The 56711-nt window shown below is 66.4% G+C and carries 56 protein-coding genes and 3 pseudogenes (2 of these 59 running past the window's edge); 37 read left to right on the top strand and 22 right to left on the bottom strand.

Annotated features, from left to right (window positions below):
- The 5 genes from proC to H276_RS0113865 form a co-directional block, all read left to right on the top strand.
- Window positions 1-514 carry the 3' portion of a pyrroline-5-carboxylate reductase gene (proC, locus tag H276_RS0113880; protein ID WP_155943090.1) on the top strand. 344 nt of this gene lie to the left of the window's left edge, so the window shows 514 of its 858 coding nt (coding positions 345-858); its start codon lies beyond the left edge, outside the window; its stop codon occupies window positions 512-514.
- A gap of 138 nt (window positions 515-652) precedes the next feature.
- Entirely contained in the window at window positions 653-883 is a 231-nt protein-coding gene (locus tag H276_RS0113875; RefSeq protein ID WP_026256699.1) for a cell division/environmental response transcriptional regulator, read from the top strand.
- An 89-nt stretch (window positions 884-972) separates the two neighbouring features.
- Window positions 973-1074, top strand: coding sequence for a 30S ribosomal protein bS22 (locus H276_RS24125; RefSeq protein ID WP_003402602.1), 102 nt, complete (start codon window positions 973-975; stop codon window positions 1072-1074).
- A gap of 29 nt (window positions 1075-1103) precedes the next feature.
- Complete coding sequence (locus H276_RS0113870; protein WP_026356982.1) at window positions 1104-2219, top strand: SDR family oxidoreductase; 1116 nt, start codon at window positions 1104-1106, stop codon at window positions 2217-2219.
- Window positions 2220-2249: 30 nt separating this feature from the next.
- Entirely contained in the window at window positions 2250-3323 is a 1074-nt protein-coding gene (locus H276_RS0113865; RefSeq protein WP_231376677.1) for a lysophospholipid acyltransferase family protein, read from the top strand.
- Between the two features lie 89 nt (window positions 3324-3412).
- On the opposite strand, the gene H276_RS0113860 is transcribed toward H276_RS0113865, so the two are convergent.
- Together H276_RS0113860 and H276_RS0113855 are read right to left on the bottom strand one after the other, a co-directional pair.
- Entirely contained in the window at window positions 3413-3943 is a 531-nt protein-coding gene (locus H276_RS0113860) for a MaoC family dehydratase N-terminal domain-containing protein (RefSeq protein ID WP_019971910.1), read from the bottom strand.
- A 71-nt stretch (window positions 3944-4014) separates the two neighbouring features.
- Window positions 4015-4917 (bottom strand): HAD family phosphatase, encoded by a 903-nt coding sequence (locus tag H276_RS0113855; protein ID WP_019971909.1) that lies wholly within the window; start codon window positions 4915-4917, stop codon window positions 4015-4017.
- A gap of 38 nt (window positions 4918-4955) precedes the next feature.
- On the opposite strand from H276_RS0113855, the gene H276_RS0113850 reads away from it, so the two are divergent.
- From H276_RS0113850 to H276_RS0113815, 8 genes are all read left to right on the top strand, one after another.
- Window positions 4956-5240: a glutaredoxin family protein gene (locus H276_RS0113850; protein WP_019971908.1), complete on the top strand. Its 285-nt coding sequence runs from the start codon at window positions 4956-4958 to the stop codon at window positions 5238-5240.
- 83 nt (window positions 5241-5323) lie between these two features.
- Window positions 5324-6679: a glutamyl-tRNA reductase gene (locus tag H276_RS0113845; RefSeq protein ID WP_019971907.1), complete on the top strand. Its 1356-nt coding sequence runs from the start codon at window positions 5324-5326 to the stop codon at window positions 6677-6679.
- 24 nt (window positions 6680-6703) lie between these two features.
- Complete coding sequence (hemC, locus tag H276_RS0113840) at window positions 6704-7636, top strand: hydroxymethylbilane synthase (protein ID WP_196807916.1); 933 nt, start codon at window positions 6704-6706, stop codon at window positions 7634-7636.
- Window positions 7633-9312, top strand: coding sequence for a bifunctional uroporphyrinogen-III C-methyltransferase/uroporphyrinogen-III synthase (locus H276_RS0113835; RefSeq protein ID WP_026356980.1), 1680 nt, complete (start codon window positions 7633-7635; stop codon window positions 9310-9312). Before hemC ends, H276_RS0113835 begins: the two co-directional genes overlap by 4 nt.
- 14 nt (window positions 9313-9326) lie before the next feature.
- Window positions 9327-10307 (top strand): porphobilinogen synthase, encoded by a 981-nt coding sequence (hemB, locus tag H276_RS0113830; protein ID WP_026356979.1) that lies wholly within the window; start codon window positions 9327-9329, stop codon window positions 10305-10307.
- Between the two features lie 15 nt (window positions 10308-10322).
- On the top strand, window positions 10323-10727 hold the full coding sequence (locus tag H276_RS0113825; protein ID WP_026356978.1) for a YIP1 family protein: 405 nt from the start codon (window positions 10323-10325) through the stop codon (window positions 10725-10727).
- Window positions 10696-11193 (top strand): hypothetical protein, encoded by a 498-nt coding sequence (locus tag H276_RS0113820; RefSeq protein WP_036461065.1) that lies wholly within the window; start codon window positions 10696-10698, stop codon window positions 11191-11193. The genes H276_RS0113825 and H276_RS0113820 overlap by 32 nt, the downstream gene beginning before the upstream one ends.
- Entirely contained in the window at window positions 11190-11420 is a 231-nt protein-coding gene (locus tag H276_RS0113815) for a hypothetical protein (RefSeq protein WP_019971901.1), read from the top strand. The genes H276_RS0113820 and H276_RS0113815 overlap by 4 nt, the downstream gene beginning before the upstream one ends.
- Here H276_RS0113815 and H276_RS0113810 read toward each other — a convergent pair.
- The 8 genes from H276_RS0113810 to H276_RS0113775 form a co-directional block, all read right to left on the bottom strand.
- Complete coding sequence (locus tag H276_RS0113810; protein WP_019971900.1) at window positions 11417-14248, bottom strand: FAD-dependent oxidoreductase; 2832 nt, start codon at window positions 14246-14248, stop codon at window positions 11417-11419. The two genes, H276_RS0113815 and H276_RS0113810, sit on opposite strands and share 4 nt — an antisense overlap.
- Window positions 14245-14646, bottom strand: coding sequence for a hypothetical protein (locus H276_RS0113805; protein ID WP_019971899.1), 402 nt, complete (start codon window positions 14644-14646; stop codon window positions 14245-14247). The genes H276_RS0113810 and H276_RS0113805 overlap by 4 nt, the downstream gene beginning before the upstream one ends.
- A complete protein-coding gene (locus H276_RS0113800) occupies window positions 14639-15667 on the bottom strand; it encodes a hypothetical protein (RefSeq protein ID WP_019971898.1) in 1029 nt (342 codons plus the stop codon). Before H276_RS0113800 ends, H276_RS0113805 begins: the two co-directional genes overlap by 8 nt.
- Window positions 15664-15930 (bottom strand): hypothetical protein, encoded by a 267-nt coding sequence (locus H276_RS0113795; protein WP_019971897.1) that lies wholly within the window; start codon window positions 15928-15930, stop codon window positions 15664-15666. The genes H276_RS0113800 and H276_RS0113795 overlap by 4 nt, the downstream gene beginning before the upstream one ends.
- On the bottom strand, window positions 15927-16388 hold the full coding sequence (locus H276_RS0113790; protein WP_019971896.1) for a hypothetical protein: 462 nt from the start codon (window positions 16386-16388) through the stop codon (window positions 15927-15929). The genes H276_RS0113795 and H276_RS0113790 overlap by 4 nt, the downstream gene beginning before the upstream one ends.
- Window positions 16385-17557 carry a polyprenyl synthetase family protein gene (locus H276_RS0113785; protein WP_019971895.1) on the bottom strand — a complete coding sequence of 391 codons (1173 nt, stop codon included), beginning with the start codon at window positions 17555-17557 and terminating at the stop codon, window positions 16385-16387. Before H276_RS0113785 ends, H276_RS0113790 begins: the two co-directional genes overlap by 4 nt.
- A gap of 7 nt (window positions 17558-17564) precedes the next feature.
- A complete protein-coding gene (locus tag H276_RS0113780; protein WP_019971894.1) occupies window positions 17565-18308 on the bottom strand; it encodes a hypothetical protein in 744 nt (247 codons plus the stop codon).
- A 75-nt stretch (window positions 18309-18383) separates the two neighbouring features.
- Window positions 18384-22712 (bottom strand): AAA family ATPase, encoded by a 4329-nt coding sequence (locus H276_RS0113775; protein WP_026356976.1) that lies wholly within the window; start codon window positions 22710-22712, stop codon window positions 18384-18386.
- 160 nt (window positions 22713-22872) lie between these two features.
- Here H276_RS0113775 and H276_RS0113770 point away from each other — a divergent pair, with 160 nt between their 5' ends.
- The gene (locus H276_RS0113770; RefSeq protein WP_019971892.1) at window positions 22873-23097 is read left to right on the top strand and encodes a hypothetical protein; all 225 of its coding nucleotides are present in this window, start codon (window positions 22873-22875) and stop codon (window positions 23095-23097) included.
- 13 nt (window positions 23098-23110) lie between these two features.
- Entirely contained in the window at window positions 23111-23590 is a 480-nt protein-coding gene (locus H276_RS0113765) for a pyridoxamine 5'-phosphate oxidase family protein (protein WP_019971891.1), read from the top strand.
- 121 nt (window positions 23591-23711) lie between these two features.
- On the opposite strand, the gene H276_RS0113760 is transcribed toward H276_RS0113765, so the two are convergent.
- Together H276_RS0113760 and H276_RS0113755 are read right to left on the bottom strand one after the other, a co-directional pair.
- Window positions 23712-24677: an acyl-ACP desaturase gene (locus tag H276_RS0113760; protein WP_019971890.1), complete on the bottom strand. Its 966-nt coding sequence runs from the start codon at window positions 24675-24677 to the stop codon at window positions 23712-23714.
- A gap of 226 nt (window positions 24678-24903) precedes the next feature.
- Complete coding sequence (locus tag H276_RS0113755) at window positions 24904-25107, bottom strand: cold-shock protein (protein WP_019971889.1); 204 nt, start codon at window positions 25105-25107, stop codon at window positions 24904-24906.
- 471 nt (window positions 25108-25578) lie between these two features.
- Between H276_RS0113755 and H276_RS25325 the strand changes: the two genes are divergently transcribed.
- From H276_RS25325 to H276_RS0113715, 9 genes are all read left to right on the top strand, one after another.
- Window positions 25579-25719 carry a hypothetical protein gene (locus H276_RS25325; RefSeq protein ID WP_231376674.1) on the top strand — a complete coding sequence of 47 codons (141 nt, stop codon included), beginning with the start codon at window positions 25579-25581 and terminating at the stop codon, window positions 25717-25719.
- Between the two features lie 44 nt (window positions 25720-25763).
- Complete coding sequence (locus tag H276_RS0113750; protein WP_231376673.1) at window positions 25764-26213, top strand: DUF5994 family protein; 450 nt, start codon at window positions 25764-25766, stop codon at window positions 26211-26213.
- Between the two features lie 191 nt (window positions 26214-26404).
- Entirely contained in the window at window positions 26405-27703 is a 1299-nt protein-coding gene (gene hemL, locus H276_RS0113745; protein WP_019971887.1) for a glutamate-1-semialdehyde 2,1-aminomutase, read from the top strand.
- Window positions 27700-28314, top strand: coding sequence for a histidine phosphatase family protein (locus tag H276_RS0113740; protein ID WP_019971886.1), 615 nt, complete (start codon window positions 27700-27702; stop codon window positions 28312-28314). The genes hemL and H276_RS0113740 overlap by 4 nt, the downstream gene beginning before the upstream one ends.
- Window positions 28314-28907, top strand: a complete 594-nt coding sequence (locus H276_RS0113735; protein ID WP_019971885.1) for a TlpA disulfide reductase family protein — start codon at window positions 28314-28316, stop codon at window positions 28905-28907. Before H276_RS0113740 ends, H276_RS0113735 begins: the two co-directional genes overlap by 1 nt.
- Window positions 28904-29683: a cytochrome c biogenesis CcdA family protein gene (locus H276_RS0113730; protein WP_018603831.1), complete on the top strand. Its 780-nt coding sequence runs from the start codon at window positions 28904-28906 to the stop codon at window positions 29681-29683. Before H276_RS0113735 ends, H276_RS0113730 begins: the two co-directional genes overlap by 4 nt.
- A 107-nt stretch (window positions 29684-29790) precedes the next feature.
- Window positions 29791-31311, top strand: a complete 1521-nt coding sequence (locus tag H276_RS0113725; RefSeq protein ID WP_196807914.1) for a cytochrome c biogenesis protein ResB — start codon at window positions 29791-29793, stop codon at window positions 31309-31311.
- A 7-nt stretch (window positions 31312-31318) separates the two neighbouring features.
- Complete coding sequence (gene ccsB, locus H276_RS0113720; RefSeq protein ID WP_019971883.1) at window positions 31319-32323, top strand: c-type cytochrome biogenesis protein CcsB; 1005 nt, start codon at window positions 31319-31321, stop codon at window positions 32321-32323.
- Window positions 32324-32385: 62 nt separating this feature from the next.
- The gene (locus H276_RS0113715; RefSeq protein ID WP_019971882.1) at window positions 32386-33624 is read left to right on the top strand and encodes a MinD/ParA family protein; all 1239 of its coding nucleotides are present in this window, start codon (window positions 32386-32388) and stop codon (window positions 33622-33624) included.
- 8 nt (window positions 33625-33632) lie between these two features.
- On the opposite strand, the gene H276_RS24700 is transcribed toward H276_RS0113715, so the two are convergent.
- Window positions 33633-33794, bottom strand: a complete 162-nt coding sequence (locus H276_RS24700; RefSeq protein ID WP_019971881.1) for a hypothetical protein — start codon at window positions 33792-33794, stop codon at window positions 33633-33635.
- 50 nt (window positions 33795-33844) lie between these two features.
- Between H276_RS24700 and H276_RS0113705 the strand changes: the two genes are divergently transcribed.
- Both H276_RS0113705 and H276_RS0113700 read left to right on the top strand, forming a co-directional pair.
- A complete protein-coding gene (locus tag H276_RS0113705) occupies window positions 33845-34150 on the top strand; it encodes a DUF4229 domain-containing protein (RefSeq protein ID WP_026356972.1) in 306 nt (101 codons plus the stop codon).
- A complete protein-coding gene (locus H276_RS0113700) occupies window positions 34147-35181 on the top strand; it encodes an aminotransferase class V-fold PLP-dependent enzyme (protein ID WP_019971879.1) in 1035 nt (344 codons plus the stop codon). Before H276_RS0113705 ends, H276_RS0113700 begins: the two co-directional genes overlap by 4 nt.
- Here the strand turns inward: H276_RS0113700 and H276_RS0113695 are convergent.
- From H276_RS0113695 to H276_RS0113675, 3 genes and pseudogenes are all read right to left on the bottom strand, one after another.
- Window positions 35172-36533 carry an MFS transporter gene (locus H276_RS0113695; RefSeq protein WP_026356971.1) on the bottom strand — a complete coding sequence of 454 codons (1362 nt, stop codon included), beginning with the start codon at window positions 36531-36533 and terminating at the stop codon, window positions 35172-35174. The two genes, H276_RS0113700 and H276_RS0113695, sit on opposite strands and share 10 nt — an antisense overlap.
- Window positions 36534-36686: 153 nt before the next feature.
- Window positions 36687-37584: pseudogene (locus tag H276_RS23005) on the bottom strand (type IV toxin-antitoxin system AbiEi family antitoxin domain-containing protein).
- Window positions 37585-37721: 137 nt separating this feature from the next.
- Entirely contained in the window at window positions 37722-38588 is an 867-nt protein-coding gene (locus H276_RS0113675) for a 1,4-dihydroxy-2-naphthoate polyprenyltransferase (RefSeq protein WP_026356970.1), read from the bottom strand.
- 47 nt (window positions 38589-38635) lie between these two features.
- Between H276_RS0113675 and H276_RS0113670 the strand changes: the two genes are divergently transcribed.
- From H276_RS0113670 to H276_RS0113660, 3 genes are read left to right on the top strand one after another with little or no spacing between them, the layout of a single operon-like run.
- Entirely contained in the window at window positions 38636-38920 is a 285-nt protein-coding gene (locus tag H276_RS0113670) for a hypothetical protein (protein ID WP_019971873.1), read from the top strand.
- Window positions 38920-39696, top strand: coding sequence for an S-methyl-5'-thioadenosine phosphorylase (locus H276_RS0113665; RefSeq protein WP_019971872.1), 777 nt, complete (start codon window positions 38920-38922; stop codon window positions 39694-39696). Before H276_RS0113670 ends, H276_RS0113665 begins: the two co-directional genes overlap by 1 nt.
- Complete coding sequence (locus H276_RS0113660; protein ID WP_019971871.1) at window positions 39693-40724, top strand: NAD(P)-dependent oxidoreductase; 1032 nt, start codon at window positions 39693-39695, stop codon at window positions 40722-40724. The genes H276_RS0113665 and H276_RS0113660 overlap by 4 nt, the downstream gene beginning before the upstream one ends.
- A 48-nt stretch (window positions 40725-40772) precedes the next feature.
- Here H276_RS0113660 and H276_RS0113655 read toward each other — a convergent pair whose 3' ends face one another.
- Entirely contained in the window at window positions 40773-41570 is a 798-nt protein-coding gene (locus H276_RS0113655) for a DUF5666 domain-containing protein (protein WP_019971870.1), read from the bottom strand.
- 47 nt (window positions 41571-41617) lie between these two features.
- On the opposite strand from H276_RS0113655, the gene H276_RS0113650 reads away from it, so the two are divergent.
- A complete protein-coding gene (locus H276_RS0113650) occupies window positions 41618-42280 on the top strand; it encodes a glycosyltransferase family 2 protein (protein ID WP_019971869.1) in 663 nt (220 codons plus the stop codon).
- Window positions 42277-42933 (top strand): DUF2064 domain-containing protein, encoded by a 657-nt coding sequence (locus H276_RS0113645; RefSeq protein WP_019971868.1) that lies wholly within the window; start codon window positions 42277-42279, stop codon window positions 42931-42933. Before H276_RS0113650 ends, H276_RS0113645 begins: the two co-directional genes overlap by 4 nt.
- Before the next feature lie 60 nt (window positions 42934-42993).
- Here H276_RS0113645 and H276_RS0113640 read toward each other — a convergent pair whose 3' ends face one another.
- Window positions 42994-44370: a hypothetical protein gene (locus H276_RS0113640; protein WP_019971867.1), complete on the bottom strand. Its 1377-nt coding sequence runs from the start codon at window positions 44368-44370 to the stop codon at window positions 42994-42996.
- A gap of 116 nt (window positions 44371-44486) precedes the next feature.
- A pseudogene (locus H276_RS23000) lies at window positions 44487-44696 on the bottom strand (transposase); the annotation flags it as partial.
- A gap of 124 nt (window positions 44697-44820) precedes the next feature.
- Between H276_RS23000 and H276_RS24695 the strand changes: the two are divergent.
- Window positions 44821-44991 (top strand): annotated as a pseudogene (locus tag H276_RS24695) (IS256 family transposase); the annotation flags it as partial.
- A gap of 52 nt (window positions 44992-45043) precedes the next feature.
- On the opposite strand, the gene H276_RS0113630 reads toward H276_RS24695, so the two are convergent.
- Window positions 45044-46234: an MFS transporter gene (locus H276_RS0113630; RefSeq protein WP_036461079.1), complete on the bottom strand. Its 1191-nt coding sequence runs from the start codon at window positions 46232-46234 to the stop codon at window positions 45044-45046.
- Between the two features lie 151 nt (window positions 46235-46385).
- Entirely contained in the window at window positions 46386-47843 is a 1458-nt protein-coding gene (locus tag H276_RS0113625; RefSeq protein ID WP_026356968.1) for a PLP-dependent aminotransferase family protein, read from the bottom strand.
- A gap of 752 nt (window positions 47844-48595) precedes the next feature.
- On the opposite strand from H276_RS0113625, the gene H276_RS22995 reads away from it, so the two are divergent.
- The 5 genes from H276_RS22995 (at window position 48596) to H276_RS0113600 (ending at window position 55788) form a co-directional block, all read left to right on the top strand.
- Entirely contained in the window at window positions 48596-49669 is a 1074-nt protein-coding gene (locus H276_RS22995; protein WP_019971863.1) for a GAF domain-containing protein, read from the top strand.
- A gap of 1317 nt (window positions 49670-50986) precedes the next feature.
- Window positions 50987-52453, top strand: coding sequence for an APC family permease (locus tag H276_RS0113615; protein ID WP_051111443.1), 1467 nt, complete (start codon window positions 50987-50989; stop codon window positions 52451-52453).
- Between the two features lie 95 nt (window positions 52454-52548).
- A complete protein-coding gene (locus H276_RS24120) occupies window positions 52549-53877 on the top strand; it encodes an aspartate aminotransferase family protein (RefSeq protein ID WP_196807908.1) in 1329 nt (442 codons plus the stop codon).
- 38 nt (window positions 53878-53915) lie between these two features.
- Window positions 53916-54824, top strand: a complete 909-nt coding sequence (pdxS, locus tag H276_RS0113605) for a pyridoxal 5'-phosphate synthase lyase subunit PdxS (RefSeq protein WP_026356967.1) — start codon at window positions 53916-53918, stop codon at window positions 54822-54824.
- Between the two features lie 130 nt (window positions 54825-54954).
- Window positions 54955-55788 carry a GNAT family N-acetyltransferase gene (locus H276_RS0113600; RefSeq protein WP_019971859.1) on the top strand — a complete coding sequence of 278 codons (834 nt, stop codon included), beginning with the start codon at window positions 54955-54957 and terminating at the stop codon, window positions 55786-55788.
- Between the two features lie 45 nt (window positions 55789-55833).
- Here H276_RS0113600 and menE read toward each other — a convergent pair whose 3' ends face one another.
- Window positions 55834-56711, bottom strand: partial view of an o-succinylbenzoate--CoA ligase gene (gene menE / locus H276_RS0113595; protein WP_081625475.1) — the 3' portion only. It continues 235 nt past the right edge of the window; 878 of the gene's 1113 nt are visible here — the last part of the coding sequence; its start codon lies off the right edge, out of view; the stop codon is at window positions 55834-55836.

Below are 56711 nucleotides of genomic sequence, written 5' to 3'. Positions count from 1 at the left end.
ACCCGTGATCCGCGTCATGCCCAATACGCCCATCCTGGTCGGCGGCGGCATCAGCGCGATGGCTCCCGGGCGATTCGCCACCCCCGAACAGCTCAAAGAGGTCGCGGCAATCTTCGACGCCGTCGGCGGGGTCATCACCGTCGCCGAGGCGCAACTGGACGCCGTCACGGCGGTCTCGGGTTCTGGGCCGGCGTACTTCTTCCTGATGGTCGAGGCACTCGTGGATGCCGGCGTGGCGTCCGGGTTGTCGCGTGCGGTGGCGACGGATCTGGTGGTTCAGACGATGGCCGGATCGGCCGCGATGCTGCTGGAACGCCTCGATGAGGTGAATGCCGCCGGAGGCGCCGCGCTGGACACCACGGCTGCGTCGCTGCGCGCCATGGTGACCTCCCCGGCCGGCACCACTGCCGCTGGGCTGCGTGAACTCGAGCGCGGCGGGTTCCGGGCGGCTCTGGCCAACGCCGTCGAGGCTGCGAAAACACGTTCTGAGCAGCTAGGAATTACAGCAGAGTAATTAGGTAATTTCCGACGGATTAGCCCACACCCGTCGCAGTAACCCCACCTGCCACGCTATTCTCCCTTTGTATGCGCGGATTGGTGCCAGCGGTGGGGAAGCCGCTGGAACTGTCCGTGCCTGATTGATTGGGTTGCGATGACGTCTATGAACGGGCCATCGGCGCGGGATTCGGCTGGCGACGGTCAGCCTCGAGCTCAATTTCTCACAGTCGCCGAGGTGGCGAACCTGATGAGGGTGTCGAAGATGACGGTGTACCGGTTGGTGCACAACGGCGAGTTGCCTGCGGTACGGGTGGGGCGCTCGTTCCGCGTGCATGCCAAGGCGGTCCACGATCTGCTGGAGACCTCCTACTTCGACGCGGGCTAAGCGGCAGCCGTTTTCTGTTTCCCTGGTTGACCCGGGTAAAGTGACCGGGTCAACCAATAGCTGTCTAGGTAGCGGAGTCACCGGGATTTATGGGTTCAGTCATCAAGAAGCGTCGTAAGCGCATGTCGAAGAAGAAGCACCGCAAGCTGCTTCGACGCACTCGGGTGCAGCGCAGAAAGCTCGGCAAGTAGCTTTCAGGCCCGGCCGTTAGGCTAAGTCGATGGATTCTGATGGTCGAGGGCGCTCGCCAGGCAACACCGGTGGTTCAGGTGGCACAGAATCCACCGACGCGGCGCCCCATCCCAAGGTGGTTCTGGTCACGGGGGCCTGCCGGTTCCTCGGCGGTTATCTGACCGCGAGGCTGGCGCAGAATCCGTTGATCAGCCATGTGATCGCGGTAGACGCGATCACGCCGAGCAAGGATCTGCTCCGTCGGATGGGTCGGGCCGAGTTCGTCCGGGCCGATATCCGTAACCCGTTCATCGCCAAGGTGATCCGGAACGGGGACGTCGACACCGTGGTGCATGCCGCGGCTGCGTCGTACGCGCCCCGATCCGGCGGCCGAGCCACGTTGAAGGAACTCAACGTGATGGGTGCGATCCAGCTGTTCGCAGCTTGTCAGAAGACACCGTCGGTACGCCGGGTGGTGCTGAAGTCGACCTCCGAGGTGTACGGCTCGAGTTCTCGCGACCCGGTGATGTTCACCGAGGACACCAGCGCCCGCCGGCCGCCCGGCGAAGGGTTCGCGCGCGACAGCATCGACATCGAGGGGTATGCCCGCGGGCTGGCCCGGCGGCGTCCCGATATCGCGGTGACCATCCTGCGGCTTGCCAACATGATCGGGCCCGCGATGGACACCGCGCTGTCGCGGTACCTGGCCGGCCCGGTCGTGCCCACGGTGATCGGGCATGACGCCCGGCTGCAGCTGTTGCACGAGCAGGACGCGCTGGGGGCATTGGAGCGGGCCACGGTCGCGGGTAGGCCCGGCACGTTCAACATCGGTGGCTCGGGCATCATCATGATGAGCCAGGCCATCCGTCGATCGGGCCGGCTGCCACTGCCGGTGCCACGTTCGGCACTGGCCGTTGCGGATTCGCTGAGCCGGGCGACCCACAGCACCGAACTCGACCGGGAACAGCTGAACTATCTCAGCTACGGCCGGGTCATGGACACTGCGCGTATGCACAGGGATCTGGGCTACAGTCCAAAGTGGACGACGGCCGAGGCATTCGACGATTACGTCCGGGGTCGTGGTTTGACATCGATCCTCGACCCGCGATGGGTACGCTCGATGGAGAGTAGCGCCGTGGCGATGGCGCAGCGTTGGGGACGATGACTATCAGCTTTACCGGGGTGGGGAGAAGGTATCGACGTGGCGGGCGAACCTAAGGCCAAAGTCATTCCGCTACATGGGAATTCAAATCGCGCGACAGCAGCGCGCCGGATGGCTCAACGGTCCGAGAGCGCTCGGCGGCATCCGTCTGTGCTGGCTGATCCCGGCATGCACGCATCCGCAGAACAGCTCGCGGCCGTGGTGCGTGAGATCGACGAACGACGGGGCTTCGCGTCGGGTGCGCCGATCGTCGACGACACCCCGACCGAGCTTGCCAGGCAGATCGCCGCGGTGGGCGAATTCGTCCGCAAACGGATGGCCGGCGACTACGCCGTCGACGAGTTCGGCTTCGACGAACACCTCACCAACGCTATCTTTCTGCCTTTGCTGAGAGTACTTTTCCGGTCATGGTTCCGGGTCGAGGTGTCCGGTATCGAGAACCTGCCCGAGACCGGCGCCGCGCTGATCGTCGCCAACCACGCCGGGGTGTTGCCGTTCGACGGGCTGATGACTTCGGTGGCGGTGCACGACCACCACCCTGCGCACCGCGATCTGCGACTGCTTGCCGCCGACCTGGTTTTCGACCTGCCGATGCTGGGCCAGCTCGCCCGCAAGGCGGGTCACACCGTGGCTTGCACCACCGATGCACACCGGCTGTTGGCCAACGGCGAGCTCACCGCGGTGTTCCCGGAAGGCTTCAAGGGCCTGGGCAAGAACTTCAAAGACCGTTACAAGCTGCAGCGTTTCGGCCGTGGCGGCTTCGTTTCCGCGGCGCTGCGGGCCAAGGCACCCATCGTGCCGTGCTCGATCGTGGGCTCCGAGGAGATCTACCCCATGGTCGCCGACGTGAAGTTGCTCGCCCGGTTGCTGGGCCTGCCGTACTTCCCGGTCACGCCGTTGTTCCCGCTGGCCGGTCCGGCCGGGCTGGTCCCGCTGCCGTCCAAGTGGCACATCCAGTTCGGGGAGCCGATCGCGACGGCGGGCTACGACGAGAGTGCGGCCGACGATCCGATGGTCACCTTCGAGCTGACCGACCAGGTTCGCGAGACCATTCAGCAGACGCTCTACCAGCTGCTGGCCGGCCGCCGGAACATGTTCTTCGGCTGACTTTTCTCCGCCGAGCAGACACTGCAGTACCCGAAAAACGGCGTGTCGGGGTACCTACACGTCTTCTCGCGGGGGATGGTGAGGCACGCTCAGGCGTTTTGCCCAGCAATCATCTTGGCGATCGCGGCGTCGCGCGCCGCGGCGATCTGCGAGCTGATCTCACCCGCCTCGTCGGGGTGCGCGGCTTCGCCCAGCATCGTGACGATGCTGGTGGCCACCGGTTTGCCGTCGTCGTCGGTCACCTCGGCGCGAACCTCACAGATCACGGTCCCGTGCGACTCGATGACGGAGTCCAGGTAGGAGTCGAACCACAGCCGGTCACCGACCATGATCGGACGATGGAAGATCAGCTTCTGGTCCCGGTGCAGCACCCGCTCCAGGTTGATCGGGATGTCGAACTTGTCGAACAGTTCCAGCTGGACCCGGCGCCCGGCCACCGCCAGAAAGGTCACCGACGCCACAACCGCGTCGTGACCGTACTCCTTGGCCGCCTCCGCGGTGAAGTGGGCGGGATGGTCGTCCTTGACCGCGTTGGCGAATTCACGGACCTTCTCCCGGCCGACCTCGAAATAGTCGGGGTACCGAAAGTGGGTCCCGATGATGTCGCTGGCGATACTCATGTGCTCGCGCTCTCCCGCTCAAACGTGCCTGGCGGGCCGAAGCCTATCAGCGCGCCCCGCGCCCAGGTCGCTCAGCGAAAGTCGTGACGCCGCGAGGCCACCGCGGCCAGCGCACCACCGAGGGCGCCGAGGGCCAATGCCGAGGGCACCCCGATCCGGGCGGCCTTGCGCGCGGTGCGGAAATCGCGGATCTCCCAGCCGCGTTCGCGGGCCACGTCCCGCAGCGCGGCATCGGGATTGATCGCCACCGCCGTGCCCACCAGCGACAGCATCGGCACATCGTTGAAACTGTCCGAATAGGCCGTGCACCGGCGCAGGTTCAGGCCCTCGCGGATGGCCAGCGAGCGCACCGCGTGGGCCTTGCCCGCGCCGTGCAGGATGTCGCCCACCAGCCGGCCGGTGAACACTCCGTCGACCGACTCGGCGACGGTGCCCAGCGCGCCGGTGAGTCCGAGGCGTTTTGCGATGGTCTCTGCCAGCTCGTACGGAGTCGCGGTGACCAGCCACACCTGCTGGCCCGCGTCGAGGTGCATCTGCGCCAGCGCGCGGGTGCCCGGCCAGATTTTGTCGGCGATGATCTCGTCGTAGATCTCCTCGCCGAGCTCGGCGAGCTCGGCGGTGGACCGGCCTTCGATGAACGCAAGGGCCTTCTGTTTGCCCTCGGCGACGTCGTCGCTGTTCTCCTTGCCGGTGAGCTGGAACTTGGCCTGCGCGTAGACAATCCCGAGGATGTCGCTGTAGGTGAAGTACTTGCGCGCGGCCAGCCCCCGGGCGAAGTGCACCAGGGACGAGCCGTGCACCAACGTGTTGTCGACGTCGAAGAACGCCGCTGCGGTCAGGTCCGGCGGGGGCAGCGCCGTCGTGGTGCCTGTGCCGGATTCGGTCGCTTCGGTCTCCAGCTCGGTGACCGCCACCTCGGCGCTGGCCTCAGCAGCAAGCTCCTGGGGCGCATCGGCATTACCGGTCTCGGACACGGATTCACCCTAGGTCACGGAGCCCGGATACTGGCGGTGTGGAGCATCCGCATTCCGGCGTACCCGGCCGGCACACCGTGACGTTGCTGATCCGCGCGGGCTGCAGCCTGTGCGGATCAGCCGCCGAGCAGCTGGCCGCGTTGCGGGACGAGCTCGGTTTCGCGCTCGTGACCACCGACGTCGACGTCGAAGCCGCCGCGGGCGACACCTCGTTGCGGGCACAGTACGGCGACCTGCTGCCGGTGATCTTGCTCAACGGCGTCGAGCACGGGTACTGGGAGGTCGACGAGGCGCAACTGCGCGCGGATCTCGGCGCCACCTGAACGGAGCAGATTGCGCGCTGACTAGGTAAAATTTGGTGGCCGGGAGGTAAAACGTTTACCTTAGGTGATGTGGTGATGAAGCCGTGAGCGTGCTGCTGTTCGGAGTTTCGCACCGCAGCGCGCCGGTGTCCGTTCTGGAGCAGTTGAGCACGGACGAGGCCGACCAGACCAAGATCATCGACCAGGTTCTTCAGTCATCGCTGGTCACCGAGGCCATGGTCTTGTCCACCTGCAACCGCGTCGAGGTATACGCCGTGGTGGAGGCCTTCCACGGTGGCCTGTCGGTGATCGGTCAGGTGCTCTCCGAACATTCCGGGATGGGTCTTGGCGACCTGACCAAATACGCCTATGTGCGCTACGCCGAGGCCGCCGTCGAGCATCTGTTCGCGGTGACCAGCGGCCTGGATTCGGCGGTCATCGGGGAACAGCAAGTACTGGGCCAGGTGCGCCGCGCGTATGCCGCCGCCGAGGCCAATCACACCGTCGGCCGCACGCTGCACGAGCTCGCGCAACGGGCGCTGTCCGTCGGCAAGCGGGTGCATTCCGAGACTGGGATCGACGGCGCGGGCGCGTCCGTGGTCTCGGTCGCACTCGGCATGGCCGAGACCAAACTCTCCGGCGGGCTGGCCGGCCGCACCGCGGCCGTCGTCGGTGCCGGGTCGATGGGTGCGCTGGCCGGCGCACATCTGGTGCGTGCCGGCATCCAACGCGTCCACGTGGTCAACCGGTCGTTGCCGCGCGCCAAGCGCCTCGCCGCGACACTTACCGAACAAGGCGTCGAGGCGCACGCGCTGGGCCTCGAACACATCGCGGTGGCCCTGGCCGACGCGGACATCGTGGTGAGCAGCACCGGCGCCGTGCGTCCGGTGGTCTCGCTGGCCGATGTGCACCACGCGCTGGCGCAGCGCAACGCCGCTGGTCCCGAGCATCAAATGGTGATCTGCGACCTCGGCATGCCGCGCGATATCGACCCCGCCGTCGCCGGCCTGCCCGGCCTGTGGGTGGTCGACATGGACCGGATCCAGCGCGAGCCCACCGCTCGGGCCGCGGCCACCGACGCCGAGGCCGCCCGCACCATCGTCGCCACCGAGGTTGCCAACTATCTGGCCGGACAGCGGATGGCAGAGGTCACCCCGACTGTCACCGCGCTGCGGCAACGGGCCGCCGATGTGGTGGAGGCCGAGTTGCTGCGGCTCGACAACCGGCTGCCCGGGCTGGAAGCAGCCCACCGCGACGAGGTCGCCAAGACCGTGCGCCGGGTCGTCGACAAGCTGCTGCACGCCCCCACGGTGCGGGTCAAGCAGTTGGCCAGCGCACCTGGCGGGGACAGCTACGCCGAGGCGCTGCGAGAGCTGTTCGAGCTCGACCCGCAGGCTGTCGACGCGGTTGCGGCCAGCGAATTGCCCTTCATGACAACAGAACTCGATAAGTCTGAGTAAAGCTTGGTCAACTCTCCTGAAGCCATCCGGATCGGCACCCGGGGTAGCCTGCTGGCGACCACACAGGCCGGACACGTCAGAGACGCCTTGCTGGCCGCAGGTCATCCCTGCGAGCTGGTGATCATCTCCACCGACGGCGATCGTTCCAGCGCGCCGATTGCCGAGATCGGTGTCGGCGTGTTCACGGCAGCGTTGCGCGAAGCCGTCGACGATGGCCGTGTGGACATGGCCGTGCACTCCTACAAAGATTTGCCGACGGCGGCCGACGAGCGATTCGTCATCGCCGCGATCCCGCCCCGAGAAGACCCCCGCGACGCACTGGTGGCCCGTGGCGGTCTGGTGCTCGGAGAGTTGCCGGTCGGCTCGGTGATCGGCACCTCTAGCCCGCGGCGGGCGGCACAGCTTAGAGCACTGGGTCTCGGTTTGGAAATCCGCCCCCTACGAGGCAACCTAGATACCAGGTTGAACAGGGTTACGAGCGGTGATCTCGACGGCATCGTGGTCGCCCGGGCGGGTCTTTCCCGGATCGGACGGCTAGGCGTTGTCACCGAGACGCTCGAGCCGGTGCAGATGTTGCCAGCGCCGGCTCAAGGTGCGCTTGCGGTGGAATGCCGCGCCGGCGACACCGAGCTGATCGCAGTGCTCGCGCAGTTGGATGACGCCGACACGCGTGCCGCGGTTACCGCCGAACGGGTCCTGCTCGCCGAACTGGAGGCGGGCTGTTCGGCACCGGTGGGCGCGATCGCTGAAGTGGTCGAGTCGATCGATGAGGACGGCAATGTCTTCGAGGAGCTGTCGTTGCGCGGCTGCGTGGCGACGCTGGACGGATCCGACGTGATCCGTGCGTCCGGCATCGGAACTCCGGAGCGGGCCGCCGACCTTGGCGTCTCGGTCGCTGCGGAGCTTTTCGAACTGGGGGCACGCGAGCTGTTGGTAGAGCGCGGGAGTGAGACATGACCATGCGAGGCCGCAAGGCGAAGCCCGGCCGCATTACCTTCGTGGGTTCGGGGCCAGGGGATCCAGGCTTGTTGACAGCACGCGCGCAAGCCGTGCTGGCGCACGCCGAATTGGTCTTCACCGACCCCGATGTACCCGAAGCCGTGCTGGCGATGGTCGGCGCTGAGCTACCCCCGGCATCGGGGCCGGCGCCCGCCGAACCCGAGAAGTCCGCCGACGGCGCGGACGGTGCCGAGTCCACCGACGGCGCAGCGGCCGTCATCCCCGGGGGCCCGGAGATCCGGCCCGCGTTGGGTGACCCGGCCGAGGTGGCCAAGACGCTGGCCGCCGAGGCTCGCCACGGCTTCGACGTGGTGCGGCTGGTGGCGGGCGATCCGCTGTCGATCGATGCTGTGATCACCGAGATCGGTGCGCTGACCAAGACCCACCTGAACTTCGAGATCGTTCCGGGCCTGCCCGACACCACCGCGGTGCCCACCTATGCGGGTCTGCCGCTGGGTTCGTCGCACACCGTCGCCGACGTGCGCGGCGAGGTCGACTGGGCCGCGTTGGCAGCCGCACCCGGCCCGCTGATCCTGCATGCGACCGCATCGCACCTGCCGGATGCCGCCCGCACGCTGATCGAATACGGGCTGGCCGACACCACCCCCGCGGTGGTGACTGCCAACGGCACCACCTGCCTGCAGCGCTCGGTCGAGACCACGCTGGGCGGGCTGGTCGACAAGGGTGTACTGGAGAAGCAGGTCGCTTTGGACCCCGGAGCGCCCGCGGTCGCCGTGTCTGCACCGCTGGTCGTCACCATCGGCAAGACCGTCGCCAACCGGGCCAAGCTGAACTGGTGGGAGAGCCGCGCGCTGTACGGCTGGACCGTGCTGGTGCCACGCACCAAGGATCAGGCCGGCGAGATGAGCGATCGCCTCGTGGGCCATGGCGCGTCGCCGATCGAGGTGCCGACCATCGCGGTCGAGCCGCCGCGCAGCCCCGCGCAGATGGAGCGTGCGGTCAAGGGTCTCGTCGACGGCCGGTTCCAGTGGGTCGTGTTCACCTCGACCAACGCGGTGCGTGCGGTGTGGGAGAAGTTCAACGAGTTCGGCCTGGACGCCCGCGCGTTCTCCGGCGTCAAGATCGCCTGCGTCGGACAGGCCACCGCGGACAAGGTGCGCGCGTTCGGGATCAACCCCGAGCTGGTGCCCTCGGGTGAGCAGTCCTCGCTGGGCCTGCTCGACGAGTTCCCGCCCTACGACGAGATTTTCGATCCGGTCAACCGCGTGCTGCTGCCGCGGGCCGACATCGCCACCGAGACGCTGGCCGAGGGGCTGCGCGGACGTGGCTGGGAGATCGAGGATGTCACCGCCTACCGCACGGTGCGGGCCGCGCCGCCGCCGGCGCACATCCGCGAGATGATCAAGACCGGCGGATTCGACGCGGTCTGCTTCACGTCGAGCTCCACGGTGCGCAACCTTGTCGGCATCGCCGGCAAGCCGCACGTGCGTACCATCGTCGCCTGCATCGGGCCGAAAACCGCTGAAACCGCTGTGGAATTCGGATTGCGTGTCGATGTGCAGCCGGAGACCGCGGCGGTGGGACCGCTCATCGAGGCGCTTGCCGAGCATGCTGCCCGGCTGCGTGCGGAGGGGGCGCTGCCTCCGCCGCGCAAGAAGAGCCGTCGGCGTTAATCGGAGGCATTGCCGTGGCGTATCCAAGGCACCGGCCTCGCCGGCTGAGAAGCACCCCGGCCATGCGCCGACTGGTTGCGCAAACCTCGCTGGAGCCAAGGCATCTGGTGTTGCCGATGTTCGTCGCCGAAGGCATCTCCGAACCGCGGCCGATCTCCTCGATGCCGGGCGTGGTGCAGCACACCCGGGATTCGCTGCGCCGCGCTGCCGCTGACGCGGTCACCGCAGGCGTGGGCGGACTGATGTTGTTCGGGGTGCCGCGCGACGAAGCCAAGGATGCGGCCGGCTCGGCCGGCACGGATCCGGACGGCATTCTCAACGTGGCATTGCGTGATCTCGCCAAGGATCTCGGTGATGCCACGGTGCTGATGGCCGACACCTGCCTCGATGAGTTCACCGATCACGGCCACTGTGGCGTCTTGGACGGGTCGGGCAGCGTCGACAACGACGCCACCAACGCGCGATACATAGAACTCGCTGTGGCACAGGCGAATTCGGGTGCCCACGTGGTGGGTCCGAGCGGCATGATGGACGGTCAGGTGGCCGCTATCCGGGACGGACTCGACGAGGCCGGGCACACCGGTGTCGCGATCCTGGCCTACGCCGCGAAATTCGCCTCGGCGTTCTACGGCCCGTTCCGGGAAGCGGTGTCGTCCAGCCTGGACGGCGATCGGCGTACCTACCAACAGGATTCGGGAAACATCCGCGAAGCTGTCCACGAGATCGAGCTCGACATCGACGAGGGCGCCGACATGGTGATGGTCAAGCCCGCGATGAGCTACCTCGACGTGGTACGCGCGGCCGCCGACATCTCACCGGTACCGGTTGCGGCCTACCAGATCTCCGGTGAGTACGCGATGATCAGCGCCGCTGCGGCCAACGGTTGGATCGATCTTCAGGCCGCCGCGCTGGAGTCGTTGATCGGGATCCGGCGGGCCGGCGCCGACATCGTGCTGACCTATTGGGCGGCCGATGTGGCCGGATGGCTGGCCTGAACAGGCCACCCGGCAATGCCTTCACCGCCATCATCATCCCGACAGCAGCCGCCGCCTCGGCCGCTGCGCGCCACCATCGCGTTCAGTTGCTGGCTTGCCGCATCCGTGTTGTTGATCGTCGGCGGCCTGATCGCCGCGTCCGTGTCCTGGCCCGGCACCGTGAACACCTTCTATCGCGGTTCGGGCGTACTCACCGTGATCATCGGTGCCGCGATGGCGTTCTTGGCCGGTCGCAGCCGAGGCGGTGACCCCCGGTTTCGTCGGGCCGCGATGGCGCTGGCGTTGACAGCCGCCGCGCTGATCGCGATCGCGGCGGCGTTCAGCTTCGTTCCGGTGCACCTGCTGACCCTGGCCGGGGTGATCCTGTTGATCGTCGGCACCGCGCTGAATGTCCAGACCTCCAAGGGTGCCGGTGGCTGACGAATCCGTACCGCAGCGACTGTTCTACGAACCGGGCGGCAACTGGCTGTGGTTGCTGCTCGGGCCGTTCGCGGCGATCGGCGTAGGGCTGCTGCAGATGACCGGCGGCTACGGGCGTGACCCGTGGATTCCACTGTTGTTCCTGGCCCTGGTGTCCGGGTTTGTCGCCATCCAGATCAAGGCGGCCCGGATCCACACCTCGGTGGAGCTGACCAAGGACACCCTGCGGCAGGGAACCGAGAAGCTCGACCTGGGCGATGTCGTCAAGATCTATCCCGAGGCCAGCGGCGCCGAGGCGCCGAGGTGGCAGTCCGCCCGGGCGCTCGGCGAGCTGACGGGCGTGCCCAAGGGCCGGAGGGGCATCGGGCTCAAACTGGCCGGCGACCGGACCGTGCAGGCGTGGGCACGCAGGCATCGACAGCTGCGCGGACAATTGGCTCTGTTGATCGAGGAGCGCACGCCATGAAGATCCGAGCCGTGGTCGAATTGCTGGTGGCGGTCGCTGCCGCCGCAGGGTGCGTGGTGAGCTGGCTGGCGGCCGGCACCACCGTGGACGTTGCACCGATCCTGCCCGACGAACCGTCGACCACCTCGGTCGTCCATTCCGCCCCGCTGCTGGTGCTGGCGTTGCTGCTGGCGATCGTCGCCGGGGTGCTCGCCGTGCTCGGTATCGCACGGTTGCGCCGCGGCTAGCGGTCCGGGTCCAGCCACCCGGTTTCGGCGATCCCCGGGTACGACGGCTGCGGTGTGTTTGCCTCGGACGCGCTGGAGTAGAGCGACCGGGGTGCGGGCGGGGCGGGGGAGTTCTCGGCCTCGGTGAACCGGTGATATGCCGACCCGACGGGGTGTTGCGGCGGCGGTACCGATGGTGTCTGCGGTGCAGGGTCTTGGCGGGACTGTGCCGGTTGGGGTACGCGCCGCGGCCGACCCGTCGCAGTGGTCTGGATCCCGTAGTCGTCGGCAGGTGCGACGACCTCCTCACCGGAATACGACACCGAGCTAGCAGGCGGCCCATCGCCCTCGGTCGGCCGTCCCGTGGCCTCGCCCACCGTCTGTTCCAGGTAGCGCCGCCAAGCCTGCAGATAGGTCAGCAGTTGTTGGGTGTAGTCGGTCGGCGAGGCCGGGAGGGGCAGGCCGGCCGGGGAAGGCAGCGAACCACCCGGCCCCCCGAGCCCGGCCTGCTGTAGGTACTGCCGCCAGGACTGCAGATAGCTGAGCAACTGCAGACCGGGATCGGGCGGCATCGTCGGCTGAGTCATCGGTTGGCCTCCCGGAATCGGCGGGACGGGGGTGAGCGGCGGCGGTGTGACGGTGTCCAGCGGGTGCGGCAGCGCCTCCTGGCAGTACTGTCCGTCGAGGATGCGCAGCGGGCGCGCATCGGCGGGCTCGCGATTCTCGATGTCGAAGACATAGCAGTAGTCGCCGGCCGGGGACGGCATCCGGACCGGGCTGGAGTAGCCCTGGTCGAGGAAGTCGTAGGGGAACCGCCAGTCGAGTGTGGTGTTATCCCGGTGGTCGGCGCCGCCGGATGCAACCCAGATGTAGTGGTCGAGGATGGCGTTGACGGCGTGGCGCCCCGATTCGCATGCCGCCTCCATCGACGTCATCCGCGTGAACGTCCTGGTCCAGGTGCCCGCGAACACCACCGAGTTGTGATGCACCTGGTAGCCACCGTGGCGGGCCTGCCAGACGTTGCGTTCCCGCAGATCCGCCAGCCACCGCTCCTCGGTCGGTCGGGAACCCCACGACCCGCCGTGCGGGTTCCACGGGTCCGCGCCGGGCCGGTTCTCCCAGTCCCCGACGATCGGGACGAGGTACGGCGTCTCGTTGCGCACCGCCTTGCCGTGCCCCTGGCCGGGGCCGTTGCCCATCACCAGGCCCCGGTCGAGTGCGTACCACGTGGGCCACGGCATCAGCGCCTCGGCGACGTTGTCGACGTCGCTGGTCAGTGCGTACACGATCTGACGCCACACCTCGGTGGCGATCTCGTCGGCCGTGCAGTCGCGGGCCGCCTTGCCGCGCCCGGACTCGTCGAGGAGGTGCCGCGACGGGGTGTTGAAATCGCCGATGTCGACCGAGAGCACCGAGACGTGGCCGTCGCGCGCCAGGGTCGGCCGGCGTTCCCACAGGCCGTGCTGGTTGATCGACGACAGCGCCCACTCCGTGCCCGAGTAGTACATGTGCCCGCGCAGCAGCTGGAATTCGGTGTCGAAGTAGTACTGGATGCCGCCGAGCGTCTGGAACCGGTCCCACGGCACCCGGCCCATCTCGTCCATGGCGTACGGGTCGCGCCGGGCCTGCGGGCGCGTTTCCCCGGGCTCCAGGGGACCGCCGCTCGGCGGGGCCGACGTGGTGAACCCGTCGAGCCCGGCCACGGTGCCGCCCGTGCCGGCCGCCCGCAGTGCCGCGGTGATCTGCTCGGCGGCGGGGGCGTCGACCGCGACGACGGTGTAGTCCGGCGCCAACCGGGTGCCGTCGGACAGCGTCACCTGCACGCGCGGGCGCCGGTGCGGCGGCTGGGCCGGGTCGGATGCGGGTGGTTCCAGCCGGCCGACGCCGGCCCGGACGAAGCGGACACCGAGCTCGACGAGGTGGCGGTGCCAATGGTCGAACCACGCCTCGGTGGTGGGGCCGTTGAGCACCCCGTCGGCCTTGTTGTCGCGCCGGTCCATCTGCAGCTGGAGCTGCAGATACGTGGTCAGGTTGGTGCGGGCATCGCCCCAGCGGGTGTCGAAGGCCGCCAGTACGCGCGGCATCTCCAGCAGCAGGGAGTCGAAGCGCGACGAGTAGGAGAACCGGGGCTGCTCTGCCGTGTCGTCGCGCCCGACGAAGAAGTCGTATGCCGACAGGTTCTGCAGTTCGGCGGCCCGGCGCAGCGGACTTGTGACGAGGTAGCGCACGAGCCTGCTGATGAACCGGTCGATGTCCGACGCGGTGAAGCCCAATTCGGTGAGTTGTCCGATGATCGTGAGGAACTCGGCTGGGGTGCGTGGCGCCTCGCGCGGGAACACCAGCGACGGCTTGCCGTCCACGGTGGTGCCCTGCGTGACGACGCGCCGGACGTTGTCCATGATGGTTCGCGACGTGTGGACCCAGTCGGCCGTGCCGCCGGGCGCGTCGATGCGCTGGTAGACCGGGATGCGTTGGAACAGATCCCAGGTGTGCAGGTAGTAGGCCGGGAAGAAGCGGAAGCCGTGTTCACCGGCGACGGCCCGCGTGGGTGGGCGAGGTTCGCCGCGGCGGCCCGGGAAGGGCCGCAGTTCGGCGGCGCTGCCGTCGTGCGTGCCCACTGTCGAGTACTGCGAGGCGGCCAAACCACCTAGCTTGACGGGCGGATACGTGTCCGCCGGCGCGGTGCCCAGCCCGGCGCGTTCGTCGACACGCGGCTCGTACACCGTGACGTCGAAACCGCGCTGCGCCAACTCGTGCGCGGCGGTAAGCCCCGCGATGCCGGCGCCGAGGACCGCGACGGTCGGGCGCCGCGGGCACGACGCGGGTGTGGTGATGACCTCGCCCGTCACGACACTCCCTCCCGCAGCGCGGACAGCAGCCCCGGCACCGACGGCGCCCGGACCGCGGCGTGCACATAGGCCAGCAGGGTGTCGTGCACCCGCAGGATGTCATCGAGCGAGCCCGCGACGGTCACCGCACCCGCCTGCACGGCGTCGTGCAAGCCCATCCTGGCGTCGAGCACATCGAGTATCGCGACGCGCGACGTGGTGATGCGCGGCCCGGTGGCAGCCGGCCCATCGGATATATCCAGGTGCTGGCCGCCGCACAGCGAGAACTGCTCCCCGTCGACGTCGAGGGTGACCACCAGCGGCCCGAGCCGGTCGAGCACCAGTCGGTAGCTCGCGGGCACCTCGTCTGCGAGATGACCGACCGACCGCCGCAGCAGCGCCGCCACCGGCTCACCCATGGAGAAACTCGACCACGCCGGTACCGGTGAAGTCGATCGATTCGCCGTTGATCGTTCCGCGTATCCGGGCCGTGCCGTCCGCCTCGCACAGCACGGTCGAGCCTTGGAGGTCGACCTCGCTGGGCTGTGCCAGCCGTGCGTACGACCGAGGCCGGAACTCGGCGTGCACCGTGTCGCCCGCCCGGGTCGCGCTGATCTCCACCCGGTCCGGGACGCCCGGCACGTCGCCGTCGACCAGTAGCCCCATGGGCGGCGGCAGGGTGCAGTCGGGCGCCCGGCCGAGCCGGCCTGACGCGCGCATTTGCAGCTGCGCGTGCCGAAAGATCGCGGCGGGCTGGTCGTGGTGCCATACGTATAGCGCCTGCGACTGGAAATGCAGCCGGTGCCGGTCGGTCATCTGCAGGAAGACCAGAGACCACGGGTCGTCGGGCTCGGCGGGCAGGATCGTGCCCCACGTCCAGCCGAAGTCGTCGCCCCACCGGAATCGGCCCCAATTGTGGTCGTGATAGGCCAGATCGGACTCCATCCGATGCTCGCGGTCCGCGATGCGCAGCCACCCGTCGGCCCGCAGCCGCGGCACGAACAGCCACGACATCCGGCCTTGTCCCACCGGCTGGTTGTTGACGGCGAACGGCCTACTGACCGGGGTGAGCCGCAGTTCTCCTCGGATACCGGGCAGGTCTCGGACACCGGGCAGGTCGATGAGCAACTCGTAGCCGTCGGGCCCCACGGTCATCCGGTTGCCGCCTATGGTCAGCACACCCAGATCTGCCGAGACGTCCGTGGCGCTCTCTCCGAAGCGCTCGACGGCGCCGGTCCAATGCTGGTCGTGGGCGATGACTATGACGCGTGGTGCCATGCGGGACCCGGTGCCCTGCGTGTCCTCGCACGTCAGACTGAAGTTGATGAGGAACCGCCCGGCACGGCCGTGGACCACGAAGTGTTGCCATTCCTTGAACCCTTCGGGCTGCGCGGCGGCCAGCACCGGCGCACGCAGGAAATCACTGCCCGCCAGGGTCATCGCAGCCAGCTCGCAGACAAGTCGGGTGCCGCATCAGCCGGACCAGGAGGTGCAGCCGGTGCGGGTGGGGCCAGCCGTTCCACCCGGTCGCCCAGAGCCGCGAGCCCGAGCAGCACGTGCACGAAGTCGTCGGGCTCGCCCGGCGCACCGCCGCCGGTGGCGAGCTCGCGCACGAGTCGGCCGAGGCCGGCCAGGCCCACCAGGTAGTCGATGAGGCCGGCGTGTTCAGCCAGTGCGGCACGCGGATCGGTCAGCTCCGTCACGCGAACCCCTCGGGACGCAACCGGGCCAGCACCGGGTCGTCGGTGCGCGCCGCGCCGATGATCGCGTCGGCCAGCAGCTCCGCCCACGCGGTCGGGGCGGCCGCAGGCGGGGCGGGGCCGTCGAGCACGTTGAGGCTCGCGGTCTCCCACACCCGCCGGAGGTTCTCGACCGTCTCGGAGGCCGTCAGTGCGTCCCGCAGCCGCGCCCCTTCGGGCGTCTGGGCGTACCGGCGGCCCTCGGCCACGAGCAGGTCGTGTACGCCGCGCGCGGCGGCGGGGCTGCCGAGCACCGCACGTCGGGCTCCGAGCAGCAGCTCGAACACCGCGCGCTCGGTTCCGGCGGCGTCCTCCGGCGGCTCGGGAAGCAGCTGGGGTGCGCTGCGCTCGACGAGATCCAGCGTCAGCGCCCGGATCCGCTCCAACTCGGCCAGCATTCCGACCAGGGTCTCGGGCGTCATCGCGTGCGTCCGTGCACATAGTCGACCAGGCCGGCGAGCATGTCCCGGTGCTGACTCGGCGGCAACCAGTCGAGGCCGCTCAGCGCATTCGCTGCGTCCTGCGCGTGGCGGGCCGCGACCGCGCGGGCGTGGTCGAGCGACCCGGTCTGGTGCATCAGCCGATACAGCCAGCGGATGTCGTCGAGCGTCTTGGACTCGCCTTGCCGGGGTCGCAGTGCCTGCGCGGTGATCGCGTCGCGCCCGACGGGGGAGAGTTCGCCGCGGGCGGTGAGCCGGTCGAGCAGATCGGCAAGCCCCAGTTCACCGGCCGCGCTCGGGCGCCGTTTCGCCAGGATCCGCACGGCGCGCTCCCGGTCGTCGGGGTCGGCGCGGCGGAGCGCGTGCAGCAGCATCAGCGTCCGCTTGCCCTCCCACAGATCGCCGCCGATCTCCTTGCCGTAGTCCTGCGGATCGGCGCGCAGGTTCAGCAGATCATCGGTGATCTGGAACGCCGCCCCGAGATGTCGGCCGAGGATTTCAAGGGGCCCCAGTCGGTCCGGCCCGCCTCCGGCGGCGATCACCCCGGCCTGCAGCGGTGTGATGAACGAATACCAACTCGTCTTGAGCTCCACCATGTGCAGGTAGTCGGTGTCGGCCAGCTGCCAGACGTTGGACCGTACCCACTGCAGCTCGATCGCCTGCCCCTCGACGGTCTGCCGGGTCATGTGCGCGACGGCGCGCAGGATGCGCAGCGCGGGCCCCAAGCCGATGCGTTCGACGTTGTCGAGCAGCGGCTGCAGCGACAGTGACAGCATGGCGTCACCGACGTTGACCGCGATGGGGATGCCGTGGTCGATGTGCAGGGTGGGGTGCCCGCGCCGCTGCCACGAATCGTCCTCGATGTCGTCGTGGATGAGGAACGCGTTGTGGTACAGCTCCAGCGTCGCCGCGGTCGGCAGGATCGCCTCGAGATACCCGCCCAACCCCAGGCACGTCGCGATGCTCAAGGCCGGTCGCAGCGCCTTCCCGCCGCGCAGTGGGTAGTCGAGGATGAGCTCACGCAGTCCGCTGGCGCCGTGCTCACCGCTGCCGTAGAGACGTTCGATCTCACCGTCGCAGGCATCCTTGCACCGGGCGAGATAGTCATCGAGCCCCGACGTTCGCGGAGGCGGTTCAGCGACGGCCGGCACTGGCGCGTCAGAAAGAGATACCGACGACACCGCCCGGGTCCTTGATCCGCAGCGCGTACCGGATTCGCACCGCGAGTTCGATTTCGCCGTCCGAGTTTTCACCGATGACCTCAAGGCTGGGCGCCACGGCGACGGCGACGTCCACCGGTTCCTCGCCAGGCGACGCCGTCGCGGCAGCGCCGTGGGCGATCCGCTGCCGACGGCCCAGCAAGAGCATGTCGATTCCCTCGACGCGGTACAGCGCGTTGACACCGGCGGCCTTGAGCACGGCCTCGGCCACGTCTTCTCCGCTCTCCAGGCGATTGAGCTTCTTGAGTCCGTCGGTGTTGGTCAACAGACATGACGGCGCGCGGTAACCGGCGTTCTCCACCCGCGCGCGGGCGTCGATCAGTGTGTCCAATAGGGCCGCAGTGGTATCGCTCGCCAGGCTCAGCGGATTGGCGTCCGCGCCGTTGAGCTTTGCCAGGATTGCGGTGTCGATGTTCGCGGCGAGTTCGACGGTCTTCGCCGTCAGCACGGCCAGCAACGGATCCGGCGTCGGCGCACCCGCCTGGGCGAGCGTCACGGCGAATTTCTCGTTGGTGGTGACAACCTCCAGGGAGCCCGGCGGGACGGTGTCGCTACGGACCCAGGTCTGGCCGGGATTGCCGGTGTCCCAGTGGGGGATTGCCTGCCAGGCGACGCTCGTCTGTTCGAATGTCTCGCGTACGGCCCGGTCGGCCACGGCCAACCGCTCGGCGCTCAGATACATGGGCTGCGACCCCCTCGACGAATGTGGTCCAAATCATGGCAGAGGAACCGGGCCGTCGAGGTGCGATTGGCGTAGCTACTTCTGCGCGAGCTCGACCTCCTGACCAGGCGACATGTCGCCGCGGTCCACGGCATCGCAGTGCGCGAGGTGCAGTGTTGCCACGGTGTCGTCGGGCAGCAGCAGGCGGCACTTCTCGAATACCGCCCGCGCCTGTGCGGCCTCGCCGGCATCGAACAATCCGAACGCTTCGTCGAACATCGGCTGCGCACTGCGTTTCGCCTCCCGCAGCGGCGGCGGATCCTCGTCGTACACCTCGTAGATCGTCACGGGCCTGCGCCGGTTGACCACCATCACCCGTTCCATCCGGCGGATGTCGAACTGCTCGCGCGCCGCGAGCCGGGTGTAGGTCGCATCCGAGATGAGCAGCGCGGTGCCGTAGCGCTTGTTGGTGCTCTCGATGCGTGCCGCGACGTTCACGGCGTCCCCGATGATCGTCAGGACCATGCGGTTGACCCCGCCGACGAGGCCGACTCCGACCGGGCCGGTGTTGATGCCGATTCCGACCTGCAGCTCTTCCGAACCCCGCGCGAGCCGGTCGGAGTTGTGCTCGCGCAGCGAGCGCAGCATGGCCAGCCCGCCGCGCACCGCGTCGTCCTCGGACTCGAAGACCGCAACGATCTCGTCCCCGCGGACATCCTGGATCATGCCATTGCAGCTGATGATCGGCAGTTCGACGGCCCGTAGGAAACCCATCGCCAGGTTGCTGGCGTCGGAGACGTTCATGTCTTCCAAAAGTGTTGTGTAGCCCCGGATATCGGAGATCAGGACGGTCATCTGGCGTTCGACGCGATAGCCGTTGTGGACCCGGCGCAGATCATCGATGTCGAGGATGCGCAACAGCTCGTTGGGCACGAACTTCGACTGCGCGTCCATCAGTGAGCGGCGGTACTCGTCGGCCGCCTGTAATTGCGCCTCCAACTTGAAGTTCCACATGGGAGCGGCCGCCTGATCGCACACGAAGGACACCGCCTCCTCGTGATGCGGACCGAAATGCCGTGCAGGGTCGCCATGTTCGACGTAGATCATGCCGATAATGTTGTCCTGCACCCGGATTGGCGCGGCCAGGATCGACGGTACCGGGCGGCGCTGCCCGGTGGGCCCGGGCCGCCGCGTGGAATCGGCGGCGACGATCAGCGGAGTACCGCAGTCGACGACGCGGCGCACCAAGTTGCGGTCGTAGGGCACCTCGGTCCACGGTCCGTCGACGGTCGTGATCCCGCCTTCGTCGAGGACGGCCCGCACCATGAGATGTTCGGGCTCACCGGTGAACAACAGGACCCGGTTGGCACCCGTGGTGTCGGCAACCGTGCGCAACACGATGTTGGCCAGGCTGTCGGCGTCGCGAGCCGCGGACAGGGCACGCACCAGATGGTGGGCGCCGGTCGGGTCGATCCCCACCGAGTCCGGTGCGACGAGGTCGCGGCTGAGCAGCCACGGGTAGGTGCGGGCCAGCCGCTCGGTGCGCAACGTCAGCCCCAGGGTGCAGAAGCGCTGATACGCCATGCGCAGCATGTGCTCGCTGAGCCGGTTGCGGCCGGTCTCGGCGTAGAGCGCGGCGGCCTCCTCGTAAGCCGCGGCGGCAATCAACGGCAGCTGGTGCTCGTCGGCCTGTTCCATTGCCCGGTGCAGGGCCATCTCGGCGGTGCGGTGCCGGCCTCGTGCCCGCGCCCAGGTGCCCTCGATCAGCGCGTAGGGCGCTGCATAGTTGGCCGGGGATTCCGCCGCCCACTTGCGGTGCAGCGCCAGTGTGCGGTGCGCGCACCGGCGGGTCGAGTGTGTGTCCGGTGCGACGTGGATGCGGCTCAGCGCGTTCACCATATGGACCAGTTGCGCGATGGCGGTGCCTTGCATGCCGCCGATGTGCTCGATCGCGTCGTCGGCGACCTCGACCGCCCCGGCGTAGTCACCGGCCCAGAAGTGCAGTCCCAGCCGCATGGTCGCAGCCGCGCCGAGGGCGACCTCGTCGCCCTCGCGCCGGGCCGCGGGCAGCGCCACCCGCTCGTCGTAGCCGCTCTCACCGGCCAGCAGGTACGGATCCTCGCTGCGCCCCATCAGGTTGAGGCAGATCTGCTGGACGGCCTGGCACAGGCGGCGCGGTACCGGTTGCGACCAGATCTCCGGGATCACGGTCTGGGCCAGTTCGTCGATCTCGGCCAGCGGGCGGCCGATCCAGAAGTACTGCGACAGCAGGACGGCGCCGAGGAATCCGGCGTACTCCTGGTCACCGTGGTCGAGTGCCTCGGTCACCGCGTCGCGCAGCTGACCGAAGCCGTCGCGCAGATGGTGGCGCCAGTGCCGGATGAAGTTCAGGTGCATGAACAGCGTTTCCGGCCGGGCGTCGCGGAACTCGGGCCGGTCGGTGAGCAGCAGGGCTGTCTCGCCGAACCGTTGCGCACCCGCCGGGTCGCCGGTCATCACCAGCAACACGCCGTAGCTGACCAGCACCAGCGGCAGTGATGGCGTGTGGCCGTGCGCCAGCGTCAGCTCGAGCTGCTTGCGCACGATGAGCGGAAACAGGTTGGGCCGCGCGAGGTAGGACAGGCTGCGCAGTTCGGCGAGGGTGCGTTGGATCTCCACCACACGCCGGTCCGCACAGGGGGACAGCTGCAGGAACTGTTCGGTGGTCCAGTGCCGCACCATGAATCGTGTCCGCACCAACGCGTTGGCCATCCGCGGTTTGCCGGCGTCGTGGGGTAGTGACTCGCCGAGCTCGTCGAGAGCGCCCAGCCCGATGTCGAGCGCCTCCTGCAGCCGGTTCCGCGCCACCCGTCCCTTGAGTCGCAGGTAGGCGAGCCGGCTGCGGTCGGCCGGTTCGCGCAACGCGGTCTCGGCCTCGTCGAGCAGCGCGTGCAGCGTCGTCACGTCCCCCACCAGCAGCGCGGCATCGGCAGCCTCGAGCTGCAGTTCTCGGGTCAGCTCGAAATGCCGGACCCAGCGGGTCGCGCCGAGGAGGTCGAGTCCGTTGCGGCAGTACGTCAGCGCCAGCGGGAACGACGCCTGTGCCCTCGCCTTGCGGGCCGCCTGCCGCAGCACGTCGACGAACCGGATCCGCTCGTCGTCGTCAGCCAGTCCGAGGCCGCCGATGCCGACGTGACGCGCGGCCTCGAACAGTCGCTCGTCGCCTTGTTCGACGAGGCGCCGACCGATCCGCAGGTGCGTCTCCCGCGCTGCGTCGGCGGAGAGGTCTTCGCGCGCCGCCTCGGCCACGCGGTCGTGGCTGAACCGGTACCGGGCGTCGTGGCTGATCGTGTTGGCGATCCGCTGGCCGCGACCGTCGACGGCTTCGAGCAGACGCAGCTCCAGGGCCGACCACAGCGCCTGGGCCACGACATCGGTGGGCTGCGCAGCCGCCACCGTCGCGTCGGCGAGGTCGAACTCGCCGCCGATGCAGGTCAGTGCGCTGAGCAAGGCGCGATCCGTCGGCCGCAGCTGGTCGAGGTAGCGGTTGAGGAACTCGGCGGCAGAGTCGGTGACCTCGATCGAGCTCAGCACTCGCAGGTCCCAGCTGGGCCGTCCGCTCATACCGACCGGGGTGAGCGCGCCTTCCCGTTGCGCGCGGTAGAGCAGCTGGCGGACCTGCAGCGGATTGCCGCCGGTGCGGTGGTGGAACTCGGCGGCCACATCGGCGAGCTCGACGGCGGGGCCGCACACGCCTGCCAGCAGTTCTTCGACGGTTTCGCAGGACAGCGGCGCGAGCCGGATGGTGGACAACCCCGTCGGGGGCAGGCCCGCCACGTTGGGGTCGAATTCGCCGGCCCGGTGCGCGCCGAGGACCAGCACGTTGCGCACCGATACCGCGAGCAGTTCTGCGAGCATCAGCAGGGAGTCGTGATCGGCCCACTGCAGATCATCGATCGCCAGCACCACCGGGCGGTACGAGGCGGTTTCGGAGATCAACCGGATGGCGGCGCGGTGCAACCGGCGGCGAGGATCGGCAGCCTCGCGGTCGGTGAACGCCGGCCGCTGACCGAGCACCTCGGTCAGGTCCGGCACGAGCTCGGACAGCACGCCCGACAGCGCCGACATCCCGCTGGCGAGATCGGCACGCCAGCTGTCCCGTTCTGCCGGACCGGTGGTCTCCATGGTGTGCACGATCGCGCTGAACGCTTCGCCCAATGCCGCGTACGGTGCCGGCGCACCGTCGCGGCATCGCCCGTAGGCGAAGACACAGTCGCGTTGGGCGACCTCGGCGCCGAACGCCTGCACAAGGGTCGATTTGCCTACTCCGGGGGCGCCGCTGACCAGGACATATCGGCCGCCGTTGCGTTCGGCATCGGCGATGGCCGCGCGGAGTTCAGCAGACTCCGCGGCCCGTCCGACGACGCGGCCGTCGAGGTCGAGCACCGGAGCGGTCACGGCCACCGTTCCTTCCGCCCCCAAACAAAATGTGCACTCATCGTAGTGAGCCGTGGCCCGGCGGAGTGCGACGATGGGAAACTCCGTCGCTTCATACGGTCTCGGCCTGAGCCGTTTGGCAGATCGCTTTTGCGGGCAGCCGTTACCCATGACTACCGAGAAGCAGCCACACGTCACCGAGGAAAACCACAGAGCAGCCGAACGGGTCATGAAGTCGTATGACGACACCCGTCCTACCGTCGTGCTGCCCGGCAGCGGAGGCACGGTCTCGGGTACGGCTGTCAACGACTGGATCGACGACGAGGGCAATCCCATCTACGGCAGGGCGGACGAGGGCAAGGGCCGGGACGAGGACAAGGGCCAGGACGGGTAATAACCTCGCTGTTGTGACCCCACTGGAGCGGATCGCCCCTGCCTTCGTCGAGATGGCCCATTCGATCGTGTGGGCGTCGGCGGCCACCGTCGACGCCGACGGACGCCCACGCAGCCGCATCCTGCACCCCATTTGGGAATGGGATGGCACCGACCTGTTCGGTTGGGTTGCAACTGTTCCGAGCCCGATCAAGCGAGCACACCTTGCGGTGCATCCGCACGTATCGGTGAACTACTGGACCACGAATCACGACACGTGCTCCGCCGATTGTCTGGTGGAGTGGTACCTCGATGACGAAACCTGCACTCAGGTGTGGGATCGCTTCGCCACCGCACCGGCGCCGGTCGGTTATGACCCGGCGATCATCCCGGGATGGGACGGGCCCACCTCGCCCGGGTTCGCGGCGCTGCGGCTGACCCCGTACCGGTTGAGGGTCATGCCGGGCACGGTCCTCACCGCGGGTACCGGTGATGTGTTGAATTGGCGGTCGTGACACCAACATCCGGACATGCTGCCGGTACCTGGAGTACTGATTGCCCAGCGCCACAACGGGATCGTGAACAGATGGTGCCCGGCACAGGTCGACGACAGGGCGATCGCTTGAACGCCGGGTATTACGCGGAGCGTTCGGCCTTGGCGGCTTCGCGTGCCAGCATGCGGTCGCGTTGCTCCTCGAACCTGAGCACCTGCTTTTGCAGATCCTCCAGATAAGCAGCCAGCTGCTCGCGGCGCTTCTCGCCGACCGCCGTCACGTCGTTGCGCTCGAAGATGCGCCACTTCTTGACGTTGGGCATCACGACTTCTTCGAGGTGCTGGCGCAGATCGTAGATGCCGTGCTTGGCCATGACCACGCTGTTGCGGCGCCAGTTGGGCATCCCTCGGCCAGGCATCCGGAATCCCTCGATGATGGCGCACACCGCTTCCATCGCCTGGTCGGGGGACAGGTCGAAGCCGGCCGAAAACATGTTGCGGTAGAAGACCATGTGCAGGTTCTCGTCGGTCGCGACGCGCTGCAGCATCGACTCGGCGATCGGGTCGTCGCAGATCTTGCCGGTGTTGCGGTGGCTGACGCGGGTCGCGAGCTCCTGCAGGGTGGCGTATGCCGAGATCATCAGCGGGCCGGGCTCGTGTATTTCGCGTTCTTCCGCGTCGGGGTCGTAGCCGTTACGCATGTGCTCCATGCGCATGCGTTCCAGCGCAACGGGATCCACTCCGCGGGTCACGACGAGGTAGTCACGGATGACGATGCCATGGCGGTTTTCCTCGGCGGTCCACTGGTTGACCCAGTGGCCCCAGGCGCCGTCGAGTGAGAAGTGATTGGCCGCGCCGCGATGGTACGAGGGCAGATTGTCCTCGGTGAGCAGGTTGGTGACCATGGCGACTTTGGCGACTTCAGACAGGCCCGACTGCTCAGGCGCCCAGTCCTCGCCGCCGAGGGCCGCGAAGTTACGGCCCAGGTCCCACGGAACGTAGTCGTGCGGATGCCACTCCTTGGCGACCCTCAGATGCTGGTTCAGGCCCTCTTCGGCAACCGGCTCGAGTTCCTTGAGGATCTCGGCATCGGTCAAATGTCTCTGCATCTGCTCCCCGTGTCTCGGTATCAGCTCCCCCGAACTCGGTGCCAGAACCCTGACACCTTAGCTGGTGAACGTAGACCAACAGCTGGCAATTACCTTGGAATGAGGCTCGCCGTTCCTGTCGAGCTGCCGGTTGCAGCCGGCACCATGCAACGGCGACGGGGCATCGCACGCGGAAACCCCGGAACGGCGCGCTGTGACGCTGCGCCGGTCCGGGGCCGCGGGTCGATCAGAGGGCGGTGACGCCCACTGCCTGCGGGCCCTTGGCGCCCTGAGTGACCTCGAACTTCACCCGCTGATTCTCCTCAAGCGAGCGGAAGCCGCTGCCCTGGATCTCGGTGTGGTGAACGAACACGTCTGCCGCACCGCCATCGGGGGCGATGAAGCCAAAGCCCTTGTCGTTGTTAAACCACTTCACGGTTCCCTCGGTCATGCTGTTACTACTTTCTCTTTTTCACGATGAATGCATGTCGATGCATTCAAATCTGTTGGGGGCCAACGGCCGAAGTCATAGGTGACCAGTCGGCCTGCTGTGCCGACGCCAGAATGTCCACCTATCAGGTTGATTCGAATCGACGGCGGCGTAACTTTGACCAGCTGCGCGACGAAGTACCGCCGATTTCGTCCTAGTGTACCCGGTGGTGCGAACCGGCCGGGCGGCAGGTGGTTTCGCCCTGCGCCACACAGGCCCGGCAATGCAGCGCAACGCTCCGCCTTGCATGGCACTGGGTGTAAGTTGGTGCAGGTAGGCGTCACATCTCTCAGCGGGGTAGACGGCGGATTTGGACCGCCGGATCTTCTCATTGTCGACGCGATCAGCCTGCGGATCATGCACCGATCAGTGGTAGCACCGCATGATCATTGGCGTGTGGGCGCAGCTCACACCAACTGAGGAGCAGGCCTTATGGAGCCTTCTGTCGCTTTTTCCGATCCGTACCGGCCCGTTGACATCTGCGACTACGTCGACATCGCGTCGCCGGTGCAGGTACCGGTTTTCTCCGATAGTCCCGATGGCCCAGCAATAACCGGCGCGGCGGCATCGTGAACGGCTTGGTGGGTCCCCGCCGCTCGGCACGACCGGTGAGAGTCGTGCTGGCAAAGAAGATGGGCGCCGACATCGGTGGGGCCTGGTGGCCCTATTCCGGCTCGTTGGCCGCTGAACTGCCGAATCTGGTTGCCGCGCTGCATCAACCGTTGGGCGAGATCACCGAAATCCGCCTGAATTGGTCCGAGACGGACGGGCAGCTCGACCTGGACGCAATGGTCAATGGTCGCCAGTGGGCAACAACAGAACCACCGAAGCGCCTGCGCCTCATCCGGGTGACCGGGCGCACCACGGAAGTCACCCTGCTAGTGGTGCCGCCGCGAACATCCCTGGCGTTGGGAGCGCTGGTCATGCGCTGCGCGGCGCTGATGCCGATCGACAACTCCGACCGGCATACATCCCTGTTCGAGACCGCTGGTTCTGTGGTGGATGCTGCGCTGGCTGAATCCGTCAGGTGGGCACACCCCGTCGGCCACGCGGTCGCCGGCGGTTGATGCGGTCGGCTGGATCGGGGTCAACAGGCCAGCGTGCTCGAACAGCAGCCGCGTGATCGGCGCAGAGTTTCCGGTGGAGGTGCCGTTCACCGCCGTGGCAAAAGGACTGGTCCTTGTCACGCTGTGAGCGCGAGGCCGGAGCACTACACCCTGTAGTTGACGAGGTTGCGGCGGCTGGGACACTGGTGCCCATGCCTGTCACCCAGCGGTCGGCTCAACTCTTCGCCGATGCCTGCGCCGTCATCCCCGGCGGAGTCAACTCCCCGGTTCGGGCTTTCAACTCGGTGGGCGGAACTCCCCGGTTCATCACGTCCGCGGACGGCTACTGGCTCACCGACGCCGACGACAACCGGTACGTCGATCTGGTGTGCTCGTGGGGTCCGGCGCTGCTCGGCCACGCGCACCCGGCCGTCGTGGCGGCCGTCCAGACGACCGCCGCGCGTGGGCTGAGCTTCGGCGCTCCGACACCGTCGGAAACTGAACTGGCTGTCGAGATCATCGGTCGGGTCGCCCCGGTCGAGTTGCTGCGGCTGGTCAACTCGGGCACCGAGGCCACCATGAGCGCGATCCGGCTGGCCCGTGGTTACACCGGGCGCGCCAAGATCATCAAGTTCTCGGGCTGCTATCACGGCCACAGCGACGCGCTGCTGGCCGACGCCGGCTCCGGTGTCGCGACCCTGGGCCTGCCGTCCTCGCCCGGCGTCACCGGCGCCGCGGCCGCCGACACCATCGTGCTGCCGTACAACAACGTCGAGGCGCTGGAAGACGTGTTCGCCCGGTTCGGCGATGAAATCGCATGCGTCATCAGTGAGGCCAGTCCCGGCAACATGGGCACGGTGCCACCGCTGCCGGGCTTCAACGCCGCATTGCGCCGCATCACCGCGGCGCACGGCGCGCTGCTGATCCTCGACGAGGTGATGACGGGGTTCCGGGTCAGCAAGGCCGGCTGGTACGGGCTCGACCCCGTCGACGCCGATCTGTTCACGTTCGGCAAGGTGATGAGCGGTGGGCTGCCCGCCGCGGCGTTCGGCGGCAGCGCCGAGGTGATGGGGCGGCTGGCGCCGCTGGGGCCCGTCTACCAGGCCGGCACCCTTTCGGGGAACCCGGTCGCGATGGCCGCCGGGCTCGCGACGCTGCGCAACGCCGACGACGCGGCCTACGCCCGGCTCGACGCCAACGCCGACCGGTTGGCCGGGCTGCTGAGCACCGCGCTGACCGAGGCAAGCGTGGCGCACCGCGTGCAGCGGGCAGGCAACATGCTCAGCGTGTTCTTCACCGATGAGCCGGTGCACGATTTCACCGCCGCGAAGGCCACCGAAACTTGGCGCTTCCCACCCTTCTTCCACGCGCTGCTGGCCGCAGGCGTCTACCCACCGTGCAGTGCATTCGAAACCTGGTTCGTGTCAAGCGTTTTGGATGATGCGGCATTCGAGCGGATCGCCGACGCCCTGCCCGGTGCGGCCCGCGCCGCCGCGGAGGCTCGACCGTGACCGTGAGAACGACCGTGCACGTCATGCGGCACGGCGAGGTGTTCAATCCGGAGAAGGTGCTCTACGGTCGGCTGCCGGGCTATCACCTGTCGGACCGTGGCAGGCTGCAGGCGCAGGCCGCGGCGGATTGGCTGGCAAACCACGACATCATCTACGTGGTGGCCTCGCCGCTGGAGCGCGCACAGGAGACCGCCAAACCGATCGCGGAGAGCCACGACCTGTCCATCGACGTCGACGACGGCCTCATCGAGTCGTGGAATTCGTTCGAGGGCGAACGCGTGTCACCCGGTGACGGCGCCCTGCATGATCCGAGAAACTGGCCGCGGCTGCGCAATCCGATGAAGCCGTCGTGGGGCGAGCCGTACACCGAGATCGCTCCGCGGATGATGGCTGCGCTGAACCGGGCCCGCGAGAAGGCCGCCGGCCACGAGGCGGTGTGTGTCAGCCATCAGCTCCCGGTCGAGACGCTGCGCCGCGCGATGACGGGTCGCAAGCTCGCGCATCTGCCGCTGCCGCACAGCCGGTTGTGCAACCTGGCGTCTCTGACGTCGTTCACCTTCGACGGCAGCCGTCTGGTTCGCTGGGGATACACAGAGCCCTGGGGAGCCTAGTGAAGTGGTTGGTCGCGCTGCTTGCAGCGACGCTGTTGGTCTCCGGGTGTTCTACCGGTGACGACGCCGTCGCGCAGGGCGGCACGTTCGAGTTCGTCGCGCCCGGCGGTAAGACCGACATCTTCTACAACCCACCCGAAAAACGCGGTACCCCAGGCAAGATCACGGGGCCGGAGCTCACCGACCCGGCCAAGACCATCTCGCTCGACGACTTCGCGGGCAAGGTTGTGGTGATCAACGTGTGGGGCCAGTGGTGTGGCCCGTGCCGCGCCGAGATCAGTCAGCTACAGCAGGTCTACGAGTCCACACGCGACAAGGGCGTGGCGTTTCTGGGCATCGACGTGCGGGACAACAATCGCGACGCCGCAGTCGATTTCGTCACCGATCGCAAGGTCACCTTCCCGTCCATCTATGACCCCGCGATGCGCACCATGATCGCGTTCGGTGGCAAGTACCCGACGACGGTGATCCCGTCGACCGTGGTGCTGGACCGTCAGCATCGCGTTGCCGCGGTGTTCCTGCGGGAGCTGCTGGCCGAGGATCTGCAGCCGGTCGTGGAGAAGCTGGCAGCCGAACCGGAGCCCAAGGCATGACCGGATTCGCCGAGATCGCCGCCGCGGGGCCGGTACTGCTGGCCCTGGGGGTCAGTGTGCTGGCCGGTCTGGTGTCGTTCGCGTCGCCGTGCGTCGTGCCGCTGGTACCCGGTTACCTGTCGTACCTGGCCGCGGTCGTCGGCGTCGATGAGTCGGATGCGGCGTCCGGTGCGGTCGGGGTGAAGACCGCACGCCTGCGGGTGGCCGGCGCCGCAGCGCTGTTCGTCGCGGGGTTCACCGTGGTGTTCCTGCTCGGCGCCGTCGCCGTCCTCGGCATGACCACCACGCTGATCGTCAACCAACTTCTGCTGCAACGCATCGGCGGCGTCGTCACGATCGTGATGGGGCTGGTGTTCGTCGGGTTCGTGCCGATTCTGCAGCGCTCGGCCCGGCTGACGCCGCGGCAGTGGTCGACGCTGGCGGGCGCTCCGCTGCTCGGCGCGGTGTTCGCGCTGGGTTGGACACCGTGCCTCGGGCCCACATTGACGGGCGTGATCGCGGTGGCGTCGGCAACCGACGGCGCCAGTGTCGCCCGCGGCGTGACCCTGGTGCTGGCGTACTGCCTCGGGCTGGGCATCCCGTTCGTGTTGCTGGCCCTCGGGTCCGCGCGGGCCGTGCAGGGGTTGGGCTGGTTGCGCAGGCACACCCGCGCTATCCAGATCTTCGGCGGCATCCTGCTGATCCTGGTGGGCACCGCGCTGGTCACCGGCTTGTGGAACGACTTCGTGTCCTGGGTGCGTGACGCCTTTGTCAGCGACGTGAGGTTGCCGATATGACTCAAGCCCCACCGCGAGCAGACGCGAAAGCCCCCGAGACGCGGCGTGTCGGGGTACCTCGGCGTCTGCTCGCGCTGGTGCGCAACACCTGGCGGACCCTGACGTCGATGGGTACGGCGCTGGTGCTGCTGTTCCTGCTGGCGCTCGGGGCCATTCCCGGCGCGCTGTTGCCGCAGCGCAGCCTCAACTCGTCGAAAGTCGACGAATATCTCACCAAGCACTCGACGATCGGCCCGTGGCTGGATCGGGTGCAGGCCTTCGACGTGTTCTCCAGCTTCTGGTTCACCGCGATCTATGTGCTGCTGTTCATCTCACTGGTCGGCTGCGTGACGCCGCGACTGATCGAGCATGTCCGCAGCCTGCGGGCCGTGCCGGTGGCCGCGCCCCGCAACCTGGCCCGGTTGCCGAAGTACCATGCCGAGCAGGTCAGCGGCGATCCGGAGCAGTTGGCCGAGCAGGTGACCCACCGACTCAAGGGCTGGCGCACCGTCACCCGCACCGAAAACGGCGCCGCCGAAATTTCCGCGGAGAAGGGCTATCTGCGGGAGTTCGGCAACATCGTGTTCCACTTCTCGCTGCTCGGGCTGCTGGTCGCGGTGGCTGTCGGCAAGCTGTTCGGCTACGAGGGCAACGTCATCGTCATAGCCGACGGCGGTCCCGGGTTCTGCTCGGCATCTCCGGCCGCATTCGACTCGTTCCGCGCAGGCAACACCGTCGACGGCACTTCGCTGGATCCCATCTGTCTGCGGGTCAACGACTTCGATGCCCACTATCTGCCGACCGGCCAGGCCCTGTCGTTCGCAGCCAACATCGACTACCAAGCCGGCGACGAGCTGGCGGCCAACACCTGGCAGCCGTATCGGCTCGAGGTGAACCATCCGCTGCGCATCGGCGGGAACCGGATCTACCTGCAGGGGCACGGCTACGCACCGTCGTTCACCGTCACGTTCCCGGACGGGCAGTCCCGCAGCCAGACCGTGCAGTGGAAGCCCGAGGAGCCGCTCACCCTGCTGTCCTCAGGCGTGGTGCGGATCGATCCGCCGGGCGGCAGCTACCCCGATGCCGACGAGCGGCGCAAACATCAGATCGCCATCCAGGGGCTCTTCGCCCCCACCAAGCAACTCGAGGGCACGCTGCTATCGTCCAGCTTCCCGGCGCTCAACGATCCGGCGGTCGCCGTCGATATCTACCGCGGCGACACCGGCCTGGACACCGGCCGTCCGCAGTCGCTGTTCTCCCTGGATCCTCGTCTCATCGACCAGAAGCGGCTCACCAAGGTGGCGCGGGTCAACCTGGTGCAGGGTCAGGTCACCCGACTCGACGACGGCACCACGGTCCGGTTCGACGGGGCGGTGCCGTTCATCAACCTGCAGGTGTCCCATGACCCCGCGCAGATTTGGGTGCTGATCTTCGCCATGTCGATGATGGGCGGGTTGCTGGTGTCGTTGGTGGTGCGCAGGCGCCGGATCTGGGTTCGGGTGGCAGCCGCTCCGGCGGCGACATCAGGCGAAGGCCCGCTTCCTCCAGGAGGTACCGTGAGCGTCGAGTTGGGCGGATTGGCCCGTTCCGACAACTCCGGGTGGGGCGACGAGTTCGAGCGATTGACGCAACGGCTGCTGGGAGAGTGACGCACGCATGAACACAGAGCACATCGATATCGGGTTGGCCCGATACTCAGACTGGGCTTTCACGTCGTCGGTGGTGGTGCTGGTGGGTGCGATGCTCCTGCTGGCCGTCGAACTGGCGTACTCCCGCGGCCGCAAGGTCGATGAGCGCTCGCGCGAAGAGCAGCTGGTCGGGGGACCCGTTCTCGTCGGCGCGATGGTCGGGGCTGACAGCGCCACCCCGGGTGTGGTCGCGGACATCCCCAGGCGCTCGACCGATGAGCGGATCGGTCGTGCCGGCCTGTCCCTGGTCTATGTCGGTATCGGGCTGTTGTTCGTCTGCATCGTGCTGCGCGGTCTGGCCACGTCGCGGGTGCCGTGGGGCAACATGTACGAGTTCATCAACCTGACGTGCTTCGCGGGTTTGGTCGCATCGGCGATCGTGTTGCGCCGGCCGCAATACCGCGCGCTGTGGGTGTTCGTGCTGTTACCGGTGCTGATCCTGCTGGCGGTGTCGGGGCATTGGCTCTACACCAACGCCGCGCCGGTGATGCCTGCGCTGCAGTCGTACTGGTTGCCGATCCATGTCTCGGTGGTCAGCCTGGGCTCCGGGGTGTTCCTGGTGGCCGGTGTCGCGAGCATCTTGTTCCTGGTCAAGATGTCGCCGCTGGCCGAGCCGGGACGGGAAGGCGCCGTCGCGCGGATCATCCAGCGGCTGCCCGACGCGCAGACCCTCGACCGGATCGCCTACCGGACAACCATCTTCGCGTTTCCCATCTTCGGCTTCGGGGTGATCTTCGGTGCCATCTGGGCCGAGGAGGCGTGGGGCCGCTACTGGGGCTGGGACCCCAAGGAGACGGTGTCGTTCATCGCCTGGGTGGTCTACGCGGCCTATCTGCATGCCCGCTCGACCGCCGGTTGGCGGGACCGCAAGGCCGCGTGGATCAACGTGGTGGGTTTCGTCGCGATGGTGTTCAACCTGTTTTTCATCAATCTGGTTACCGTCGGGCTGCACTCGTACGCCGGCGTTGGTTAGGTGATGTGGTGCGCCGGCAAAAGGCTGAGTAGCGCGCCGCGCCCGAATGGAGGGGAGATTCCATGTCCGAGTCCGAATCAACTGAACATCCAGCGGCGGGCACGGTGGATGTGTCTGCAAACACCCCGGACGAGCCGACGATCAGTCACGCCGCGACCCCTCCGGCACAGGTAGCCGACCAGCCGACACCGGCGGTGTCCGGTTTCCGCGGGCAGCAGCGGTTCAGTGATCCGGGGACCAGCGCGGCACCGCCGCCGGAGTGGACGGCCCCGACTCCGCCGCACGGTGTCCCCGTCGTCGCGACACCGGTCGACGGTGTGTCGCAGCCGATGTCTGCGCAGCCGGACTTCTCTTCGCCGTACCGGGACCTCTCGACCACCGCGCTGCTGGGCCAGCGCAAGGACCCGCCGTCGTCGGGGTGGCGCAAGTGGCTGTACGTGTCGACGTTCAAGCTGGTCAACGTGGGGGAGAGCCCTAAGGTCAACCACCACAACGACCTGCTGGCCCAGGTGCGCCAGCCGTTGCACGGCTGCTACCGGATCGCGCTGCTGTCACTCAAGGGCGGGGTCGGCAAGACCACGATCACCGCGACGCTGGGTGCCACGTTCGCCTCGATCCGCGGCGACCGGGTGGTGGCTGTCGACGCCAACCCGGACCGCGGCACGCTGAGCCAGAAGGTTCCGCTGGAGACCGCCGCGACGGTGCGCCATCTGCTGCGCGACGCCGAGGGCATCGAGCGCTACAGCGACGTGCGGGCCTACACCTCACAGGGGCCCAGCCGGCTGGAAGTGCTCGCCTCGGAAAGCGATCCCGCGGTGTCGGAGGCGTTCAGCTCCGACGACTACACGCGCACCCTGGAGGTGCTGGAGCGGTTCTACAGCGTGGTGCTGACGGATTGCGGTACCGGCCTGATGCATTCGGCGATGGCGGCCGTGTTGTCCAAGGCCGATGTGCTGATCGTGATCAGCTCCGGCTCGGTCGACGGGGCACGCAGTGCATCGGCGACGCTGGACTGGCTCGACGCGCACGGCCATCAGGATCTGGTGCGCAATTCGGTCGCGGTGGTCAACGCGGTGCGTCCACGGTCAGGCAAAGTGGATTTGTCGAAGGTGGTGGATCACTTCTCACGGCGCTGCCGGGCGGTGCGGTTGGTGCCGTTCGATCCGCATTTGGAGGAGGGGGCCGAGATCAGTCTGGAGCGGCTCAAGCCGAAGACCCGGGAGGCGCTCATCGAGTTGGCTGCAGTGGTGGCCAGCGACTTTGCCAAGCCGCGGCGGCATCGCAGCGAGCTGCGCGGCTGACCCGTCGGCTACGGCCGCGGGTTGTCGCCGTGTCCCAGCCGGCGCAGGAATTCAGGATCGTCGTCGGGGCCGATGACACGGGTCTTGGATCTGTTCGCTGTCATCCGCGTCAGCCGCCAGCCGACGTAGACCAAACACCCCAACACAAGCAACAGGAGCAGGTACGCCACTCGAGAAACCTCCTTTACCTGAATATACGCGTGGTCGGTAGGCTCGGGTTGTGTCAGCAAGTCGTCCGGCGGCCCGCTTGGTTGTCGATGTATTGGTCTATGTCGCGGCCCGGCTCGCGCTCGTCGCGGTGTTGACGGCAGTGATCTTCGTTGGTGGGCACCTGCTCGGGGTTCACGAATTCCCGATCGTGGTGGCGTTGTTGTTCGCCCTGGTGATCGCGCTGCCGTTGGGGATCTGGTTGTTTCGCCCGCTGCGGGAGCGTGCCACCGCGTCCATCTCGGCCCTCGATGAACGCCGGCGTCAGGACCGCGAACAACTGCAGGCGCGGCTGCGCGGCGAAGACCCGAAGTCGTGAGGGAGGCTTTCGGCGCCGAATTCGCCGGGGCCGAAGGGTTTCTCAACACGCCTACGTTCGGGCTGCCGCCCCAGTTCCAGCTGGAAGCCCTGCAGCGGTGTCTCGCCGACTGGCAGGCCGGGACGATGGACGCCGCGTCGTTCGATGAACCCGTGCGGGCCGGGCGCACGGGTTACGCGCAGCTGGCCGGGGTTCCGGTCGAGTCGGTGACCATGGCCGGCAATGTTTCTGCCGCGCTGGGCCTGGTGGCGGCCGCGATTCCCGATGGCAGCCGGGTCGCCGTGCTCGCGGGCGAATTCACCAGCACCACCTTCCCGTTCGCCGCGCAGGGTCGTGGCGTGACGGTCACCGAACTCACTCCCGACGATCTGCTGCGCAGTGCCGCCGACTTCGACGTGGTGTCGGTCAGCCTCGTGCAGTCGGCCAACGGTGCGGTACTCGATCCGGCGGCCCTGCGCACGGCTGTGCAGGGCACCGACACTCTCACCGTGGTGGACCTCACCCAGGCCCTCGGCTGGGCATGTCCCGATGTGGGCTGGGCGGATGTCACGGTGGCCGCGGTGTACAAGTGGCTGCTGTCGCCACGAGGCACCACGTGGATGTCGTTGAGCGAGCGCGTGGCTGCGACCATGACGCCGCACGCGGCGAACTGGTATGCGGGCGAGCAGCCCTGGCAGTCGATCTACGGGCTGCCGCTGCGGCTGGCTGCCGACGCGCGCCGGTTCGACACCTCGCCGGCCTGGTTCAGCGTGCTCGGAGCCGCGCTGGCACTGCCGTGGTTGGCGTCGCTGGATCAGGTCGCGGTCAAACACCACGCCGTCGGACTGGCCAATCGGTTGCGCGCCGAAATCGGGCTGCCCCAGCAGGATTCGGCTATCGTATCGATCCCGATCGCCGATGCGGCAGACCGGTTGCAGCGGGCCGGGATTCGCGCGTCGATCCGGGCCGGCGCCGTGCGTGTGGGCTTTCACCTCTACAACAACGACAACGATCTGGACCGGCTGCTCGACGCGTTGGGGGTTCACCGGTAACTATCTGCCGGGACGAATGCCGAGCCCTTCTCGCGGTCCAGGTAGGTGTCGGCCTTGTTCTTCAGGAAGAACAGGTACACCACCAGAGAGATCGCGATGCACAACGTGACGTAGCCGATGAACACCGGCACCTGGTTCTGCTCCTTGAGGGCCTGGTAGATCACCGGCGCGGTACCGCCGAATATCGAATTGGCCAGTGCGTAGCCGACTCCCACACCCAGTGCCCGCACATGGGCGGGAAACAGTTCGGATTTCACCAGCGCGTTGATCGACGTGTAGCCGGTGAGTAACACGTAGCTGACCGCGACGAGCAGGAACGACACGATGGGCGAACGGGTTTGGGGTAGGTAGGTGAAGAGGACGTACGTGTAGACGACGCCGCCGAACCCGAAGAACAGCAACAGCGGTTTGCGTCCCACCTTGTCACTGATGATTCCGCCGACCGGTTGGATCGCCATCAGAAAGATCAACCCGATGAGGTTGATCCAGGTGGCGGTCATGGCCTGGTCCTGGTAGGTGGACTTGACGATCGCAGGGGCGTTGACGCTGTAGGCGTAGAACGCCAGCGTGCCGCCCATGGTGATCAGGAAGCACAGCAGCAGCGGCTTCCAGTAGCGGGTGAGCAGCTCGCTCATCGACCCGGAGCTGTTGTCCTGCCCGGCTTTGACCGCCGCGAGTTGTTCCTCCGACAGCGATTCGTCCATCGTCCGGCGCAGCCAGAACACCACGATTGCGGCGACGCCACCGACGGCAAAGCCGATGCGCCAACCGAATTCGCTTACCTGTGCTGAGCTGAACGCGGTGAGGATGATGAGCAGGGTGAATTGGGCCAGCACATGGCCGCCGACCAGCGTGACGTACTGGAACGACGAGAAGAAGCCGCGGCGTTCCCGCGTGGCGGCCTCGGACATGTAGGTGGCCGACGTGCCGTATTCACCGCCGGTGGCGAACCCCTGCACCAGCCGGCACAACACCAGGACGATCGGCGCGGCCATACCGATACTGTCGCGGGCCGGCACCAACGCGATGACGAGCGAACACAGCGCCATCAGCGACACACTGAAGGTCAGCGCGGCGCGGCGTCCGCGGCGGTCGGCGAACCGGCCGAAGAACCACGAGCCGATCGGCCGCGTGACGAACGTGACGGCGAAGATCGCGTAGATGTAGACCGTCGCGTTCTGGTCGGCCGGATCGAAGAACTGCTTCTCGAAGTACGTGGCGAACACGGTGTAGACGTAGACGTCGTACCACTCGACGAGGTTGCCCGACGATCCCCTGATCGTGTTCCAGATGGCCCGACGGGTCGCCACCCGGCCCGATGGCGGTGGCGGCTGTGCGGTCGAAACGGTCATGCTCGTCTCCAGACGGTCGGCCGGTCGAGGAGCAACGTTAGTGGAACCCAGTGCCGCCGTGGGTCAACTTTCTTCCCGCGAGCAGACGCTGCGGTACCCGACACGCCGGCTTTCCAGTACTGCCATGTCTGCTCGCGGGCGCAACCCAGCTGATCACCCCGCCAAAGCGGCGCCGTCGAGGTGCCACAGGACCCGACGCACCAACTCTTCGGGACGCCGGCGGATATCGTCGGTCACCGCGGAGACAGTGCTCCAGCCACACTCCTGCAGCCGAGCGGTCTTCAGCCGGTCGTGTTTGAAGCCTTCGGGAGTGGCGTGCCATTCCACGCTGTCGTATTCGGCGGCCACTTTCGCGTCGGGCCAGGCAAAGTCCACCCGCCACCGGCTCACCGTGGCGATCGATGATCTCGTATTGCAGCTCGGGACGTGGCACGCACCAGTCGATGAACACCAGTCGCATCTCGCTTTCCATCGGCGACTCGGCGCGAGCGTCGGCGTGCGCCAACAGGTCTCGCACGGCGACGATGCCTCTGCGTCCTTTCTGCTCGCGCACCGCGGAGTCCAATTCCGCGGCGTCGCAGGCGCCCACGTGCAGAGCGGCGTCGAGGATCGCGAGCGCACGCGGCCGGCGTAGGGTGCGGGCGAGCTCGACGGCCGTCCAGGCAGGGGTTGTCGCCAGCCGGCCGGAGACGCGTTTCAACGGTGCGCCGACGCGTTGGTGCACCATCAGCCCGTCGTCGGGGCGGATGCGAAGTCCGGGATCGAGGATGTGAACGCGGTCGTCGTGCTCGGTGTCGAATCCGTGGAGTTCTGCAGCGGTGTTCATACAGGCCACGATCGGCATCGAGGTGAGGATGTCCAGGGCCGCAAGTCGATCGAGTGTCCCGGGCACATGGTCGGAGTAGACGCCACGACACACACGCAGAATTTGCCCTGAGCGCACAAGTGCCGCAAGCGTCTTGCGCGACATGACCGATCTCAACTGCGCAGTGCTGGCCACTCCGCCGTTGCTGGCGAACAGGTTCTCGAGATCGATCGCGGCGCTGGGCATTCTTCGATGCTGGCCGCCTACTGCCTGCGACTGAAGAGGCCTAGGACGATCTGTGGATAACCTGCCGAACTTCTTCGGCGAGCAGTCATGGCGGCACCGCAACTACGGCGTGTCAGGTACCGCAGTGTCTGCTCGCGCTAGAAACTCATCGCCAAAGACACCGTGACGGCCCATATCAGCATGGTCAGCCCGGTGTCGCGCAGCACGGGGATCAGCCCGGCACCACCACTGCCGCCCCGCACGGGCCGGGCCGCGCGCACCGCGAGCGGCGCGGCCAGCAGTCCCACCAGACACCACGGTGTGGCAGCGGTCAGCGCCAGCGTCCCGACCAGGGCCACGCCGAGCAGCGCCTGGTACAGCACCCGCGTGCGAGCATCGCCGAGCCGCACGGCCAGCGTGATCTTGCCGGACTCGGCGTCGGTGGGGATGTCGCGCAGATTGTTGGCCACCAGCACCGCCGACGACAGCGAACCCATCACCACGGCCATCACCACGCCGACCCAGTCGATCCGCAATGCCTGGGTGTACTGCGTGCCGAGCACCGCGACCAACCCGAAGAAGATGAAGACCGCGACCTCACCCAACCCGAGATAGCCGTAGGGCTTCTTGCCGCCGGTGTACAGCCACGCCCCGGCGATACAGACCGCGCCGACGGCGATCAGCCACGGCGCACTGACCGCGGCCAGCACCAAGCCCGCGACGGCACCCACCGCCAAACTCAGGAGCGCCGCGGTCAGCACCGCGCGGGGTGACGCCAACCGGGAACCCACCAGCCGCAGCGGGCCGGACCGCACGTCGTCGGTGCCGCGGATGCCATCGCTGTAGTCGTTGGCGTAGTTGACGCCGACGATCAGGGCCAGGGCAACCACCAGGGCCAGCAGTGCTTTCCACCACACCGCCGCACCGAGCCACGCCGCCGCGCCGGTACCGGTGATCACCGGTGAGACGGCGTTGGGCAGGGTGCGGGGCCGGGCGCCCTCGATCCATTGCGCGAAACTGGCCACGGCCGCCATCGTATGAGCACTCGGGCGATCCGACCTACACTGGCGGCATGAATGACCGGCTCAGCAAGACCGAGATCAGCAAGGACGTGCTGCAGGAATCCGTCGAGGCGGTGGCCTCGACGGTGGGCGAGGTGACCCACATCATCACCACTGCAGTCAAGGACGTGGCCGCGGCCGTCGGCGGCTTGGCCACCGACGCGTTCGAGATCCGCGACAACGCCCGGAAAGCCCGGGCCCAGCTCGACGACGACCTCGACAGAGACCTTGACGACGAACTCCCGGCGGATGTCGAAGAGAGCCGCCCCGAGGGTCCCGACAACAAGACTGACTAGTGCTCGGAGTCGTCGGCGGCAGCGGCTTCTATACGTTCTTCGGCTCTGAGGCGCGCAGCGTCAGCCTGGATACCCCTTACGGTCAACCCAGCGCGCCCATCACGGTCGGCACCATCGGCCAGCACGAGGTGGCTTTCCTCCCGAGACACGGCGTCAACCACGAGTATTCGCCGCACACGGTGCCGTACCGGGCGAACATGTGGGCATTGCGGGCGCTGGGAGTGCGACGTATTTTCGGGCCGTGCGCGGTCGGCAGCCTGACCCCCGACCTCGGACCGGGTTCGCTGGCGGTGCCCGATCAGCTGGTCGACCGCACCAGCGGACGTCCCGACACCTACTTCGATTCCGGCGGAATCCACGTCAGCTTCGCCGACCCGTACTGTCCGACACTGCGCGCCGCGGCAGCCGGGCTGCCCGGTGTGGTCGATGGCGGAACCATGGTGGTGATCCAGGGGCCGCGGTTCTCCACCCGTGCCGAGAGCCGATGGTTCGCAAACCAGGGTTTCCGACTGGTCAACATGACCGGCTACCCCGAGGCCGTGCTGGCACGTGAACTCGAGATGTGTTACGCCGCCATCGCTTTGGTGACCGACCTGGACGCGGGCATCGAGGCCGGGGCAGGGGTGCGCACGGTCGACGTGTTCGCCGAATTCGAACGCAACATCGCGCCGTTCAAAAAGCTCGTGCACGAGGCGCTCGAGGCCGTCGACGTCGAGCGCACCTGCACGCACTGTCTGGCCCACGACGGGGTGAAGCTGCCTTTCGAGCTGCCGTGAGGATTCTGCTCACGGGCGCAGCAGGTTTCATCGGGTCCCGTACCTGCGCCGCCTTGCGGGCAGCCGGCCACGAGGTCGTCGCCGTCGATACCATGCTGGCCGCCGCACACGGTCCCGGTGCCGAAGCCCCGCCGCAATGCCATGTGGTCGACATCCGTGCCGGGTCCGCGCTCAAACCTCTGCTCGACGGCGTCGACGTGGTGTGTCACCAGGCGGCCGTGGTCGGCGCCGGGGTCGACGCGGCCGACGCCCCGTCCTACGCCGGCCACAACGACTACGGGACGGCCGTACTGCTCGCCGAGATGTACGCCGCGGGTTGCACCCGTCTGGTGCTGGCCTCGTCGATGGTGGTGTACGGGCAAGGCGGCTATGACTGTCCCGAGCACGGCCCGGTCGACCCGACACCGCGCACCAAAGCCGATCTGGACGCCGGGGTGTTCGAGCACCGCTGCCCGATCGGCGGAGAACCGTTGCGGTGGCGCCTGGTCGGCGAGGACGCGCCGCTGCGTCCCCGCAGTCTCTACGCCGCCAGCAAGACCGCGCAGGAGCATTTCGCGCTGGCGTGGGTCGAGGCCGGCGCCGGGGCAGTGGTCGCGCTGCGCTACCACAACGTCTACGGCCCCAACATGCCGCGCGACACCCCGTACTCCGGGGTTGCGGCCATCTTCCGCTCACAGCTCGAATCCGGGCAGCGGCCAAGGGTTTTCGAAGACGGCGGGCAGATGCGCGACTTCGTCCACGTCGACGACATCGCCGCCGCCAACGTCGCCGCGGTGCAATACCCGGAACCAGGCTTCACCGCGTTCAACGTGTGCTCGGGCCGGCCGATCTCGATCCTGGAGGTGGCGACGCGGCTGTGCGAGGCCCGCGGCGTGGACAAGCCCGTCGTCACCGGCCAGTACCGCAGCGGCGACGTCCGGCACATCGTGGCCTCGCCGGAGCGGGCGACCCGAAAACTGGGCTTCGCGGCCGCGATCGATCCACACGAGGGGCTGGCCGAGTTCGCGTTCGCGCCGTTGCGGACGTGACGCGCGACCGCGAGCTCGCCCGGATCGATCAGCAACAGCTCTGCCCGACTAGTGTTGCGGGCGCTCGCCGCCGCAACTGCCGTTCGTGGCCGGCCGCACGGTCGCGCCGGTGGCTTGCAGGACGCCGTCGCTGCCCTTGGTGCCGCGGGCCGCCAGGCAAACGCCGGTGGTGACTGCCGAAGCGTCTGCGTCGGAACGTTTTTCGTACCGCGTGTTGGCCGTGACGGTCACTGTGGCGGTGCTGTTGTCCGCCGCGGTGACCACGATCGAGTTGCCGTTCACCGAGGTGACGGTGCCGGCGACGCCGTGATGCTGATTGCCGCCTTTGTGTCCGCATTGGTTCCCGGCGGGTTGACCGACGAGGACTGCGGCTGCCGTGACTGTGGGCGCGGTGCTGTCCTTGGTGGGGTGGACCCAGATGCACTCGCCCGGGGTGATGTCGCTCAGCTGTGCGGCATTGAGTTGGGCGATGTGTGTCGATCCGGTGATGTTCACGGTGGCCGGACCCTGCCGTCCCGTTACGTTCACTGTGCCACCTGACACGGCACTGACCAGCCCGGCCACCCGGTCCTTGCCGTTGTGACCGGCGGCTCCGGGCGTGGGGCCGGCGGCGGCGGACGTTGACGTAGAGCTGCTGGTCGCAGAACTGGGAGCAGACGGCGTGCTCGATGATCCGCATGCGGCCAACGAGCACGCGGCGAATCCGGCAATAGCGACAACGGCGTAGCGCGATGTGCGAGGTGTGATGACCATGTGGTCACGGTCCGTGTCGGAGCTGTCGATGAGCTCAACCGTGGATATGAATCCGATGAGGATCGCGTTCCAGGTAGCGCCGCACCACGTCATGGTTGGGCCTTGGCCGGCGAGCCGGAGGCGGCCTACCGTCGGAGAGCATGGCCCCTGAACCGGCCCGTGTCACCGTGGTGCTGCCCTGTCTGGACGAGGAGCAGTCGCTGCCCGGAGTGCTGGCCGCGATACCGCAGGGCTACCAGCCGCTGGTCGTCGACAACAACAGCACCGATCGCACCGCTGAAGTGGCCCGTGCGCTCGGTGCGACGGTGGTGGCCGAGCCACGACCAGGGTATGGCTCTGCGGTGCACGCGGGGGTGGTCGCGGCCGGGACGCCGATCGTGGCCGTGCTCGATGCCGACGGTTCGCTCGACCCAGGCGAGCTTCCGGCGCTCATCGCCGAACTGGATCACGGCGCCGACCTGGTGATCGGCCGGCGCCGGCCGGCCGCCGGGTTGCGCTGGCCGTGGCATGCCCGCCTCGGCACGGCCGCGGTGTGCTGGCGAGTGCGCCGGCGGTACGGGCTGCCGGTGCACGACATCGCGCCGATGCGAGTGGCCCGCCGTGACGCACTGATCGGTCTCGGGGTGACCGATCGCCGGTCGGGCTACCCGCTGGAGCTGTTGGTCCGCGCGGCGCAGGCCGGTTGGCGCGTAGTCGAGCGGGACGTGACCTACGGGCCGCGCACCGGAGGCCAGTCCAAGGTGAGTGGATCGGTACGGGGCAGTGTCATTGCCGCAGTGGACTTCTGGCGGGCGATCACATGAAAGCCGTTGTGGTGCTGGTGGTTGCCAAGGCGCCGGTTCCCGGGTTGGCCAAGACCCGGCTGGCCGCCGGTGTCGGTGCCGAGGCCGCCGCCGAAATCGCTGCCGCGGCGTTGCTGGACACCCTCGACGCGGCGGCCGCTGCCGCCGTCCAGGTCCGCGTGGTGGCGCTGACCGGTGACCTGGAGCGGGCCTGCTGCGGCCGTGAGATACGCGACCGGCTGGCCGATTTCATCGTCCTACCCCAGCGCGGGGAAAATTTTGCCGAACGGCTGGCCAACGCTCACACCGACGCCGCCGCGGCGACCGGGCTGCCGGTGCTGCAGATCGGGATGGACACCCCTCAGGTGAGCGCTGCCTTGCTCGACGTGTGCGCGGACGCGCTGTCCGATGCCGACGCGGTGCTCGGAATGGCCCGCGACGGCGGTTGGTGGGTGTTGGGCGTCCGCGACAGCCGCACAGCAGCGTGCCTGGCCGACGTCGAGATGTCGACGTCGCACACCGGATCGGAAACCCTTGCCGCCCTGCGTCACACGGGTGCGGAGGTGACCTTGGTCGCCGAACTGGCCGACGTCGACACGCTCGACGACATCGACGAGGTACGTCGGGAGTGCATGCCGAACAGTCGATTCGCCCACGCGACCCGGGGGTTCTGACATGCACGGAAGGCGCTATGCCCGGGCGCTTGACGGGGAACAGTGCTAGTGAAGCGGCCTCTACCAGTTGGTCAGGATGAGGTGGTTCAGTGCGAGCGCACCGATTACGTTGACCGCCAGCCAGAATCGCGCTGAACGCTGCGGCAGGAATGCTCCCGCGGCGGTCAGCCACACCGTGAACGGTAGCCAGATGCGTTCGGTCTCGGCCTTGCTCAGCATGCTGAGATCGGCGAACAGGATTGCCACCAGCGCGGCGATCAGCACCAACCGCAGTCCCGGTTGCCGACGGATCGCGGTGATATCGAACAGTCGGCCGATCCCGGCCACACTGCCCAGACCGATGGCGCAGACCACCGAGGCGAGGTTGGCCCACGCCCAGTATTGGAACGGCCGGTTGGCGGCGATACCGTCCCAATAGCGTTGCTGGACCAGGGTATAGCCGTCGAACCACCAAAAGCCTGCCGCGAGGAACGCCGCTACCACCGCCAGCGCTGCCACTACGGCGGGTATCAGCACGCGCAGCGCCGATCGCCAGTCCGCCGCGGTGAGCAGCACGGCCAGCGCCGGAAGCGCCATCAGCACCAGCCCGTAGTTCAGAAAGATGCCCCAGCCCAGCAGCAGGCCGGCCGCGCCCGCCCACAGGGTCGTTTCTGCTCCCCGCGTCCGCGGCACACGGTGTCTGCCGTGTACCGCCAAGGCCAGCAGGGCGATTCCCCACGCGGCGACGCCCGCGTAGTACCCGTCTGCCGAGACCGCGATCCAGATGGCGGTCGGGGCCACCGCCACGAACGGCGCGACGCGTCGTGCGGTGGCTTCGTCGGTGAGGGCTCGGGCCGCGACGACGATCGCCGCGGCGGCGCTGGATCCGGCCAGCAGGCACAGCAGCCCGGCCCACGCGCCGCCGCCGAGCCCCATGCGATCCAGCCACACAAAGGTCAGCAGCGCGCCAGGGGGGTGACCTGACACGTGGGTGATCCACGAATCCGGTTGATGGTCAGGGATTCTCGAAGAGAATGTACGCAACGCCGCGGGGATGTCGGTGATCGTCGGCACCTGCCGCAGGTATTCATATGGCGCGGTGAGGCGGCCGGCGAAGCCGCGCTGCCAGCCGTCGATCATGGCCAGCGAGAAGGCCCACACGCACGACACGGCCCAGGCCGTCACCGGCAGGGTCCGCCAGGGAAGCCGCTGCGCGAGCGTCGGGCCCCACCACACGGCGGCCACCGCAATGACGATCGCCGGGACGGTGCCCCAGCCGACGTGTGCATTCCACCAACCGAAAATCGGTGCGGTGTCGGCGAAGCTGTAGATCTGGCCGGCCGTGCTGTTGATCAGTGGCGTGACGCTGCCGAGATGCAGATGCGGCACCACGAACGCCGCCACCACGAGGGCCAGACCGATGATCACCGCGACAGCTTCCCGGCGCCCGATCTGCATGCGGTCAAGCCTAGTAGTAGGACTTTGTCAGGTGGGGAAGCGGTGGTGGCGTAGTGGGCAGGTGCCGATCCAGATGGCGAGTGCGCGTTGGATTTCGCGCAGGATGCCGTAGAGGGTCAGTCCTGCCCGGTGGCTTTTGGGAGGGTCAGGTGCAGGGTGGTCAGGAACAGGTGGGCGGCGGTGACGAGGGTGGCGTGGTGGTGCCACCCGAGCCAGGAGCGACCTTCGAAATGGTCCAGGCCGAGACCGGTTTTGAGTTCGCGGTAGTCGTGCTCGATGCGCCACCGAAGTTTTGCCAGCCGCACAAGGTCGGCGGCGAGGGTGTCGGCGGGCGGGACTGTCGCAGTATCGGTGTAAGTGGCCTAACGGTCCCCGGTGTGTCGGGGACGGAAAGGTCACGAAATGATCGAAGACTGTCGTGGCGGTGGAGCCATCACAGAATGTTGAACACGATCTCGCGGCCATTTTCCCACCGAGCAGGCCGCCCTCAAATGCCTATACTTGGTCACCCGGTCACTGGACCCGACCGGGACCGGCCAGTAGCGATGGACGATGCGCACGAAACCAGCACTGAACGCCTTCGCGATCACCTTCGCCGACCGCATGCCCGGAAGCGAAACCGCCCATCGGCGTTACAGCACGCACCAAGTGCCAGAGCGCGCCGACGCTCCTCTCACCGAGCACGGTCGGCGTAACGACTCATCGCTAATGCCCCCAAACTGGGGCCGATCGCCAGAACCGTTAGCGCCCAGCGCCAACCGATGTGGTCAGCCAGAACAGGCACCAGATGGATGGTAATGATGGTCAGAAGGAATCCGAAAGCTGTCTGTGCAGTGAGCGCGGTACCCACCAGTCGCGGATTCGCGGTTTCGCTAAGGGCCGTGGAAAACACACCTGAATCAGCGATCACCGCTGCACCCCAGACGAAAAGGAATGCTGCCAACAACGATAACGCCTTAGCGAATAACAGCGGTGATAGTATGCAGCATAACGCGCTAAGGACCATCGCCGATACCGCGGCCGGGGAGCGCCCGAACCGGTCGGCTGCGTAACCACCGATCAAACAGCCCAGCACTCCTGCCGCTCCGATTGCAGCGAATGCGGTGAGATGGACGACGGACCCGGTCGAGCCGTCGCGAGCTTGCTGGCTAGCCAGAATGAATGCTGGCATCCACGTCCATAGCGCATAGAGTTCCCACATGTGTCCGAGGTATCCGAGAACGGCCAACCGCGGGCGCCGTTCGGTGAACATGCGGAGTGCATAGCCGGGGTCACTGACGGGACGCGCCGCCTGCAAGTGCGGGCCAGCGGTGACGCACTTACCGGTGACCAAGCCCCCGACGAGCGTGACTGCTGCGGCGCTGAACATCACGCTTTGCCATGACTGCGGCCCGATGCCTCGAATCAACTGTGGCAGCGCGGATCCGAGTGTAAGCGCCCCCACCAGAATGCCTAGCGCCAACGCGCGAGTGGCGGGAGTGGCCCAACTTGCGATCAGCTTTACCCCAATGGGATACACGCCCGCCAGCGCCACACCAGTGCATAGTCGCAATAACGCGACGACAGAAAAGGTGCTGGCGCACAAGGGGAGTACGAATGTGCAGCCAGCCGCGAAGGTGGCGCTGACGCAGAACACTTGATGGGCCGGGAAGCGGTCAGCGATATTGAGCACCGCTGACGCGATAGCTCCCAGCACGAATCCGAGCTGAACGCTAGAGGTAAGCGCCACCGAGGCAATGCCGGTGATGTCCAGGTCGGCCGACAGGCTTGGCGCGACTGCCGACGCAGAGAACCAGCACGATAGGGCAGCAACCTGACACAATGCGATCAGTACGCGCTGGACGTTCGCGGTAGCCAGACTCATCAGCACGGTACCAGCTCGGAAGAGCTTGCTCCGCAGTCACAATGCGTCGAATGGCGGCTGCTAACTAAGAAGACGATGACGGGTACCATAAAGGTTCATTTTGTCGTCGCAACGTTGCATAATAGTTGCCGAATCCGCGGCATTGCGGGCATTACAGGCGGTTGGCCGCGGCTCCCAATACTTTCAGACCTTCTCTTATCTTATCCAACGGGATGGTGGCGTAGCCGAGCCGAATGTAGGACGTCGTACGAGCAGTTCCCACGAAGAATGTGCTGCCGGATTCGATGAGCACACCAGAACGTGCGGCTTCAGCGGTGAGCTGATCGCTGTCCAAACCCGGAGGAAGTTTCAGCCAGAGGCTGGTTCCACCCGTAGGTGGCACAAAGTCCCACCCGAGTTCTTGTCGAATCCCGGCGATCATGTGCCGCCACTTTTCCCGCAGCTGGATCCGGTGTCGACGGAGCGCTCGATGATAGGCCCCCGATTCGATGAGCAATGCCAGTGCGCGTTGGATCTGTCCCGGTGGATGCCGTACCGAGTAACGTCGGTCGGATCTCAATCTTTCGATCAATGGTGCTGCCGCCACTACATAGCCCATGCGAACTCCGGGGGCGAGAAACTTCGAAAAGCTTGCTACATACACCACGCGCTCACCGGGAGCCGACCTCAGCGCTGGCATCGGTCGCCCGACATAACGAAACTCGCTGTCGTAGTCATCCTCGAGCAAGAATGAATCAGTCTCTGCAGCGCGATCGAGTAGGTATCGCCGACGCGCGATACCGAGGCTCACGTTGGTGGGGTACTGATGACTCGGTGTGATCGATACGATGCGTGCACGATCGGGAATGCTGTGCACCATCATCCCCGCTGCGTCGATCCCGACCGGGATGAGGTCGGCGCCCGCCCGATGCAGGATGTGCCACGCGTCCGGGTAGCCGGGGTTCTCCACCGCTGCGGCGTCGCGCGGCCGGATCAGCGCTGAGGCGGTCAACTGAAGACCGTGTTGTGCACCAATGGTGATCAACACCTGTTTGGGATCAGCACGAATTCCCCTCTGCGGCAGCACACTACGGCAAAGCTGGTCAACAAGCATGGGATCGTCCGTGGACCCCGCGTCACGCAGGCTGTATTCGGCATGCGGGCTCTGAAGAGCGGTACGTAAGGCCTGCATCCACGGGCCGACGGGAAACGACTCCGTCGGTACCTGGCCATAGATGAACGGGTAAGGATAATTTTCCCACGCTGGGTCGTAGTCGATCTCTGGTATCCCGATGTCATGACGTGGCACCAGCTGACCCGCCCAATCTGCGTTGTCAGAGCAAATGCTGGGGTCGAGTTGCCGATTCGCCGCACGCTGTTGCATCGCGGCGATGAGTTCGCGGTTAACGCGGTAACCGCTGCGCGGCGCGCTATAGATGAATCCCTCTGCGACAAGCTCCTGGAAGGCCAGGTTGACCGTTGTTCGGGAGATCCCAAGTTCAGCCGACAGCGCGCGCGAGGACGGCAGTGCGCTGGCGTGGTACTCGCCCGCGGCGACAGCGTCCTCGATCGCGTACCTGAGCTGGCGGTAGAGAGGGATCGAAGAGCTGGGGTCGAGAAGAAACGGCATGACCGCTCCGATGGTCTGGTCCGCGGCCCGCGTGTGGACGAGCCCAAACACTTGTTACCACAGCCGCCACCGGGCGAACCACGGGGCCGCTGACGCCCGTAGGCAGTTGATAACTGCTGCGGGGCTCCAAAGTTCGTTGACCAGTTAGGCGCTGGGCGATCGCGCACAACCCGATATTGCCAAAGCTCGCAACCAAACACTCCAGCACCAGAAATCTGGATATATCGAACGCGGCAAATATGGATCTTTTACCGAGGCCAGATAGTGGCTAGCATGACGCAGATCATGTTTCCACTAGATAGTGATATGCATCATCCATACGGCTGTAAAGCGCCCTGTGGTTGGGTCTCTGCCACCCGAGCGGACGCGCTTGGATCGACCCGCTCGAATTGGTTGTTTGAAGCGCGGGCAATGGTGTCGAGCGACGATGGTGGCAGTATCCCCGTCGCGATCAACCGACACCTACGGGCGAGTCGCATTCGGCTTATGCAGGCGGGACATGTTCCGAGAAGGCGGGCTCGATGACCTCAATCGCGCAAGCCATTCGAGACCGAGGTCCAGTGATGCGGGCTCAGGTGGCTGCGTCGTGGGAACGGTCAACCGCAGCGGGGGTGCCGCCGGAGCTGACCGAGCCGACTATCACATTCGATAGCGTTGACCTCCAACAGCACCGTGAGACACATCCTCTCGCCAAGGTTTTCCCGCTCCTGGACGAAGTGCTAGGCCAAGCGGTGAGGGACTGCGGAGCGGTTATGGCGATCGCAGATTGCGAGGGCACCTTGCTGTGGGTTTCGGGGGGATCCCAATCGCTGCGGCACGTGGAGCGGATCGGCTTCGTCGAAGGCAGTAACTGGGACGAGCGCCTCGCCGGTACCAATGCACCTGGTCTATGCCTCGCCACCGGTCAGCCAGCGACAGTTACCCGAGACGAACACTTCCGCGTGAGTGTCCGCTCCTGGTCGTGCGCAGCAGCCCCCATCTACGACCCGGGAAGCTCACGGATTCTCGGCGTACTCGACATCACCGGAGGAGATCAGGTGGTCGTGCCACAGACGATGGCCATGGTTCGCGCCGGGGCACGGTTAGCGGAGTCCGAACTCGCTGCAGTGGCGGTGTCTCGACACGTTGAGCAATCCAACTCAGGGATCGACCTCATTCTGGAGATTCTTGGCCGTAACGAAGCCGCACTCACGCTCAACGACGACTACGGACTTGCATCTCGAGTGCCGCTCTCTCGCCGGCACAGTGAGATCGTAGCGCTGCTTGCGACGACTCCGTCTGGACTGACAGGGGACGAACTGGGTGTGCTCTTATACGAGGACGATGGCGCTTCGTCAACCTTGCGGGCCGAACTGAATCGTCTCCGCGTTGTGCTCGGCGGCGACCTGCTGGCTTCCCGTCCCTACCGCCTGTGTCGCGACGTCACCGGGGACTGGCTCGCGGTGGAGGGACAAATCGCGGCAGGCGACGTACGAGGAGCGATGCGTCAGTACAGCGGTCCGCTCCTGCCGCGCTCGAGCGCGCCTGGCGTGGTGCAGATTCGAGAGGAATTGGAGGCAAAGTTGCGGCGCGCTGTGCTCGCATCCGGCGAGGCAGATCTGATGTCGACCTGGACTCGATCGAGTTGGGGGCGCGACGATTACGAAATGTGGTTGACCCAGCGTCAGATCGTACCGCCGCGCTCGCCGATGCGAGCACTCATCGACGGTCACATTGACCGCCTCGATCGAGTCTTCGGCGGTACGCCCGTACAGTCCATCAAGAGTCCCGCTCATACATTCAAGGCAGCCCGCGAGGAACGTCTGCGCCACGGTCGACGAGACTGAAACATGGTCCAGTTGATATGTGCCTAAACGTATTTGCTAGCAAGCTTGCGCTACCTCGACTCCCTTCAAACTCGGCCAGGCTTTCACCTGCCCCGGCAATCATCGCCTATCTTTGGCCCGTCGAGGCCGGTGCATTGCAGGAAGGACGAAGACCGACTCCATGGCAGCGTTGGCTCCGCACCGACCCGTTCTATCGATGCCCTTAAACCGTTGTGCAACAGTGCCTATAACAGCTTTCGTCGCCGAAGTTGGGCGGATTCAACCGGTCGTCACAACGCCTCGACTTGTCGGAGCGGCGTGGTGTTCGAGCGTCGACGGTTTTGTCGTCTGCCTCAAGCGCTGCGACCAACATGAATCTCCACTCGTATGACCGAACGCCTACGCCGCGGCGTGGCAGTAACGAGGACGCGAATAGCCTCCTGCGTCAGTACGTCCCGACGGGAGGAGTCTTGCCGCAGCAGGCTATCGGGCATCTTGTGGCGGTTGCCGACCTACTCGACACCAAGCCACGAAAGTCCCTCAAGTGGCAGGTACAACCGGTGGGCCGAACGAATCGCGCAATCGTCGGCATAGATGTCGCGGCGGGGGCGTCGTCCAGGTGTGCGTCGCGCCCCGATCCCGCTGCAACGGGCTTGCTTTGCGCCAGATGCGGAACGCCTGGGTAGGTGAATCTCGAGACCCGGCAGGCCACCGCGACGGGGACGCCGTCGTAGGAAGGCCGAGGACCTGCGGCGTATCGACCGGCCAGGAATGGTACATGGGTAGCCAATTTTGCGATCACAAGCGAAAACGCAACTACGTTGCAACGTCGGACGAACAGACTCGTCAGTATGGCAATCCCACGCCACCATCACCATTCGACTTCGCAATCTTTCGACACGCGGTGCCCCGTCGACTCGGCGAAGACCGTACCCGCCCGAATCGACGGTATCGCCGACAGCGGTGGTGCTTTCCAAACCGGCTCGATTCACCCCGCTGTGCCTGGCTCTTCCGTCTACGCGGTGAACACCGACGAGCACAGCACCAAATCAGTCACCGCTACCCCGGCGGCTCACGGCAACGGTCACCGATCGGCGGACCTCAGCTACCAAAGCTTGCGCCCTATCCGCGCACCTGGCGGGGACTTCGTGCCCTGCGTAAGTCACCTCTGGGACGTAGTAGGACGGGGGGTGTATACGCCGGCCTCAAGCCGAATGGATGCACGTGCCTAATAGGCGAACTAACAGTTACAGGTACCGAAATCGGTTGGGACAGCGTAGTAATTGAGAGGAGAAGGGGAAGGCCAAAGCCGTCGAGCCGCCATACCCAAACTTAACGATGAATTCTACATCTACACCAGAAAGCTCTGGTCGCAACGTCGACGCGGGCGTCGATAATAAATTGCGCGGCAAATTAGGAACGCCGCAAATCGTTTTCATGGTGATTGCGGCGGCCGCGCCATTAGCGGTCGTCGGCGGAAACGTTCCTCTCGCCATTCTGAGCGGCAACGGACCCGGCGCTCCCGTAGGTTTTGTCGTGGCTGCTCTCGTCATGTTTGCATTCTCCGTCGGATTTGTGACAATGACGCCCCATGTGACGAAGCCCGGCGCGTTCTACGCCTACGTTCGCGAGAGTCTCGGGCGTCGCGGTGGCCTAGCAACTGCGTACCTAGCACTAGTGACGTACACCGCGATTCAGGTTGCCAACTATGCTTTTGGCGGTGCAGTCCTGCACGAATATTTTGCCACAAATGCATCATTATCACTGCCATGGTGGGTTTATGTAGTCGGCTACGTAGCACTGGTCGCTTACCTTGGATACCGAAATATCGATCTAAGTGCCAAGGTCCTAGGTATCGCATTGGTTCTCGAGATCACCGTTGTAGCCATTCTGGACGTCATCATCTTCGCCACCGGTGGCCATGACGGTATATCTGCGGCACCAATCTCGGCGACCAATATATTCACCGGCGCCATTGCGGTCTCCATCCTCTTTGCGCTGACGGGTTTCATCGGCTTCGAGTCGACAGCTATATACCGAGATGAAACGCGTGATCCAGATCGCGTAATACCTCGATCAACTTATATAGCGCTGTTCATTATCGGCGGATTCTATGCATTGTCATGCTGGGCACTTGTCGTAGCGTGGGGGCCCGATAATGTAGTCGAGAAGGCCGGAGAAAATCCCTCAGCCTTCTTGGTCGCAACCGTCAATGTCTATGGCGGATTCATATATCGAGAGATCGTCAATGTGCTGATGATGGTGAGCATATTTGCGTGCGTACTCTCATTCCATAATATCATCTCCCGGTATCAATACGCCTTGGCCCTGAGCGGAGAGTATCCGAAGCGATTCGCGTCAGTGCATCCAAAGCACAAGTCACCCGCGTTCTCATCATTGGTGCAGACAGCAACGGCTGTTGTCATTCTGATTCCCTTTGTGCTCAGCGACGCCGATCCGCTGGTGAACGTCTTTGGGACGATGGCGGGCGTTGGAACCGTGGGGATGATGCTGCTGTTGATAGTCACATCGTTTTCTATATTTCTGTTCTTCCGACGGGGACGAGCGGTCCCGAAGAGTCTATGGCATTGTTACGTCGCTCCGATCTCGGCGACGCTACTGTTGGTCGGTTGTCTCGCACTCGCACTTTTACACTTCACCCTCATCACCGGGCTGCCAGCAGCCGTTAGCTATTCCCTCGCTGCTGTACCGCCAGTCGTATTCATCGTCGGTCTCATCGTCGGCAAACCGCGGCAAGGCGATTTGTCGAATCATGATATCGACCATACATCCAGTTCAATCTGAGTGCTCGGGCCTCAATGTCAAAATTGATCTGAACACCTCAGGATATCGACCTAACTCGACTGAGAAGTTGAGCCTCGAAAATAGAGAAGGCAATGATGGAAATCAATGACATGAGCACTGAAGATGCTGTAAAGCTGGACAGTAAGCATGTTATTCACGGTTGGGGATACGATCCGCTGGTCCTGGTCGAAGGGCACGGATCGATAGTCGTCGACAACGAAGGGCGGGAATACATTGATTGCATGTCTCAAGCCCACGTTGCTAACATTGGCCACTCACATCCGCGGTATGTCGCCGCCGTGAAAGATCAAGTTGAGCGGATTTCCCATGTACAAACATGGCATGTGAGCATCCCGCGCGCAGAGCTTGCCAGGAAAGTAGCGGACATTGCGCCGGGGAAAATGCGGAATAACTGCAAGATCTACTTTTCGTGCGGCGGCTCCGAAGCAAACGAGACGGCGCTCAAATTTGCGATGGTCACGACAGGCAAGAAACAAATAGTTACGACATACTACAGTTATTTTGGTGGGACATTGGCACTGGCTGGCCTCGCGGATCCCGGAAATACGCCAGGGCACGCATGGTTTCGCGAACGGGCCAACACCTACCCGGGTATCAGCCATATTCCAGCCCCGTATTGCTATCGATGCCCATTCAACCTTAAGCCCGATAGCTGTGACGTCGAGTGTGCTACGTATCTGGATCAACACTTGACACATTCCACTGCCGGCGACGTGGCAGCATTCATCACCGAACCGATCAAGAGTGGTGTCGGCGGAAATATCATGCCGTGTCGAAAGGAGTACTGGAGCATCATCCAAGACATCTGCGAAAAGCACGGTGTGTTGTTGATCATCGACGAGGTCGTTTCGGGCATGGGGAGAACGGGGAAGGTTTGGTCGTGTGAATTATGGGGATTTGAGCCCGATATCCTCACGACAGCCAAACCTATCGGTGGTGGTATCCCGCTGGGAGCGACCATAATTCGTGATGATTTGGTACCAAGCGGGCTGGAAACCGAAGCCTGGCACCACTTCACACAAGGGGGATCGCCGATCGCCGCCGCCGCGGGGATCGCAGTCGTGGACGTCATGCTGGAGGAGAATCTTCCCGCGAAGGCCGAGCGTCAGGGCGATCGAATGCTCAAGCGGTTGAATGAGCTGCGCGATCGTCACCAGCTGATCGGTGACGTACGGGGAGCCGGACTGCTGATCGCACTGGAGTTGGTCACGGACCGGAATACGAAGGAGCCTGCCGTCGAGCAGGGCCGTAGGGTTTATGAGGAGAGCATGCGCAACGGGGTTATCTTCGGTCACTACCCGGCCGGAACGATCCATATCAAACCACCCTTGGCGATTTCGGATGATCAGGCCGACAGAGTGCTCGAGGTACTCGACAACGCCTTAACTTCGGCCGCAAGATGAGCCACGACGTGCAGGGAGTTGTCAGCAACGAGTCCATGATGGACCCGATTGTCCGCACGGCCGGCCCGCAGACTGGAACATCCCGCGTGAAGCGCGGTATGGCAGAGATGCTCAAGGGCGGGGTCATCATGGATGTGGTAACCCCTGAGCAGGCGCGTATTGCGGAAGGGGCGGGCGCGGTGGCGGTGATGGCCTTGGAGCGCGTGCCGGCCGATATCCGCGCGCAAGGCGGTGTAGCGCGGATGAGTGATCCCGATCTAATCGATGGCATTGTCTCGGCAGTGAGTATTCCGGTGATGGCCAAGGCGCGAATTGGCCATTTCGTTGAGGCGCAGATACTACAGAGTCTAGGTGTCGACTACATTGATGAATCTGAAGTATTGACACCCGCTGATTGCGCCCACCACATCGACAAGTGGGCCTTCAACCTTCCGTTTGTCTGTGGGGCGACCAATCTGGGCGAGGCGTTGCGTCGTATCGCCGAAGGTGCGGCAATGATCCGGTCCAAGGGTGAGGCTGGCACCGGCGATGTGTCCAACGCGACAACTCACATGCGGTCGATCGGAGGGATGATTCGTCGGCTCACATCACTGCCGGAGGATGAGTTGTTCGCTGCGGCTAAGGAGTTGCAAGCACCCTATGACCTAGTGGTGGAGGTCGCTCGGGCCGGGAAGCTACCCGTGACGTTGTTCACCGCCGGGGGTATCGCGACGCCGGCGGACGCGGCGATGATGATGCAGCTTGGCGCCGAAGGGGTCTTCGTGGGCTCGGGCATCTTCAAGTCACAGGATCCAGCCCGACGCGCTGCTGCGATTGTCAAGGCGACCGCCTTCTACAACGATCCCGACGAGCTGAGCAAGGCGTCACGCGGGCTGGGCGAGGCAATGGCCGGCATCAACGTGGACGATGTCGCGCCACCGCACCGGTTCGCCGAACGCGGCTGGTGATTTCGGCGGAACCACCAGTGGGTGGACACACCACTAGGCGGGCGTCACCAGGGCGTGTCTGACCATTCGGGACAGCGTTCCCCGAGTTTTCGGTGGCGAGCGGTCCGAGACAGATGAGATCGTAGGCGACGTGCACACCGACGTACTCTTCTGCGGCACCGACCTGGCGGCCCGTATCGAGCGAGCCGAGACACAGTTGATCGTCGCGGCCACGCACGCGGCGGGTCGCCGCGGCGCGAACGTGCTCGCGGTACCGGTGGCCGGCGGTTACGCGTGCTTCGCCGAACCCCGGTCGCCACTGAACAAGGTGGTGGGGTTGGGTTTCGATGGTGTGCCCGACACCGCGCTGCTCGGCGAGGTCGAACATATGATGGCCGCCCGCGGCGCTGCCGCCACCCAGGTGGAGCTGTCCACGCTGGCGGATCCGGCGATTGCGGCATTGCTGACCGGCCGCGGTTACCGGGTGGCCGGATTCGAGAATGTTCTCGGCCGGGCGGCGGCCGGCGCCGAGGAGGCCGTGGCCGGTGTCGAGGTCCGGCGCGCCGACGACCTCGACGCGTGGGTGGACGTGGTGGTGCATGGGTTCGCCCACCCCGACGGTGTCGGGGTGCCCGGCCACGAAGAATTCCCACGCGATGTCATCGAGCGGGTCGAACGTGACATGGAAAAGGCCGGCGCCGCAGCGTATATCGCGGTGTGCGACGGCGTGGTGGCCGGCGGTGGCAGCGTCCGGTTCGCCGACGGGATCGCCCAGCTCACCGGCGCTGCCACCGCACCGGCCTACCGGCGCCGCGGCGTGCAGGCCGCGCTGCTCGCTGCCCGGCTGGCCGACGCCGAGGCCGCCGGCTGCGAGATCGCTGTCGTCACCACCGCTCCGGGCTCACAATCTCAGCAGAATGTGCAGCGGCGCGGCTTCCAGTTGCTCTATACCCGGGTGATTCTGCTGAAACCACCTGCCCAGTAACGGGTTTCGTTGTAGCAGCTGTCGAGTTGGCGCCGGCTCGGGTGCTCAGCCGAACCGTGTCGCCAACGCCCGACGGTCGAGCTTGCCGATGCCGCGCCGGGGCAGTTCGTCCACGACGTGGATCTCGCGCGGCGCCGCCGTCGGGTCCAGCGTCTGCGCGATGTGGGCGCGCAGTTCGGTCACCTGCGGGGCGGCGGCCGAGGCCAGCACCACCGCTGCGACCACCCGCTGGCCGAGGCGTTCGTCGGCGACGCCGAACACCGCGCATTCGGCGATGGCCGGGTGGGTGGCCAACGCCGATTCCACCAGCTGCGGCAGCACGGTCAACCCGCCTGTGCTGATCGCGTCGTCGACCCTGCCCAGGACCCGCAGCACCCCCGCGTCGTCCACGACACCGAGGTCGTCGGTGCGAAACCAGCCGGGTTCGGCGAACGGGTCGGGGCTTGAGCCAATTGCTCCTTGCGTCCGCACCGGGTTGCGGTACCCCTTGGCTAGCGTTGCCCCGCCGAGCAGAATCCGGCCGTCATCGATGCGCACCGACACCCCGTCCAGCGGCGCCCCGTCGTAGACGCAGCCGCCCGCGGTCTCACTCATGCCGTAGGTGCGCACCACCGTCACACCGGCTGCGGCAGCGCGTTCGGCAACCCCGGCGGGCATCGGGCCGCCGCCGATCAGGACGGCGTCCAGGGCGGCCAGTGCCGCGGCCGCCTCGGCATCCCGCAGGGCCCTGTCCAGCTGCACCGCCACCAGCGACGCATACCGCCGCCCGGAGCCCATCGCTGCGACCGCGCGGGGTAGATCACCGACATCGAACGACGGAGCGATGGTTACCGGTGTGGTGCCGGCGACGACGCTGCGGACCAGGACCTGCAGCCCCGCGATGTGATGGCCCGGCAGCGCCGACAACCAGCGCCCAGGCCCAC

Origin of the sequence: Mycobacterium sp. 141 (genome assembly GCF_000382405.1) — a bacterium.
Lineage (GTDB): Bacteria > Actinomycetota > Actinomycetes > Mycobacteriales > Mycobacteriaceae > Mycobacterium.
Note: the sequence above shows the minus strand (reverse complement) of the source record. Positions and strands in the feature narration are given on the sequence as shown.

Excerpts from the sequence above, each read along its gene's own strand:
- H276_RS0113875 (WP_026256699.1), top strand. The coding sequence starts at position 653 with ATGACGTCTATGAACGGGCCATCGGCGCGGGATTCGGCTGGCGACGGT.
- H276_RS0113640 (WP_019971867.1), bottom strand. The coding sequence starts at position 44,370 with ATGCAGATCGGGCGCCGGGAAGCTGTCGCGGTGATCATCGGTCTGGCC.
- hemL (WP_019971887.1), top strand. The coding sequence starts at position 26,405 with ATGCCTGTCACCCAGCGGTCGGCTCAACTCTTCGCCGATGCCTGCGCC.
- H276_RS0113870 (WP_026356982.1), top strand. The coding sequence starts at position 1,104 with ATGGATTCTGATGGTCGAGGGCGCTCGCCAGGCAACACCGGTGGTTCA.
- H276_RS0113780 (WP_019971894.1), bottom strand. The coding sequence starts at position 18,308 with ATGTATCTGAGCGCCGAGCGGTTGGCCGTGGCCGACCGGGCCGTACGC.
- H276_RS25325 (WP_231376674.1), top strand. The coding sequence starts at position 25,579 with ATGGAGCCTTCTGTCGCTTTTTCCGATCCGTACCGGCCCGTTGACATC.
- H276_RS0113715 (WP_019971882.1), top strand. The coding sequence starts at position 32,386 with ATGTCCGAGTCCGAATCAACTGAACATCCAGCGGCGGGCACGGTGGAT.
- ccsB (WP_019971883.1), top strand. The coding sequence starts at position 31,319 with ATGAACACAGAGCACATCGATATCGGGTTGGCCCGATACTCAGACTGG.
- H276_RS0113815 (WP_019971901.1), top strand. The coding sequence starts at position 11,190 with ATGAAGATCCGAGCCGTGGTCGAATTGCTGGTGGCGGTCGCTGCCGCC.
- H276_RS0113725 (WP_196807914.1), top strand. The coding sequence starts at position 29,791 with ATGGGTACGGCGCTGGTGCTGCTGTTCCTGCTGGCGCTCGGGGCCATT.
- H276_RS0113755 (WP_019971889.1), bottom strand. The coding sequence starts at position 25,107 with ATGACCGAGGGAACCGTGAAGTGGTTTAACAACGACAAGGGCTTTGGC.
- H276_RS0113625 (WP_026356968.1), bottom strand. The coding sequence starts at position 47,843 with ATGCCGTTTCTTCTCGACCCCAGCTCTTCGATCCCTCTCTACCGCCAG.
- H276_RS0113790 (WP_019971896.1), bottom strand. The coding sequence starts at position 16,388 with ATGACGCCCGAGACCCTGGTCGGAATGCTGGCCGAGTTGGAGCGGATC.
- H276_RS0113825 (WP_026356978.1), top strand. The coding sequence starts at position 10,323 with ATGCCTTCACCGCCATCATCATCCCGACAGCAGCCGCCGCCTCGGCCG.
- H276_RS24120 (WP_196807908.1), top strand. The coding sequence starts at position 52,549 with ATGGAAATCAATGACATGAGCACTGAAGATGCTGTAAAGCTGGACAGT.
- H276_RS0113835 (WP_026356980.1), top strand. The coding sequence starts at position 7,633 with ATGACCATGCGAGGCCGCAAGGCGAAGCCCGGCCGCATTACCTTCGTG.
- H276_RS0113645 (WP_019971868.1), top strand. The coding sequence starts at position 42,277 with ATGAAAGCCGTTGTGGTGCTGGTGGTTGCCAAGGCGCCGGTTCCCGGG.
- H276_RS22995 (WP_019971863.1), top strand. The coding sequence starts at position 48,596 with ATGGCGATCGCAGATTGCGAGGGCACCTTGCTGTGGGTTTCGGGGGGA.
- H276_RS0113655 (WP_019971870.1), bottom strand. The coding sequence starts at position 41,570 with ATGACGTGGTGCGGCGCTACCTGGAACGCGATCCTCATCGGATTCATA.
- pdxS (WP_026356967.1), top strand. The coding sequence starts at position 53,916 with ATGGACCCGATTGTCCGCACGGCCGGCCCGCAGACTGGAACATCCCGC.
- H276_RS0113760 (WP_019971890.1), bottom strand. The coding sequence starts at position 24,677 with ATGCAGAGACATTTGACCGATGCCGAGATCCTCAAGGAACTCGAGCCG.
- H276_RS0113770 (WP_019971892.1), top strand. The coding sequence starts at position 22,873 with ATGACTACCGAGAAGCAGCCACACGTCACCGAGGAAAACCACAGAGCA.
- H276_RS0113650 (WP_019971869.1), top strand. The coding sequence starts at position 41,618 with ATGGCCCCTGAACCGGCCCGTGTCACCGTGGTGCTGCCCTGTCTGGAC.
- H276_RS0113615 (WP_051111443.1), top strand. The coding sequence starts at position 50,987 with ATGAATTCTACATCTACACCAGAAAGCTCTGGTCGCAACGTCGACGCG.
- H276_RS0113820 (WP_036461065.1), top strand. The coding sequence starts at position 10,696 with ATGTCCAGACCTCCAAGGGTGCCGGTGGCTGACGAATCCGTACCGCAG.
- H276_RS0113670 (WP_019971873.1), top strand. The coding sequence starts at position 38,636 with ATGAATGACCGGCTCAGCAAGACCGAGATCAGCAAGGACGTGCTGCAG.
- H276_RS0113805 (WP_019971899.1), bottom strand. The coding sequence starts at position 14,646 with ATGGGTGAGCCGGTGGCGGCGCTGCTGCGGCGGTCGGTCGGTCATCTC.
- H276_RS0113630 (WP_036461079.1), bottom strand. The coding sequence starts at position 46,234 with ATGAGTCTGGCTACCGCGAACGTCCAGCGCGTACTGATCGCATTGTGT.
- H276_RS0113730 (WP_018603831.1), top strand. The coding sequence starts at position 28,904 with ATGACCGGATTCGCCGAGATCGCCGCCGCGGGGCCGGTACTGCTGGCC.
- H276_RS0113800 (WP_019971898.1), bottom strand. The coding sequence starts at position 15,667 with ATGACCCTGGCGGGCAGTGATTTCCTGCGTGCGCCGGTGCTGGCCGCC.
- H276_RS24125 (WP_003402602.1), top strand. The coding sequence starts at position 973 with ATGGGTTCAGTCATCAAGAAGCGTCGTAAGCGCATGTCGAAGAAGAAG.
- H276_RS0113695 (WP_026356971.1), bottom strand. The coding sequence starts at position 36,533 with ATGACCGTTTCGACCGCACAGCCGCCACCGCCATCGGGCCGGGTGGCG.
- H276_RS0113860 (WP_019971910.1), bottom strand. The coding sequence starts at position 3,943 with ATGAGTATCGCCAGCGACATCATCGGGACCCACTTTCGGTACCCCGAC.